General features: G+C 67.6%; 39 protein-coding genes and 2 pseudogenes. 25 read left to right on the top strand and 16 right to left on the bottom strand.

Translation table 11 applies throughout. The features are described 5' to 3' along the window. Positions 1–12: 12 nt before the first annotated feature. The 3 genes and pseudogenes from D9599_RS22995 to D9599_RS32015 form a co-directional block, all read right to left on the bottom strand. Positions 13–1,029, bottom strand: coding sequence for a Zn-dependent oxidoreductase (locus tag D9599_RS22995; RefSeq protein WP_198383640.1), 1,017 nt, complete (start codon positions 1,027–1,029; stop codon positions 13–15). A gap of 24 nt (positions 1,030–1,053) precedes the next feature. After that, positions 1,054–1,758, bottom strand: coding sequence for a GntR family transcriptional regulator (locus D9599_RS23000; protein ID WP_232480801.1), 705 nt, complete (start codon positions 1,756–1,758; stop codon positions 1,054–1,056). Between the two features lie 199 nt (positions 1,759–1,957). Continuing rightward, positions 1,958–2,131 (bottom strand): annotated as a pseudogene (locus D9599_RS32015) (IS5/IS1182 family transposase); the annotation flags it as partial. A gap of 99 nt (positions 2,132–2,230) precedes the next feature. On the opposite strand from D9599_RS32015, the gene D9599_RS32325 reads away from it, so the two are divergent. After that, positions 2,231–2,839 carry a TetR family transcriptional regulator gene (locus D9599_RS32325; protein ID WP_309228692.1) on the top strand — a complete coding sequence of 203 codons (609 nt, stop codon included), beginning with the start codon at positions 2,231–2,233 and terminating at the stop codon, positions 2,837–2,839. Positions 2,840–3,615: 776 nt separating this feature from the next. Then, complete coding sequence (locus D9599_RS23015; protein ID WP_198383643.1) at positions 3,616–4,596, top strand: tripartite tricarboxylate transporter substrate binding protein; 981 nt, start codon at positions 3,616–3,618, stop codon at positions 4,594–4,596. Positions 4,597–4,735: 139 nt separating this feature from the next. On the opposite strand, the gene D9599_RS23020 is transcribed toward D9599_RS23015, so the two are convergent. Continuing rightward, positions 4,736–5,719 (bottom strand): ATP-binding protein, encoded by a 984-nt coding sequence (locus D9599_RS23020; RefSeq protein ID WP_198383644.1) that lies wholly within the window; start codon positions 5,717–5,719, stop codon positions 4,736–4,738. Between the two features lie 316 nt (positions 5,720–6,035). Continuing rightward, positions 6,036–7,217: pseudogene (locus D9599_RS32480) on the bottom strand (PAS domain-containing protein); the annotation flags it as partial. Between D9599_RS32480 and D9599_RS23030 the strand changes: the two are divergent. Beyond that, a complete protein-coding gene (locus tag D9599_RS23030) occupies positions 7,104–7,508 on the top strand; it encodes a hypothetical protein (protein ID WP_198383680.1) in 405 nt (134 codons plus the stop codon). The pseudogene D9599_RS32480 and the gene D9599_RS23030 overlap by 114 nt on opposite strands. A 439-nt stretch (positions 7,509–7,947) precedes the next feature. Here D9599_RS23030 and D9599_RS23035 read toward each other — a convergent pair whose 3' ends face one another. Then, entirely contained in the window at positions 7,948–8,961 is a 1,014-nt protein-coding gene (locus tag D9599_RS23035) for a threonine/serine dehydratase (protein WP_198383645.1), read from the bottom strand. A 68-nt stretch (positions 8,962–9,029) separates the two neighbouring features. Between D9599_RS23035 and D9599_RS23040 the strand changes: the two genes are divergently transcribed. Then, a complete protein-coding gene (locus D9599_RS23040; RefSeq protein WP_198383646.1) occupies positions 9,030–10,352 on the top strand; it encodes a PLP-dependent aminotransferase family protein in 1,323 nt (440 codons plus the stop codon). Positions 10,353–11,260: 908 nt separating this feature from the next. Here the strand turns inward: D9599_RS23040 and D9599_RS23045 are convergent. Next, on the bottom strand, positions 11,261–12,007 hold the full coding sequence (locus D9599_RS23045) for a sulfite exporter TauE/SafE family protein (protein ID WP_232480803.1): 747 nt from the start codon (positions 12,005–12,007) through the stop codon (positions 11,261–11,263). A gap of 86 nt (positions 12,008–12,093) precedes the next feature. Between D9599_RS23045 and D9599_RS23050 the strand changes: the two genes are divergently transcribed. From D9599_RS23050 to ggt (D9599_RS23070), 5 genes are all read left to right on the top strand, one after another. Continuing rightward, positions 12,094–13,017, top strand: coding sequence for a LysR family transcriptional regulator (locus tag D9599_RS23050; protein WP_198383647.1), 924 nt, complete (start codon positions 12,094–12,096; stop codon positions 13,015–13,017). Between the two features lie 278 nt (positions 13,018–13,295). Beyond that, a complete protein-coding gene (locus tag D9599_RS23055; protein ID WP_198383648.1) occupies positions 13,296–14,153 on the top strand; it encodes an alpha/beta hydrolase in 858 nt (285 codons plus the stop codon). Between the two features lie 564 nt (positions 14,154–14,717). Next, positions 14,718–16,313, top strand: a complete 1,596-nt coding sequence (locus tag D9599_RS23060; RefSeq protein ID WP_309228690.1) for an ABC transporter substrate-binding protein — start codon at positions 14,718–14,720, stop codon at positions 16,311–16,313. A 5-nt stretch (positions 16,314–16,318) separates the two neighbouring features. Continuing rightward, positions 16,319–17,158 carry an alpha/beta hydrolase gene (locus D9599_RS23065; protein WP_198383649.1) on the top strand — a complete coding sequence of 280 codons (840 nt, stop codon included), beginning with the start codon at positions 16,319–16,321 and terminating at the stop codon, positions 17,156–17,158. A gap of 11 nt (positions 17,159–17,169) precedes the next feature. Further along, on the top strand, positions 17,170–18,768 hold the full coding sequence (gene ggt, locus D9599_RS23070) for a gamma-glutamyltransferase (RefSeq protein ID WP_232480808.1): 1,599 nt from the start codon (positions 17,170–17,172) through the stop codon (positions 18,766–18,768). 250 nt (positions 18,769–19,018) lie between these two features. Here the strand turns inward: ggt (D9599_RS23070) and D9599_RS23075 are convergent, their stop codons facing one another. The 3 genes from D9599_RS23075 to D9599_RS23085 form a co-directional block, all read right to left on the bottom strand. Then, positions 19,019–20,107, bottom strand: coding sequence for an esterase (locus D9599_RS23075; protein WP_232480804.1), 1,089 nt, complete (start codon positions 20,105–20,107; stop codon positions 19,019–19,021). Positions 20,108–20,198: 91 nt separating this feature from the next. Continuing rightward, positions 20,199–21,443, bottom strand: coding sequence for an FAD-binding oxidoreductase (locus tag D9599_RS23080; RefSeq protein ID WP_198383651.1), 1,245 nt, complete (start codon positions 21,441–21,443; stop codon positions 20,199–20,201). 39 nt (positions 21,444–21,482) lie between these two features. After that, positions 21,483–22,136: a helix-turn-helix domain-containing protein gene (locus tag D9599_RS23085; RefSeq protein ID WP_198383652.1), complete on the bottom strand. Its 654-nt coding sequence runs from the start codon at positions 22,134–22,136 to the stop codon at positions 21,483–21,485. Positions 22,137–22,237: 101 nt separating this feature from the next. Between D9599_RS23085 and D9599_RS32330 the strand changes: the two genes are divergently transcribed. The 5 genes from D9599_RS32330 (at position 22,238) to D9599_RS23110 (ending at position 28,749) form a co-directional block, all read left to right on the top strand. Next, positions 22,238–23,728: a M81 family metallopeptidase gene (locus tag D9599_RS32330; RefSeq protein WP_198383653.1), complete on the top strand. Its 1,491-nt coding sequence runs from the start codon at positions 22,238–22,240 to the stop codon at positions 23,726–23,728. Next, a complete protein-coding gene (locus D9599_RS23095; RefSeq protein ID WP_198383654.1) occupies positions 23,725–25,311 on the top strand; it encodes an ABC transporter substrate-binding protein in 1,587 nt (528 codons plus the stop codon). Before D9599_RS32330 ends, D9599_RS23095 begins: the two co-directional genes overlap by 4 nt. Before the next feature lie 4 nt (positions 25,312–25,315). Further along, positions 25,316–25,492, top strand: a complete 177-nt coding sequence (locus D9599_RS23100) for a hypothetical protein (RefSeq protein ID WP_198383655.1) — start codon at positions 25,316–25,318, stop codon at positions 25,490–25,492. 184 nt (positions 25,493–25,676) lie between these two features. Next, complete coding sequence (locus D9599_RS23105) at positions 25,677–26,201, top strand: DDE-type integrase/transposase/recombinase (protein WP_309228693.1); 525 nt, start codon at positions 25,677–25,679, stop codon at positions 26,199–26,201. Positions 26,202–26,610: 409 nt separating this feature from the next. Further along, the gene (locus tag D9599_RS23110; RefSeq protein WP_198383657.1) at positions 26,611–28,749 is read left to right on the top strand and encodes a TonB-dependent receptor; all 2,139 of its coding nucleotides are present in this window, start codon (positions 26,611–26,613) and stop codon (positions 28,747–28,749) included. Between the two features lie 271 nt (positions 28,750–29,020). On the opposite strand, the gene D9599_RS23115 is transcribed toward D9599_RS23110, so the two are convergent. Continuing rightward, on the bottom strand, positions 29,021–31,612 hold the full coding sequence (locus D9599_RS23115; RefSeq protein ID WP_198383658.1) for a winged helix-turn-helix domain-containing protein: 2,592 nt from the start codon (positions 31,610–31,612) through the stop codon (positions 29,021–29,023). 337 nt (positions 31,613–31,949) lie between these two features. On the opposite strand from D9599_RS23115, the gene D9599_RS23120 reads away from it, so the two are divergent. The 3 genes from D9599_RS23120 to D9599_RS23130 all read left to right on the top strand — a co-directional run bounded on the left by D9599_RS23120 (position 31,950) and on the right by D9599_RS23130 (position 35,880). Continuing rightward, entirely contained in the window at positions 31,950–32,735 is a 786-nt protein-coding gene (locus tag D9599_RS23120; RefSeq protein ID WP_198383659.1) for an alpha/beta fold hydrolase, read from the top strand. Positions 32,736–32,887: 152 nt separating this feature from the next. Next, positions 32,888–34,504: a GMC family oxidoreductase gene (locus D9599_RS23125; RefSeq protein ID WP_198383660.1), complete on the top strand. Its 1,617-nt coding sequence runs from the start codon at positions 32,888–32,890 to the stop codon at positions 34,502–34,504. Between the two features lie 209 nt (positions 34,505–34,713). Further along, positions 34,714–35,880: a benzoate/H(+) symporter BenE family transporter gene (locus D9599_RS23130; RefSeq protein ID WP_198383661.1), complete on the top strand. Its 1,167-nt coding sequence runs from the start codon at positions 34,714–34,716 to the stop codon at positions 35,878–35,880. A 27-nt stretch (positions 35,881–35,907) separates the two neighbouring features. On the opposite strand, the gene D9599_RS23135 is transcribed toward D9599_RS23130, so the two are convergent. After that, positions 35,908–36,696: an SDR family oxidoreductase gene (locus D9599_RS23135; protein WP_198383662.1), complete on the bottom strand. Its 789-nt coding sequence runs from the start codon at positions 36,694–36,696 to the stop codon at positions 35,908–35,910. Further along, entirely contained in the window at positions 36,696–37,022 is a 327-nt protein-coding gene (locus D9599_RS23140; RefSeq protein WP_198383663.1) for a nuclear transport factor 2 family protein, read from the bottom strand. Before D9599_RS23140 ends, D9599_RS23135 begins: the two co-directional genes overlap by 1 nt. Positions 37,023–37,124: 102 nt before the next feature. Between D9599_RS23140 and D9599_RS23145 the strand changes: the two genes are divergently transcribed. Further along, a complete protein-coding gene (locus D9599_RS23145) occupies positions 37,125–37,484 on the top strand; it encodes a winged helix-turn-helix transcriptional regulator (protein WP_309228691.1) in 360 nt (119 codons plus the stop codon). A 90-nt stretch (positions 37,485–37,574) separates the two neighbouring features. Here D9599_RS23145 and D9599_RS23150 read toward each other — a convergent pair whose 3' ends face one another. Further along, positions 37,575–38,036 (bottom strand): Lrp/AsnC ligand binding domain-containing protein, encoded by a 462-nt coding sequence (locus D9599_RS23150; protein WP_198383665.1) that lies wholly within the window; start codon positions 38,034–38,036, stop codon positions 37,575–37,577. Between the two features lie 119 nt (positions 38,037–38,155). On the opposite strand from D9599_RS23150, the gene putA reads away from it, so the two are divergent. Next, positions 38,156–41,800 carry a trifunctional transcriptional regulator/proline dehydrogenase/L-glutamate gamma-semialdehyde dehydrogenase gene (gene putA, locus D9599_RS23155; RefSeq protein ID WP_198383666.1) on the top strand — a complete coding sequence of 1,215 codons (3,645 nt, stop codon included), beginning with the start codon at positions 38,156–38,158 and terminating at the stop codon, positions 41,798–41,800. A gap of 34 nt (positions 41,801–41,834) precedes the next feature. Here the strand turns inward: putA and ggt (D9599_RS23160) are convergent, their stop codons facing one another. Together ggt (D9599_RS23160) and D9599_RS23165 are read right to left on the bottom strand one after the other, a co-directional pair. Then, positions 41,835–43,454, bottom strand: coding sequence for a gamma-glutamyltransferase (ggt, locus tag D9599_RS23160; protein WP_198383667.1), 1,620 nt, complete (start codon positions 43,452–43,454; stop codon positions 41,835–41,837). A 66-nt stretch (positions 43,455–43,520) separates the two neighbouring features. Further along, the gene (locus D9599_RS23165) at positions 43,521–45,344 is read right to left on the bottom strand and encodes a CocE/NonD family hydrolase (RefSeq protein WP_198383668.1); all 1,824 of its coding nucleotides are present in this window, start codon (positions 45,342–45,344) and stop codon (positions 43,521–43,523) included. Between the two features lie 239 nt (positions 45,345–45,583). Between D9599_RS23165 and D9599_RS23170 the strand changes: the two genes are divergently transcribed. The 6 genes from D9599_RS23170 to D9599_RS23195 all read left to right on the top strand — a co-directional run bounded on the left by D9599_RS23170 (position 45,584) and on the right by D9599_RS23195 (position 53,619). Further along, positions 45,584–46,468 carry a helix-turn-helix domain-containing protein gene (locus D9599_RS23170; protein WP_198383669.1) on the top strand — a complete coding sequence of 295 codons (885 nt, stop codon included), beginning with the start codon at positions 45,584–45,586 and terminating at the stop codon, positions 46,466–46,468. 112 nt (positions 46,469–46,580) lie between these two features. Continuing rightward, the gene (locus D9599_RS23175; protein ID WP_198383670.1) at positions 46,581–48,002 is read left to right on the top strand and encodes a dipeptidase; all 1,422 of its coding nucleotides are present in this window, start codon (positions 46,581–46,583) and stop codon (positions 48,000–48,002) included. Continuing rightward, positions 47,999–49,600, top strand: coding sequence for a gamma-glutamyltransferase (gene ggt, locus D9599_RS23180; protein WP_198383671.1), 1,602 nt, complete (start codon positions 47,999–48,001; stop codon positions 49,598–49,600). Before D9599_RS23175 ends, ggt (D9599_RS23180) begins: the two co-directional genes overlap by 4 nt. A gap of 99 nt (positions 49,601–49,699) precedes the next feature. Continuing rightward, complete coding sequence (locus D9599_RS23185; RefSeq protein ID WP_198383672.1) at positions 49,700–51,286, top strand: ABC transporter substrate-binding protein; 1,587 nt, start codon at positions 49,700–49,702, stop codon at positions 51,284–51,286. Between the two features lie 302 nt (positions 51,287–51,588). Continuing rightward, positions 51,589–52,485 carry an AraC family transcriptional regulator gene (locus D9599_RS23190; protein WP_198383673.1) on the top strand — a complete coding sequence of 299 codons (897 nt, stop codon included), beginning with the start codon at positions 51,589–51,591 and terminating at the stop codon, positions 52,483–52,485. A 147-nt stretch (positions 52,486–52,632) separates the two neighbouring features. After that, entirely contained in the window at positions 52,633–53,619 is a 987-nt protein-coding gene (locus D9599_RS23195) for a ring-cleaving dioxygenase (protein ID WP_198383674.1), read from the top strand. Positions 53,620–53,810: the final 191 nt, after the last annotated feature.

Here is a 53,810-nt window from a genome sequence, read left to right on the forward strand (position 1 = left end):
AAGGTAAGCAATTCAGCTAAAGGCGAGATGAACCTTAACGGTGCTGCCGGGATCGCGCTCGATCAGGTCAAAGGCCTCGCGGGCATCATCGGCAGCGAAGGTCTGGGTGACCATGGCAGCGGGCTGCAGGTCGCCGCTTTGCAGCCATTCCACCACCTGGGGCAACAGGCGGCAGTTCAGGCGTGAGCCGGCCAAGGTGAGTTCCTTTTTCACGATCTCCTGCTGGCTGACATTGCAGGCTGCCGGCGAGAAACCAAGGATGCCGATGCGCCCGGCCGGGCTCGCGACACGGCAGGCTTCCTCCAGCAAGGCGGGAACGCCGGCGCCGTCGATCACCAGAGAGGGGCCGAGGCCGTCATGCTCGGCGGCCACGACGTCGGGCACCGAGCGGGCGCTAGAGTTGATGACTAGGTCGGCACCGAAGTCGCGCGCGCGCTCCAGGCGTGCCTCGTCCAAGTCCGCCACGATGCAGCGGGCGCCGTGCAGCTTCGCCACCTGCAGCACGGTCAGGCCCACCGTGCCTGCGCCATAGATGAGCACGGAATCTTCTGCGGTGATGCCGGTGCGGGTTAGCACGTTGGCCGCGATGGAGAAGGGCTCGGCCAGGGCGGCGACCTCGATGGGAAGGTTCCCGGGAAGCTTCACCGCGTTGGCCGCGGGCACCGCGACATGGCTGCGGAACCCGCCGTCGCGGTGCACGCCGAAGACCTCGAGCTTGCCGCAGACATTGGATCGGCCGGCCCGGCAGGCATAGCACCGCCCGCAGGAAACAACAGGGTCGACGACGACGCGGTCGCCCTCGGCGAGCCCCGAAACTGCGCTGCCCACCGCCTCGACCACGCCGGCGAACTCATGGCCGATGATGCGGGGATATCGCGCGAAGGGGTTGCTTCCGTGATAGATGTGCAGGTCCGAGCCGCAGATGCCGGCGCGCTGCACGCGGACAAGAACCTCCTCGGGGCGCGGCGCTGACGGCTCGTCTGCGAGAATCTGCAGGACATGCGGCGTGGTGACGGCGATCGCGACCATGGGCGTTTCCCTCCGAAAGGCGCTTCAGCGCCGCGGGGTAAAGAACTCGGGTTTGCTGTTCAGCAGGCGCTCAATGGCCGCGAAAACCGTCCTTAGGTGCTCGCGCATCACTGCCTCTGCACCCTCAGCATCTCCGGCGAGTACGCATTCCACCAAGTGCTCATGCTCGGCCAGGAGCATTTCCAGCCAGTCCTGGCTCGAGAAGGAGAGGTAGCGTACGCGGTCAAGCTGGAGCTTGACGTCTTGAATGACGTTCCAGACGGCAGGACGGCCAGCCATGCGGGTTAACTCGCAGTGCAGGACTTCGTCGGAGCGGAAGAAGGCCAATTCATCCCGTGAGACGACGGCGCGGCGCTGGATCTCAATCTGCTCAGCCAGACGGGTACGGTCAGCGGAAATGCTTATTTCTGCGGCCATACGGACGGTGCGGCATTCCAGCGTCTCGCGGACGAACTGACCATCGTGGACGGCGGGAAGGCGAATGGGGGCAACAAAGGTGCCGATCTGCGGACGGATTTCGAGCAGCCCCTCATCGGCCAAGCGGCGGAAGACCTCCCGCACCGGAGTGCGGCTAACCTTCAGCTGCTCAGCAACCGGCGCTTCGGAGATGGCCATTCCAGGCAGCATGGCGCCTTGCAGGATCTGCTGGCGCAGGGCCGCGTAGAGCTCGCGGGCGATGGGCTCCCGCCGTTCGAGGATAAGGTCAAGCACAGTACGGCGTTTCCTCAACTAGTATACTAGTAGTCAACGTGTGCAGCTCCTGTCAACCATGCCTTGCAAGCCGTGCGAGTGCGGCGACACCGAGCAAGAAGGAGAGGTTTGGCCCGCTGACGTGCTCTGTAGAAGCGGCCCGCCGGTTACGTCTTCGAGCGGCTGTTTTCATCAGATTGAAGCTGGTTGGAAAAGAACGCATACGCTGCAGTGGGTGTTACGCACTGGCAGCGAGTTCTGCGGCGCGGTTGAGCAGCAGGACGGTGAGGGCGACGAGGTGCAGGCTTGTCAGCGCCTCAAGCAGTCGCTCGTAGTCGCGGGTGAGGCGGTGGAAGTGGGCGAACCAGCCGGAGGTGCGCTCGACGAGCCAGCGTCTGGGCAGGAGCACGAAGCCGTGCTTGACCTGGAGTAGTCTGACGAACTCGAGCGCGACACTGCGCTGCTCGGTCCTGAGCCCCGTCAGCACGCCCCGGAGCAGACGCGTCGTTAGATCCTTGACGTCGCGACCACAACCTTCGCGGGAGCGAAGCTAATTGGTGCGCGCGTGGACGAGATCGCTGCCCACACGCGGACGAGAAAGCGGATGATTTACTACTACTTCGGTTCCAAGGACGCCCTCAAAGGCGCGGTGATCGAACGCGCATACGGTGACATTCGCGATGCCGAACGCCGGCTGCAACTCGACACCCTGCCACCGAAGGGGGCGATGCGCCGCCTCGTGGAGGGCCCGTTCGATTACCACCACGCCAACCCGGCCTTCGTGCGCCTTGTTGCCGTCGAGAGCGTCGAGGAAGCCTGCTACATTCGCGCTAGCACCGTCATCGCGCAACGCAATGCCGAGGTGGTCTCGACTTTGCGGAAGCTGCTGGAGCGCGGTGAACACGAGGGCTACTTCCGCACGGGCGTGGACCCACTCGACGTCCACATCCTGATCAACGGCGCCAGCTTCCATCGTGTGAGCAACCGCCACACCCTGAACGCCATCTTCGCGCGCGACCTGCGTGATCCGGCGGTGGCGCGAGCTGCTGATGCACGCAGTGCTCGCCTACTTGCTGCCGGGTTGAAGGTATCTGTTGAACATGATCACGCTCAGTCCTAATCGAGGTTTCAGAAATGCGTTTGCATCTGGTCGTCACCGGGTTCCAGCCCAGTATTGCGGCGGAAGGCGTGCTCGGCCTGGAACACAGCCATGTCGCCGCCATAGAGCTTGCAACGGCCCAGCGCCCGTGCCGCCCGGAGCTGCGGCGTCCTCGATGGAAAACAGACTATCTCCGCGGACCGGCGCCGGGAGTACAGCAGCCCGGCAGGCAGGGATGGGCGGCGGTGCCGGTCATCGTATAGCGAACCAATCCGTCGCCCTCGCGCGTCACAGGGACAGGTCCGTACGGGGGTCGGCGCTGCCAGCATCATCCTCGTCGTCGACGGTCCGACGCCCCCCGCAGCACCGCTGTTTCCAGGGCGTTGAGGACCAACACCCCCTCCAAGCGGCCGCGCAGCAGTGGCATCACTGCCTGCTTGCACGGGAGGGCGATGTTAGGTCCGATGAAGCCCATCCGGTTCGCGGCGCTGAAAGGCTCCGGCAGCACCTGCGGCTCTAACCCTAGGCGGGTAAAGTTGAACAAGCAGTTGATAGATAAGAGGCCCCGCCTAGCTGCCTCGGGCAAGGGCGGGTGGGGTTCGGGACAGCCAGAGTCCCACTCCAATAGGCACGATCAAGACGGAGTTGCTCACGCAGCAGGATGCGACGGCCGGATGGAGCCGGGCATGACGAGCGAAGATGCACAACGCTCCCTCTTTATGCTTGAGCCACTAATGTACCAGTCGGTACATTCGCCAGTAACGCGCTCCCGAGGAGCGGTGAGGGGGAACATCCAGATGCAAATTAGCCGCCGTACGCTCGGCACCGGCCTTGGCGCGCTCGCCTTCTCCCGCGCCGTTCCCGCCATGGCGCAGGCCGACTATCCCGCTAGACCCATCACCCTCGTCGTCTCCTGGGCGCCGGGCGGCTCCACGGATTTCGTCGGCCGGTTGCTGGCGCAGGGCATGAGCCGCCAGCTTGGCCAGCAGGTAGTGGTGGAGAACCGTGCGGGAGCTTCGGGCACGATCGGCCACGCCTCCGTCGCCCGTGCGCGGCCAGACGGCTACACCATCCTGCTCGGCGTGAACTCCACCTACGCCATGGCCACCCACCTCTTTCCAAACAAAGGCTATGACGACGCGCGCTCCTTCGCGCCGATCGGCCGGGCCGCAGAAACGCCGATCTTTCTCTGCACCACACCCGCAACGGGCGCGAAGACGGTCGCCGAACTGATCGCGCTGGCCAAGCGCCAGCCCGGCAAGCTTTCCTATGCCTCCTCCGGCGCCGGCTCCTCCGCCCATCTCGCGACCGAGCTGTTCCTGAAGATGGCCGACATCGACGTGCTGAACGTCACTTACCGTGGCGGCGCGCCCGCCGTGCAAGCGCTGCTGTCCGGAGAGGTGCAGATGGCCTTCGTGGACGCGGTGACCGCGCTGCCGCTCATTCAGGCGAAGACCGTCGTGCCGCTGGGCGTCTCCAGCCTTCAGCGCTCGCCGCTCGCGCCTGACGTGCCGACGATTGCGGAATCAGGCCTGCCGGGCTTCGAGTGCTCCTCTCAGTTCGCGCTGCTCGCTCCGGCCGGCACGCCAGAGCCGATCATCCGCAAGCTGAACGCGGCCATGCTGGCGACTCTGAAGGAACCGGACGTGCTTTCGCGCTTGCAGGCCGCCGCCAACGCGGTCACGCCCGGCTCACCCGAGGAGTTCCCGTCCTACCTCTCCGCCGAAAGCAGCAAATGGGGCGAGGTGATCCGCACCCGCGGCATCACCGGGGAGTAGGACATTCACTAGTTGATGCTGCTCTAAAGCGAAAATTTTTCTCAGGAGCAAATCGCCTTCCCTTCAGCCAGCGGAGCGGACGAGCGGATCACGGCGCTCCTTGCTCCCCATCTTGCCCTAAGCAAGAACAGGATTTGGCTCACTCCTGCATTGGCTCCCTCACCGCGATCAGAGCCTCAATCCGTTCGACCAGTTGCGTGCCCCGGACGGGCTTACGCAGGAGGGAGTAGGTTCCCGAGATCGCGCCGCCGACTGCTATGGAGGCACCATCTCCTGCATAACCGGTCAGCAGGACAGCCGGCAGGTGCGGCCGTCGTGCCTGTGCCGCCGCGATCAGGGCAAGCCCTCCCATCCCTGGCATGGACAGATCGCTAACGAGGACGTCCACGGCCTCACCGGCATCCAGCAACTGGAGCGCCTCCGCGCCGCTGGCTGCGGGAAGTACAGTATAGCCCGCCGTCTCAAGCATGCCCAATAGCATCTCCCGCACGACCGGCTCGTCATCGACGACGAGAACGCGGTGCACGACCGCTGATGCTGTTTGTGCATTCATTGTTGCAGGGCATGTATCCGACCGAAGTGCTTCGGCAGAGTTAGGCGCTGGCGGTAGCCAAAGAGCGACAACAGTCCCCCTCCCCGGCTCGCTCTCTACGGTGAGTGCCCCGCCGGATTGCTCCGCAAATCCCTTTGCCATGGAGAGACCAAGCCCTGTACCCGCGCCCCTCGGCTTTGTGGTGAAGAAAGGCTCGCCGACGCGAGAAACCGTCATCGGATCCATGCCGATCCCCGTGTCCTCGACGGCAATCCGGATGTAGCGGCCGGGCATCATCCCTCTCGGGCCGGAGCTACCTTCCAATCGCATTTCGGCGGCACTCATCGTCAAAGTGCCTCCTTGCGGCATCGCATCGCGCGCGTTGCTGGCAAGGTTCACCAGCACGGTTTCAAGCTGTCCCTTGTCGGCGAGCAGCGGGGGTATGCCGGGTGCCACGTGGTAACGGCAGGCGACCTCTGCACCGAGCGTATGCGACAGCACCTCGCAAAGACCGGCCAGCAGCGGCAAAGCTTCGATCGGCTCGGCCTGCAGCTCGTCGCGGCGCGCAAAGGAGAGCAGACGGCGGGTCACCGTTACCCCCCGACCGGTTGCATCCAGCATCATACGGGCCAGCCGCCGGACTCCGGCGGCATCTCCCGGACGCCGCTCGATCAGGGCAGCGCCGCCCTGCACCGCCTGCAGAACGTTGTTGAAGTCGTGAGCGATGCCCCCCCGCGAGCTGCCCGAGCGCCTGCATCCGCTCAGCATGCGCCGCCCTCACCTGAGCGGCTTGCCGCGCCGCCACTTCCTCGCGCACGCGGGTCTCCAGTTCCGCGTTCAGACGGCGCAGATCCTCCGCGGCGGCGCGTTCCGCGGTCACGTCCCGAACGACCCCGACCAGCCTCTCAGCCCGCCCTTCCGGATTGCGCCGGATTTCGGCCTGAGAGGCGATCCGCCTCACCGCTCCGTCGGAAGGTCGGATGATGCGGAACTCCGTCTCGTAGCCCACTGCGCGCCCATTGAGCGCGGTTCGCACCGTCTCGTCGTGCGTAGCCCGGTCTTCCGGGTGGATGCGCGCCAGCGCAGCCTGATGGGTGTCCGTCGTGGTTCCGTCCGGCAGTCCCGAGATGGCGACATATTCGGGCGTGACCGCCGCAGCCGGCTCGTCGAGCCGCTGGTCAAAGCTACCGATCCGGGCGATCTGATGGGCAAGCCGTAGGCGGTCCTCGCCAACGCGGCGCAGATCGGCCTCACGGCCCCGCACTTCCGCCGCCGCCTGGGACAGCGCTGCGGCCACGCCATCCACCTCCGCCACGCCAGGTGGCACGGCGACGGTCTCGCCCCGGCCGGTCGCCTCGGCCGCACGGGCTAGTGCCGTTACCCGCCGGCCAAGTCGCCGGCTGAGGAAGCCCGCTGCGCCAAGCGCCAGCACCAGCGCGAGGCTACCAAACCAGACGATGCTACCGACGGCACGCCACACCGCCGCGTCGATAACCCCCTGGGGCAGCGACACCGCCGCTGTCCAGGGCGCCATCGCGGTCCGATGCAAGGCCGCGTCAATCGGCTCGCCATTAACGCGGCGCGTCTGCACCGCCGCAGCGGTGCCGGGTAGGCCAGCGAGGGCGAACTGCGCCATCTCCGGAGGGGCAAGTGCCGTGGTGCGGTCACCTTGCGGCGTGGAGGTGTGCGCTACGAAGCGGCCGTTGGCGCCGATGATGGCGGCCAGGGAACCTTCCGGCAGCACTGATGCGATGGTTGTCTCGAAGTGATGGGTTCGAATCCCGATCCCGACGGTCCAGCCCGGCTCGCTCGATGTGGGAACAGAGGCGTTGACAGTGACGAGCGGCACCCCCGCGTAGCGGCCGATGAACGGGTCTGACACGGAAGGGATGGGTAATCCAGATTGTGGTCCGCCTCTCCTGTCCGGGAGTGCCGCCCCGGGTGGCGCAAGCGTGTTCAGGATCTGGCCAGCCTCGTGCCGAAGGAGAACGACGTTAAGCCAAGCTGGATTGAGGGCGAGCATGGCTTGGAAGCGCGGTCGGAGGCGCTCCGGCTCGGCAAGATCCTCGGAGGTGAGCGAGAGGGCCATGACCTCCGCAGCCTTCCGCATCCCGACGATCTCCTGGTCCACGGCTGCGGCCAAAGCCTGAGCTTGGTTAGCCAGGCTACGCAGTTCCGCCTGTCGCCTTTCCTGGGCCTCTCGCAGAAGAAGGCTGCCACCCAATGCGAGAGCGGGGATGGTCAGCGATACGACCAGAAGCACGAGGTGCGTGCGGAAGCGCATGGGTATCCGCACTCCTTCAAGATCAGTGGGTTGAGAGTGGACAAGCATCGAGGGCCGAATCAACCAGCCAACCCAGATCGAGAAACGAACAATTAAGATCGGCGAAGAAAGGCGTCAATAACAGCGTAGCCGGTGCTCGGCGAGCACTCCGAAATGCCGGCGCGCTGCTGCCCTCTCACCATGGGTGAGCGCCTCTCAAATTCATTTGTTCAGCTCAGCAGCGGAAGTGCCACTTTCAGCCAGACCCAACCGCGTCGGCTCAGCGCCCATATACGAAGCTTGAGAGTGCCGTGCGGCACCTGGGCGTCGATGTCGAGGTTGCCCCGATCCCTATTAGAGGCCAGCACCTCCGCAAAACGGTCCCGGCGGCTCGGGGTGACATCTGCCTCCCGAGCCGCCCAAGCGGGCTGGTCAGGCTGAAAGGCGCTCACAGCAGCCGAAAGCGCGCGCAGGGACAAGGCTCAAAAGCAGACACGGTCAGTTGGGCAGCCGATGATTAAGTTGAGGCATGAGCAGGCCTGCTCCAGCACCGTCATCAGGTGCTGAGGAAAAGCGCCCGCTGGTAAATGCCGGGATCGACGTTCGCGCCGGTGAGTGCCACGGCCACGGTGTGACCGGCGATGGGCAGACGTTCGGACAGGGCAGCAGCCAGCGCGACGGCGCCGCCCGGCTCAACCACCAGCCCGAACTCCTCAAGGGCCACGCGCATGGCCGCGAGCGCCTCGGCATCGCTTACTACGAGGCCACCGCCGAGGCGCGGGGCATTGATCGAGAAGGTCAAGGCCCCGGGCATCGGCGCCAGCACGGCATCGCAGATGGAGGTCGTGCCGGGCGCGTTACCCAGCCGTTTGCCAGCGGCGAGGCTGCGTGTTGTATCGTCAAACCCTTCGGGCTCAACTGCAAAGACACGTGCGCCGGGCAGCACGGTTTCCAGAGCCAGAGCGCAGCCAGCCGTGAGGCCGCCCCCTGCGCAGCAGACCAGCAGAGCCTCGGGCGTCGCTCCCATCGCCGCAGCCTGCTGCGCCACCTCTAACCCGAGCGTGCCCGCACCCGCGATCACACGGCGGTCGTCATACGGCGGCACCAGGATCAGGTTGCGCTCCTCCGCCAGGCGGTGTCCCAAGGTCTCGCGGTCCTCGGTGGCACGGTCGTAGAGCACCACCTCAGCACCCCAGCCACGGGTCCGCTCGATCTTGGCCGCGGGCGCGTCCGCCGGCATGGCGATGACCACCGTGCCGATGCCCAAGCGCCGCCCGGTCCAGGCGACCGCCTGGGCGTGGTTGCCCGAGGAGAAGGCGACGACGCCCCGCGCGCGCTCTTCCGCCGACAGCAGCGAGAGGCGGTTCCAGGCGCCGCGCGCCTTGAAGCTGCCGGTCCGCTGGAGCCCTTCCGCCTTAACGAGGAGGCGCCCGCCCAGCCTCGCGTTCAGGCGCTCGCTCTCCAGGAGCGGCGTCTTCACAAGGACGCCCCGGATTCGGCTGGCCGCCTCCCCGATCTCCTCGAAGGAGGGCGCGGTCAGGTGCCAGGGGGTCGTGACGATCTCGTTCATCCCCCGAGGTTGAAAGCTCGGGCACCTTGAGGCAATCGAAGCATTGTCGCAGCGACAATGGCCTACCGATGAGCAACAGCGCGAGGGAAATCGCCACGATCCTGGAGGCGGAAATCCGCGACGGGCGACTGCTCCCGGGCGCGCGGCTGCCCGCCCACCGCGATCTCGCCTTCCGGCACGGCGTTGCGCTCAACACGGCGTCGCGCGCCATGCGCCTGCTGGTAGCGCGGGGCTTGGTTGTGGGTGAGGTAGGGCGCGGCAGCTTCGTCCGCGCACCGGGCCATGTTGACGCCGCGTCCTTCCGGATCGAGGAGGGCGCGTCCAACGTCGTCGATCTCACCCGCAACGTCATGCCCCTCCCGGGCTTGGCCGACCAGTTTGAGAAGGCCGCGCGGCTTGTCCTCCGGCGAGAGCGCATGGTCGTGGCGGACTACCAGCCCCATGCCGGGCGAGCGGCCGACCGGGCTGCCGGGGCGGCGTGGCTATCGCGGCGCGGACTACCCGAGGACCCGTCCCGCGTCGTGATCTGCGCGGGTGCGCAGCACGCCGTCACCCTCGCGCTGATGGCCACCACCCGGCCCGGAGACACCATCGCGGTGGAGGCGCTGAGCTGGCCGGGCATAGAGGCCAGCGCCGCCGTCCTTGGGCTGAAGGTTCTACCGGTTCCAATAGACCGGAACGGGCTCCGCCCGCGGGCTCTGCTGCGAATGGCAATGCGCCACCGGATCGCGGCGCTGTACTGCATGCCATCCCTGCAGAACCCGACGGCCGTGACGATGCCCGCCGGGCGACGCGAAGCAGTGGCCGCGATCGCCCGGCGGCTCGACTTCCACCTTATCGAGGACGACGCCTACGGTTTCCTGACGGAGGACGACCCGCTGATCCCGCCGCTGGCTGCTTTCGCGCCTGAACGGAGCTGGCATCTGCGTTCCACCTCGAAGAGCTTCACGCCGGGCTTGCGGGCCGCCTGGATGCTCGTGCCGCCGGGGCGGGAGGAACAGGCCTCGAACCTGGTCCGCGCTACCGTCTGGACTGCGCCGCCGCTGGGTGCCGCGATCGCCTCCCTCTGGGTTGGTGACGGGACCGCCGCCCTTCTCGAGACGGAGAAGCGCCACGAGGCACGGACACGGCAGGCGATGGCCAAGTGCCTGCTGCCGCTTCAGGCATGGCCCTCATCGCACCCTGCCTCCATGCACCTGTGGCTCAACCTGCCGCGGCGGACGGCCGCGCAGAATTTAGTGCAGCGGCTGACCGTTCTCGGCGTGCGGATCACCCCCGGGGCAGCATTCGGGATTGGCAGCGCACCCAACAGCGTACGACTTGCCCTCGGTGCACCCATGAGTCGCGGCGATCTGGAGCGGGCTCTGCGGATCGTCGCCAGTGCTCTGTGATTTGAGGAGCTGCTGCCTGCGTCCCTCGAAGAGCTACCGACGGTCCGACCCGGGCAGGCGAGATCTGCCCCCGCGCTTCCGCTCCCTCTGCCGCTTCCCGGAAACGGCCGAGCCGCTTACGGCCGGACCCTGCCATTGCGGCTCGGCGCCCAAGTCGGACAGCGGCTTCCACCGCCTTCTCGCCCTGGAGCATACGCTGAGGCAACCCACTCCTTCTCAAGGGGCTTACCTCTGAAGGAAGGCAGCACGCTGGGACCCCTACATTGCCCAACCATCGCTGCTCGCGAAAAGGCGCGCCCGCGATCTGTCCGGCTGCGGCAGCGTCGTCGCCCCCCAGGCCCAGGGTCCTCGTCCATGATCCCCCCCGAGTGGTGGTCCCAACCGCTTCGGCTCCTGGGTCGACGCGAGGGCAGGCCAGTGCCTCCTCAGGATCGTCCGGGTACAGGAGCAGTGCCGGCGCTGAATGTCGGGCGGAAGGTAGGCCGCCGCAGGCTGGGTGGAGCGCGGCAACCGGCACCTCGGACGCGGCCAAAGCGGCTCGCCCGCGCCAAAGTTGAGAAGACCAATGCGCACCGAAACCAGCTGTCACGGCGCGAGATGGAGAGTCATGGCGCGCAGCCCTGACAAGGTGAGGAGCGACGCGCGTCCTCCGGCGTATCGGAGCCGAGCTGAATTCTGACGATTCCTGCGGCCAGGAGGTAGGCCACATAGGACTCCCCTCGCCCGTCCGGGCTGGTGCGATCAGATCGGATCAGCACGGCGGGAACCGAGCCTGTCCTGTTCGATGGCAGGGAGCGCCATGCGGCGCCAAACGGCGTCACAAGCCGGGGACCTCTTCCGCTTCAGCGTCGAGGGAGCGGTCAGGAACAGCAACGCTGCGCAGACAAGAGCCAGAGCGCGGCCGACGCTCACGCCAGCCCCCGCCAGATCAGTTCGCCGCCGAGGACAAGTAGGCCGATGAAGAAACCGCCGCGAAAGATCTCGGGCCGCACCCTCAGGCGAAGCCAGCCACCGAACCACATCCCGGCCAGGGCTGGCAGGACGGCCAGCAGCGAGGTGCCAGAGGCATCAAGTGGCAAGGCGCCATGCAGGGCGAGGCCAGCGGCAAGGGCGAGGGTCGAGACGGTGAACGATAGGCCGAGCGCCTGTACGAGGTCGTCACGACCCAGGCCGAGAGAACCGAGGTAGGGAACGGCTGGAATGACGAAGACGCCCGTCGCCCCAGCAACCAGCCCTGTTACCGCACCGACCAGCGGCCCCGCCCAGGATTCGATTGTGGGTGGGAGGCGGGGCTGCGGCTTCAGGAGGCCAATGAGGCCATAGAGGAACAGGGCGATACCAAGCCCCATAGTCGCCGCCGAGGCAACCGTACCGGCGATGATCCCCGAGCCGGCCAGGGTGCCGATGACGATGGCCAGCATCATGGGCCAGAGGCGCCGGACCAGCGCGGTAAAACGCGGTCCGGCCAGTAGCTGCCAGACATTCGTCACCAGCGAAGGGGCGAGAAGGAGTGCGGCAGCCTGAACGGGAGGCATGGCGAGGCCGAGCAGGCCCATGGCGACGGTCGGCAAGCCGAGGCCCAGCAGGCCTTTCACCATGCCTGCCAACAAGAAGATGCCGAACAGCATCAGGGCGAAGGAAATCGTGTCCATCATGGGTAGGACCCTGCCGCCCGGCGCCACTGCCGCACAATGCGGGATTAGCGTAGCCTGCCTTAGTTCTGGGCGAAGGCACGCCGCACGTGCATTTTGATCTGACAGACCTGCGCCTGTTCCTGCATGTGGTGGAAGCGGGGAGTATCACGGCAGGCGCCACACGCGCCGGGCTCGCCCTCGCCTCCGCCTCGACCCGGATACGGGGGATGGAAGAGCAAGCTGGCGTGCCGCTGCTGGAACGGGGCCGGCGCGGGGTGGGGCCGACGCCCGCCGGACGCACGTTGCTGCGGCATGCACGGTTAGTGACCGGGCAGATGGAGCAAATGCGCGGCGAGATGGGCGAGTACGCTCGCGGGCTACGGGGCTGCGTACGGTTGCTGGCCAATACCGCCGCCGCAGCCGAGTTCCTACCCGAACTCCTGGCCGACTTCCTGCGCGCCAACCCGAACGTGGATGTGGACCTCGGTGAGCGACCCAGCCCCGAGGTGGCGCGGGCTGTTGCCGAGGAAGAGGCGGAGGTCGGGATCGCGGCGGGTCACGCGGACTTTTCAGGCCTGGAAGCCCTGCCTTTCCGGACAGACCGGCTGGTGTTGATCACGCCGCTGGACCACCCCCTGGCGGGACGTGGACGAGTGACCCTCTCGGAGACGATGGACTTCGAGTTCGTGGGCCTCTCGGACGAGAGCGCGCTCGGTGGGCACTTGGCCGGGCATGCAGCGCGTGTGGGCGGGCGGATGCGGACGCGCGTGCGGGTGCGCGGGCTGGACACAACATGTCGCATGGTCGCACTCGGTGCGGGCATCGCCGTGGTGCCCGAGGCTGCGGCACGACGGTGGGACACGCAGGACACCCTTGCCATGGTGCGCATGGAGGATCCCTGGGCCGAGCGACAGCTGGTGGTGCTCGTCCGTCGGCTCGACGCGCTGTCGCCCCATGCGGGGAAACTTGCGGAACACCTGGCAGGGCAGCGGGAGATGGCGGGATTGGCTATGGGCGACCCGACAGGGTGACATCCTGACGCTATCGAATGGCTACTGCCCCGTTGGCCACTCTTCTATGCGAATTGTACAGGAAGAGAAGTGACGCTCGCGGCCAGTAGAGGACTGCTCGCTGCCGAGCGTCCCCTGCCCTGTCCAACGCGCCACTGGACGACCGGTCTGTCTGATTCCGAGGCCGCACCTGTTCGCCGCGCCCGGCGGGCTGGACTGGGCTTATATCTTGCGCCCTATAGGATTTCGGAGAGAACGCGCGCTGCCCTTTCATGCATCATCCCATAGGCTGCCTGACCATGACCACGATCGCACCCTGGGCGCCCGCTAGCCCTGAGGAACACGAATTCCACTACAACCCGCAACGTGCCTTCCCCGACTTCGCGGCGCACCGGTCACGACGGGCACCCATGAACGACACCGCTCTCGGCAGCCTGCGACGCACCGCCGACCTAACCTATGGCGAGCACCCGCGCCGCCGCCTGGACATCTACCCCGCGGCCCGGCCGCGAGCGCCGATGCACGTATTCTTTCACGGGGGGTACTGGCGGACGAACGACAAGAGCGGCTTCGCCTTCGTTGCCCAAGCTCTGGTGCGGCGCGGCTTCACGGCCGTGATCCCGAACTACGAGCTCTGCCCGGACTCCACGCTGGACGGCACCGTCGACTCCGCCCTCGCCGCCATTGAGTGGACTGTGCGAAACGGCGGGGCACATGGTGGGGATCCCACCTCCGTCAGTCTCTCCGGCCATTCCGCCGGGGCGCATCTCTGCGCGGCGGCGCTGGCGACCGATTGGACCGCGCGCGGTCTGGATCCCTCCTTCCTACGGGCCGCGACATTGATCAGCGGCGTGTACGACCCTGCTCCGGCCATGCTGACGACCGTCAATGAGGATCTACGGCTCACGCCGGAGATCGCGGCACGCCACGATTATGAACGGATCACGCCGAGGTCACGTGCCCAAGTCAACCTCTTCGTCGGCGGGAAGGAGCCCTGGCGCTGGATCGAACAAACTTTCCGCTACTCGCACCATCTGCGCCGACACGGTGGCGACCCTGCCGTGCAGGTGATCTCCGGCCATGATCACTTCAGCATTCTGGACCAGTACGTCGCCGATGACAGCCCTGTCCTCAACGCCATCTCGAGCCATGCCTAAGCTCTGAAACAGGGGCGAAGTGGTGGATGGAGCGACCAGACGAGGTCAGGGAAACAGCTCCTGGAGATAGGTGTCGGCCTGTAAAGTCGTGGGTCGCCGTGGAGCAAGATGTGTCCACCTAGTACCTGCTTTGCGTGGACTGCCAGCCAGAAGAGATCCGGCGATCTTACCACTGGCGGCGGGACGTCCGCGGCGCTGATGGGCCCGGAGTTCAAGGAAGGGTGCAGCACCTAACAGGATAACTCCGTTCGGAGGTGCCGCTCGTGCATGCGCGTCCGCTTCGGAAAAACCATCAATCTGAGCCACCAGCGAAGAGGGGCATACAACCGCCGCCCCCGATCGTCGGGCAGCGATGTCCGGTCGCCTACGAGGACCAGACCGACAGATGACAGGCGCGAGATTCCGGGCAGGATCGAACTCGGCTGCGGAAACGGGACTACCAGCCCTACGCCTTCCCGGCTCCACCTTCGGGGATTACAGTTGCGCTTCGGGGCCAAGATCGGATTGCTTTCTAGATCCGCACTACCTGTCAGCTTGATCGCTGTCGGGCGAGGAGGTTTAGTTGTGAACCAACGGCGCGACCTTATTGCCATCGCTCTCAGCCTAGGGGCTACCTGGGCAGGGCCAGGGTGGCTGAGAGCGGCCAGCGCGCAGGACGCTGCCGGGGTGTTGCGGATCGGCATGGCCGCGCCGAACACCACCCTCGACCCCCACCTCTTGAGCAACGCCCCCAACAACGCGGTCGCCACGCATCTCTTCGACAGCCTTACGGTGAACGACCACGCCTCCCGCTCTGTCCCTGGCCTCGCCGAATCCTGGACGCGGCAGGACGACACCCACTGGCTCTTCCGCCTCCGCGACACCCGCTTCACCGACGGCACGCCCTTCACGGCCGATGACGCCATCGCTTCGATCCGGCGCGCAACCGAGATCCCCAGCGCCGCTTCCTTCCGGACCTACACGCGCAGCATCAAGGCCATGTCGGCGCCCGATCCGCGGACCCTGCTGGTGGAAACCGCAGCGCCCGATCCCCTGCTGCTGAACGCCATCGGTCGGGTCCGCATCATCCAGGCTCGACTTGCCGGTGAGCCCAGCGCCGAGTTCAACGCCGGCCGCGCCGCGATTGGCACCGGCCCCTATAAGCTGCGTGAATACATCCCGGGCAACCGCATCGCCCTCGACCGCAACGAGAGTTGGTGGGGCGGCCCCACCCCTTGGGAGCGCGTCGAGCTGCGTGTTGTCACGGATGACGCCGCGCGCCTGGCCGCGCTCCTGGCCGGCGACCTCGACATCATCGAGGCCGTCCCCTCCGGCAACGCCGATCGCGTCCGCGCCGACCCCCGCCTGCACCTCATCAGCGGCGTCTCGTCGCGCTTCGTCTATTTGGGCCTCGACCAGGTGAACGAGGTTTCCCCCTTCGTCACCGGCCCGGACGGAAAGCCCCTCGACCGCAACCCCTTCAAGGACCTCCGCGTCCGCCAAGCCATCTCCCTCGCCATTAACCGCCAAGCGGTTGTCGAACGCGTGATGGAGGGTCAGGCGGTCACCGCCACCCAGTTCTTGCCCTCCGGCGGCCCCGGCACGGATCCGAGCCTGCAACCCACCCCCTACGAGCCCAACCGCGCCAAGGCCTTACTTGCCGAGGCCGGCTACCCCCGCGGCTTCCGCGTCACCCTCCACGGCCCGAATGACCGCTACATCAACGACGCGAAGATCGTGCAGGCCGTCGCCGGGATGCTCACCCGCATCGGCGTCGAAACGCGGGCTGAGGTGATGCCGTGGTCCACCTATGCCGGGAAGAACAGTCAGCGCACCGAGCAGTCCCTCTTCCTCGGCGCCTGGGGCGTGAACACCGGGGAAACGAGCAACCCCATGGCTGCCCTCGTCGCCACCGAGGACCGCCCGGCGGGTTTCGGCATCTCAAACGGCGGCCGCTACTCGAACCCCGAGGTCGACCGCCGCCTGAAGGAGGCGCTCCAAACCATGGACGACAACGCCCGCAACGCACTGCTCGCGGAGGCCAGCGGCATCGCCTTTCGCGACGTTGCCCTCATCCCCCTTCATCACGAGGTCTCCGTCTGGGCGGCGAAGAAGGGCCTTGGCTACGTCACCCGCGCCGACCAGTACACGCTTGCCACCGGCGTCACGAAGGAATCCTGATCCCCGTGCTCACCACCACCGAAGACACTCAGGCGAAGCTGCTGCGCGCCACCTACGACATCGGCAAGACCGCCATCTACTCCGCGAAGGTTGATCCGCGGTTCCAGTACTGCCTCTACGTGCCTCCCCAGATCGGCCCGGACACCGAGCTCGTCGTCTGCGTCCACGGCACCTCGCGCACGAGCTTCCGCGACGGCTTCGCCGAGTTCGGCCGGTGGAACAACTGCGTCATCCTCTGCCCCATCTTCCCCATCGGCCCGCTCGGGGACGGCGCGCGCAGCGGCTACAAGTACATGCAGGAGGGCGACATCCGCTACGATCGCGTCCTCCTCGGCATGGTCGAGGAAGTGGCCGCGAATTACGGCCGGAGCTGGGAAAGCTTCGCGCTCTTCGGCTTCTCCGGGGGCGGCCACTTCGCTCACCGCTTCGCCATCCTCCATCCGCGGCAGCTCTGGGCCGCCTCCATCGGCGCTTCCGGCTCCGTCACGCTCCTCGACACCAGCCGCGACTGGTGGGTCGGTATTCGCAACCTGCGTGAAGTCTTCGGCATCGAGTTCGACCGCGACGCTCTGACCCGCGTTCCCGTCCAGATGCTCGTCGGCGACGCCGATCTCGAGACCTGGGAGATCACCCATAAGCCCGGCGGCACCTACTGGATGGAGGGCGCCAACGACGCCGGGCGCACCCGCCCCGAGCGCCTGCGCGCGCTCCAGCAGTCCTTCGAATCCGCCGGCGTGACGGTCCGCTTCGACCTGGTCCCCGGCGTTGCCCATAGCCGCATGCTTGTCATCGACCGCGTGCAGGACTTCCTCGCCGACCTCCTCCGCCAGAAGCGGAGCGCCTGACCGTGCCCAGCATGATCGTCGCGCCCCAACCCGAAGCCGTCGAAGCGGGCGCCCGCGTCCTTGAGCGCGGCGGCAACGCGGTCGATGCCGCCATCGCCTGCGGCCTCGTCCAGGGCGTCGTAGATCCGCAGATGGTCGGCATCGGCGGCTTCGGCTCCATGCAGGTCTTCCTGCCGAAGCGCGGCGTCCACAAGGTCCTCGAATTCTTCTCCCGCGCGCCGCTCGCCGCCACGGCGGACATGTGGGAGTCGAAGTTGCTGGGCCAGTCCCGTGACGGCTTTGCCTTCCTGCTGGAGGGCGGCGTCAGCGAGGCCGGTCACCTCGCCGTCTGCACCCCCGGGAACGTCGCCGGCTACGCGGAAGCCCTGCGCAACTGGGGCACGATGGAGTGGCGCGACGTCTTCGCCCCCGCCATCGCCCAGGCCCGGCAGGGCTGGATGGTTCGCCCGCACGTCCATTGGTTCTGGTCCCAGGACCAGTCCGCCAGCGGCCAGGTGAACACGATTGACAAGCTGCGCATGACCGCGACGGGCCGCCGCGTCTATTTCCGCGAGGATGGCAGCCTCAAGCGCCTCGGTGACATCATCAACAACCCCGACATGGCCCGCAGCCTCGAACGCCTTGCGCAGGGCGGACCGGAACTTTTCTACACGGGCGAAATGGCCGAGGAGATCGCCGCCGACTTCAAGGCCAATGGCGGTCTCCTCACGATGAAGGATCTGCGGGCCTACCGCACCTCCGTCGCCGACCCGATCTGGGGCAATTACCGCGGCCACCGCATCGCCACCAACCCACCGCCGAGCAGCGGCTTCGCCATGCTCCAGGTGCTCCACATCCTCGAGCACTTCAACATTGGTGCCCTCACGCACTCCGGCACCGAGCACATCCGCATCCTGACTGAAGCCATGAAGCGCATGACCATCGACAAGGATCGTAACATGTCGGACCCTACCTTCGTGCCGGTCCCGACCGACCAACTCCTTTCCCGCGACTACACCGCGAGCGTTGCAGAAGGTATCCGCCGCGGCGACCGCCTCCGCGTCAGCCGACTGGAGCGGAAAACCGAGCGCGATACCACCCATGTCTCCGTCATCGACGGGGAGGGCAACTGCGTCACCATGACCCACACCCTCGGCAGCCCGTCCGGCGCCATCACCGAGGGCCTTGGCTTCATGTATAACGGCTCCATGAGCCGCTTTGACCCGCGCCCCAACCGCGCCGGCTCCATCGCTCCCGGCAAGCGGCGCGCTTCCTCCTCCGCCCCCACCATCGTGTTCCAAGGCGACCAGCCGCGTATCGTCATCGGTGCCCCAGGTGGAAGCTACATCGCCCCTGCTGTAGCCCAGGGCATCTCCAACGTCCTCGACTTCGGCATGTCCATGCCGGACGCCGTCGCGGCCCCTCGCATCGTGGCCGTCTCGGACTCGATCGATGTTTCCAACCGCATCCGCCGCGGCGTCACCGACGAACTCGCCGGCATGGGATATGACATCAAGCGGAGTCCGATGAGCTACGCCTTTGCCGCCCTGCACGGCATCGGGAGCATTGACGGACAGCTAGAAGGCGGTGCCGACCCGCAGCGCGACGGTATGGCACTGCGGGTGGCGTGACCCAGCTCATGGCGTAGCAGCCATCGTGGAGACCAGGCCGAGCATGCAGTCATTGACCCTGTGAACCTGCGGACGAGTATTGCGGAAACTTCATTGCCGGTAGCGGGGCCTGCTTGCAGCCCGAGGCTGCCTCCAAGAGAGACGGTCTGCCTTGGACCTCACCATGGCGCTACCTTCGACCAGCATACGCTGCGAGCCATGCCGTTCGAGCCTCGGCCTTTATTGGCGTCAGCGCAGCGTTACATGAACGTCAGGCCCACATCCCCTTGCTCACGAGCCATCCCTGGATGAGTTCGGCCACGGTGTCGCTGTTGCGGTCCATCATGATCATGTGGCTGTTCCCGCGGATTCCGCGCTCCGGAAGGTTCACCACGTCCACACTACCGCCCACGTTCCGGATCGCTTCAGCGAAGCGCATCCCGTTTGCGCGAATGGTAGGCCAGCGCGCATCGCCGTCGATGTAGTCGCCATAGAGGACGAGCATCGGGATGTTCTTGAGCGCGGCAACCTTCGAGATGTCGCCTACCGCGGCCGGCTCCACGAGCACTAGGGCGCGGACCTTGTCTGGCCGTTCCTGAGCCGCGCGCCAACCGAAGAATCCGCCCTGGCTGTGTACCATCACCACGCTCGGGCCCACACGGTCGAGCAGGGCGCCGTATGCCTCCAGCGTCAGCTCGTCCGTTGTGGTGAAGCGTGGCACGTTCTGCCGCATGAAGTTGCGGTAGCTGTCCTTGTCCGCCGGGAACTGGTTGCCGGGTAGGACGGTGCCGCGGGCGAGGGAGCCGGGGCCATCGCCGATGCGGAAGCGCTCATAAGGGTTGTCCTGCGTCAGGAAGATTGGCTGTCCGCCGGTCGCTTCCGGGATCATCGTCCAGCCTGAGCGCCCGCGCTCGGTTGCGTCCGAAACATAGACAGGCCAGCCGCGACGAAGGAAGAAGTGCTGCCAGCCCTCCCGTCCGTCGGGCGTGGTCTCCCAGGTCACGCCGGTCAGGCCACCGCCATGCCACATCAGCAGAGGGAAGCGGCCGTGCTGCGGCGAGGGAATCATGTACCCCGCATACATGCCGCCGATGAGGTAGGTGCCGTTCGGATCGACCCGCGCGGGCTGACCGCCGGGGGAGAAGAGCACCTCCCGCGTCGGCTGCCCGGCGATGACGAAGTCGCGCCCGCCGACGTGGAAGGAGCCAAAGTCAGCAAGGGTGATCGGCGCACGCGGCGCGGCCGGGACAGGGGAGACGACTCCTGCCTGCCCCGATGCGGTACCCTGGGCACTGCCGGTTCTGGGCAGTGCCGCGGCCGCGACGGTCATTGCCGCCCCCTGCAGGAACGTTCTTCTCATCTTCCGCCTCCTTCCCACGTAGCGTGCATCAATCTGCACGCCGCCTGACGCCGTGGCGAGGCACCGCGAGGGTCACGGATCAGCAAAGTGATCAGTTGAACCGGCCGGCCCGGTATGGCTCCGGGTCGATGAAAGGCCTCGTCTCCGTCATCATCTCCGCCAGCATACGGCCTGTCGTGGGGCCTAGGGTCAGGCCCTGATGGGCGTGACCGAAGGCACCCCACAGTCGGTTCTCGCTGGGGATGCGCCCGATCACGGGCAGCATGTCCGGTGTGCAGGGCCGCACCCCCAGCCAGGGTCGGTCCTCGACCCTTTCAGCGAGCGGCAGGAGGGATCGCGCGATCGGCTCGGCCCGCTCCAGCTGAACCGGGGTTTGCGGGGCGCCGGGTCGGGCAAACTCGGCGCCGGTTGTCAGGCGGATGCCGGCCCGCATCGGAACGAGGCAGAAGCCGCTGACCTCGTCGATGAAAGGGCGGTTCAGCACCGCGTTGCCCTTCAAGCGGTAATGCCGGTGATAGCCCCTCTTGCCGAAGAGAGGGGGAGAATAGCCGAAGCGCCGCGTCACCGTGCCGGCCATCGCACCGAGCGCCACGACGGCATGCGCGGCCTCGATCGGTCCCTCCGCCGTCCGGACGCGCCAGCCGGCGCCGGTGCGCTCCAGCGTATCGGCATTGCCGAGGACGAAGTTGCCGCCCTTCGCCGCCAGTAGGCGTGCATAAGAGGTGGTCAGCGCATGGGGATCGCTGACCGAGTAGGGATCGGTCCAGTGCAGCGCGCCGGCGCGTCGGACCATCAGGTGCGGCTCAGCCTCGGCGAGCGCGCCGCCATCCAGCATGCGGTAGCCCACGCCATGGTCGCGATGCGCCGCCTCGGCCTCGAGCCGGGCGGCGTCCATCTGCGCCTCCGTGCTGAACAGGCGCATCCAGCCGATGGGCCGCAGAAGCTCCGCCGAGCCGGCCTCGGACGCGAGCGCCATGTGCTCGTCCAGACAGGTGACGATCAGTCGGGCATAGGCCCGCGCCACAGCTTCGTAGCGCTGCGGTGCCGAATGCCACCAGTAGCGTAGGAGCGGCGCTGCCAAGCCGGGCAGGGCCGAAGGATGATATACGGCATCCACGCCGCGGTTGCGGGCAATGCGCGTGAGTTCCGCGAGGCGCCGCGGAAAGGGATGGGGATGCACCGCCTCCCGTTGGATCAGGCCGGCGTTGCCGAAGGAGGCCCCCTCCCCCGGCGGCCGCCGGTCGACCAACACAACATCCCATCCACGCTGCCGCAGATGCAGTGCGGTCGATACGCCGACCATCCCTGCCCCGAGCACAATGGCCGATTTCGCCATGCCCTGCCCCTTCATTCGCCCCGCGGCGGCACCGACGCGCTATGATTCCGATGCCTCACGGCGTCCGCTCAGCAACGCGATTAGAGCCGCGTCCAGATCCGGATCGACCCCCGAGCAGACGACGACGGCGCGCGCTGTGCCCTCCCCCGCGTTCAGGTAGGCGTGGCCCATGCTGCTATCGAGGTAGATGCCGTCCCCGGGTCCCAGCAGGTCAGGCGCGTAGAACTCCGTATGCACCGCGACGCGGCCCTCGAGGACGTAGCAGTACTCCTCACCCGCATGCCGAATCAGGCGCCCGAATTCGGCCAGGGAGCGGGCGTGCATCTCGGCGAGGATCGGGATCATGCGCTTCCGTGCAATATCCGCGAACTGGTATAAATAGTCGTAGCAGTCCGTCTGCACGCGATGTCCTTCCTTGGCGCGGCTGACGCCACGGCGCGCGGTGACGGACCGATGCGGCATGCCAGGCATCTCAAAGAGCCTAGCCACATTCACCCGCAGCCCCTCGCTCAGCGCGAGGAGCTTGTCGTAGGTCAACGACATCTGGCCATTTTCGACCTTCGACAACGTCGAGACGGCAAGGCCCGAGCGGGCACTGACCTCCTTCAGCGTCAGTCTCTGCGACCGTCTGGCGGCACGGACGGACTCTCCCAACGAGGGGCGGCCTGCCGTTCTATCTAAGACCTCCATCATGTTGACATATCCGCTCGGTCACTTTCACTATCGGTCAAATTTTGACGCATCGTAGGTGTTCGTCAACGCGGATGCCAGTCTGAAACACGGAGGTCGGGTTCGTGCGGATCTTCATTGCTGGGCTTGCTACCGAGACCAACACCTTCTCCCCAATCCCGACAGGGTGGTCCGGCTTCAAAGAGCAGCGCGTCTGGTTCCGCAATGACGGCAGCCGCAAGCCGCCCGTCGCGGGCAACGTTCCGCTGATCGCCTGGCGCCGCTTGGCCGAGGCCGACGGGCACGAGGTCGTCGAGAGCCTCTGCACCTTTGCCCAACCTGCCGGAACGACGCTGCGGCATGTTTACGAAGGTCTGCGGGACATGCTGCTTGACGACCTGCGTCGCGCGGGGCCCACGGACGTCGTACTACTCTTCATGCACGGCGCCATGGTCGCCCACGGCTACGACGACTGCGAGGGCGACACGCTCACCCATGTTCGCGAGATAGTCGGCCCTCAGGCGAAGATCGGCATCGAGTTGGATCTGCACTGCCACCTGACAGAGTTGATGCGAAGCTCCGCGGACGTGATCATCACCTACAAGGAATACCCACACATCGACATGGCCGAGCGAGCGGCGGAATTGTACTCTCTCTGCACCCGCGCTGCCCGGGGTGAGGTAGCCCCGGTCACGGCCTACCACGACTGCCGCATGATCAGCATGTGGCGCACACCGCAGGAGCCGATGCGGTCCTTCGTCGAGCGCATGCAGTCGCTGGAGGGCAAGGACGGCATCCTCTCCATCTCCTTTGGTCACGGCTTTCCCTGGGGCGACGTGGAGGAGGTGGGCGCGAAGATGGTCGTGATCGCCGATGGCGACATGGCGAAGGCCGAGGCGCTGGCGAAACGCCTGGGCAACGAGATCTGGGCGATGCGCGACGAGACCTCCACCCGGCACGACACGATCGACGAGGGGATCGACCTCGCGCTGCCGGACCAGAGTGCCCCGCTCGTCCTGGCGGATGTGGCTGACAACGCTGGTGGCGGCGCACCATCGGACAACACCGCCATTCTGCGACGCCTAGTGGACCGCGGTGTAAAGGACGCAGTGATCGGCTGCTTCTGGGATCCGCAAGCAGTTGACTTCTGCGTCGAGGCTGGTGAGGGAGCGACCTTTCTGCTGCGCATCGGTGGCAAGTGTGGCCCCTCCTCCGGCGACCCCGTTGACCTCATGGTCACCGTGCGGAGGCTAGATCCCGATTTCACCCAGACAGGACTGAGCGGCGGCCGTGCGAGCTTCGGGCCGAGCGCCTGGGTTTCGGCCGACGGAATCGATATCGTTCTCGTCAGCAAGCGTCAGCAGACCTTCGCCCCGGACGCCTTCACCGGCCTCGGCATCTCGTTGGTGGACAAGGCTCTTGTTGTGGTCAAGTCCACCCAGCATTTCCACGCCGCCTTCGAACCGATAGCGCGCGAGATCCGCTACGTGGCCGCGCCCGGCGCCATTCCGCCCGACTATGCGAACATACCCTTCAGCAAGCGCACGCGCCCTTACTGGCCCCGCGTGGCAGATCCCTTCGCACCGACCAACATCCTCCAGGAGCCTGCCGCATGAAAGCCGCCACCCGCCGCACGCTCCTCGGTGCCACCGCCGCCACGGCGCTCGCGCCCAGTCTCGGTTGCCCAGCGCTGGCGCAGGGCGCGAAGATCGTGAGCTTCGTGCCACAATCCGACCTTGCCGCCCTCGATCCGATCTGGACCACGGGATACGTGGTCCGAAACCACGCCTACATGGTCTACGACACGCTCTACAGCATGGACGGCAGATTCCAGGTGAAGCCTCAGATGGCCGAAGGTCATGAGGTGTTGGATGATGGCCGCACCTGGACCATCCGCCTGCGGGATGGCCTTAAGTTCCACGACGGCGAACCCGTGCGCGCGCGGGACTGCGTCGCGAGCATCCGCCGCTGGGCCGCGCGGGACGGCTTCGGCGCGACCCTCATGGCGCAGACAGACGATCTTTCGGCAGTGGATGATCGGACGCTGCGCTTTCGGCTGAAGGCCCCGTTCCCGCTGCTTACGGAAGCGCTGGGCAAGCTCTCCAGCCCCGTACCCTTCATCATGCCGGAGCGGCTGGCCCAAACCTCGCCCCAGGAACAGATCCGCGAAGCCGTGGGCTCCGGCCCCTTCCGCTTCGTGAAGGATCAGTGGGTCGCCGGAAGCCAGGCCGTCTACACGAGATTCGACGGCTACTTGCCGCGCGCTGAGGCGCCGGATGGCGCCGCTGGCGGCAAGCGCGTCAACGTGGACCGCGTCGAGTGGAAGGTTATTCCCGACAGCTCCACGGCCGTCTCCGCTCTGGCGACCGGTCAGGTGGACTGGATCGAGAACGCGCCTACAGACCTGCTGCCGATCCTTCGCCGCTCACGCGACATCACCATCACCACGCGCGATCCGCTCGGCGTTTACGTGTTGCTGCGCTTCAACCACCTCTACCCGCCCTTTGACAACCTGCGGGTACGCCAGGCCGTGCTGCAGGCGGTGAGCCAGCCGGATTACCTCCAGGCCATGGTCGGCGACCCGTCCCTGTTCAGCGAGTGCAAAGCATTCTTCCCCTGCGGCACGCCCCTGTCCACCGGCGCCGGTGGGGAGGCCATGGAAGCCAACCTCGCCAAGGCACGTGAGATGCTGAGGGCCAGCGGCTATGATGGCCGCAAGGTGGTGGTCATCTCGCCCACCGACATGCCCTTCCTGGCACCCATGGGGGACGTAACGGCGGACCTGCTGAAGCGCCTTGGGATGAACGTCGAACTGGTGACGACCGACTGGGGCACCGTGTTGGCCCGCCGCGCCTCCCAGAAGCCGCCGGAGGAAGGCGGCTGGAACATTTTCCACACGACCGCCGTGGCCCCGGAGTTCATGAGCCCGGCCTCTCACCTCGCGCTGCGCGGGAACGGTAGGGCAGGCTGGGCCGGCTGGTTCAGCGATGAGAAGTTGGAAGCCCTGCGCACCGAATGGTTCGGCGCGAGGGACGAGGCGGCGCAGAAGGCGGCGGCCGCGGAGATGGAGCGCCAGGCCTTCGCGACGGTGCCGTATGTGCCAATCGGAACCATCCAGCAGCCGACCGCCTACCGGAACACTCTCAAGGACGTGCTGCCGGGCACCGCGCCGGTCTTCTGGAACCTGCGGAAGGCCTGATCCCATGCGCGGCTTCATCATACGTGGCGTCAGCCTGCTCGACCTGGAGACGCGCCTGGCCCCTACGGGTGATGTCGCCACCATGGAGGACCGGATCTTCGCCGCGGGCGTGGTGGAGGGCCAGGGGCGTGAGATCGATGCTACCGGGCTCACCGTCGTGCCGGGCGGCGGACCGCGCTAACCAGCAGGGCGACTACTCCTGCGTGTCCGACGGAATGGTGCATCTGATGCGCCTACGAAGAAAGGTATTGGAGACGGAAGTCGGGCGCTAATGCGGACGCTTGCTCATCTGCCTCTTCATCCGATCTAAATGTTTTCGCATCACAAGAAATGAGGTTCAAGTCGATGCTGGCCGAGGCTTGGCGGTGGTCGCCTCCGGGGTGAAGGCGCTAGCGGCCCAGACCGCGAAGGCGCCCGAAGAGGTCGGCGCTCAGATCAACGCCCTGCAGAGCGAGGCTAGTCAAACAGTCGGAGCAATTGCGGGCATCGTGCGTACAATTGAAGCGGTGAACCATGTTACTGGCGGAGCGGGGCATCACCGTCACGCACGAGAGCATCCGGTGCTGATGCCGGAAGCTCGGCTCGGAGTTCGCTGCCAGGCTGCGGTGGCTCCAGCCGAAGTTGGGGGGACCTGGCACCTTAATGAGGCGCTTCTGTGCATCAACGGCATGCGCCACCATCTCTGGCGAGCGGTGGACTGCCACGACATGATGCTAGATATCGTTGTTCAAGACAGGCGGAACGGAAGCGCGGCCAAGCGGTTCGTCAAGCGCCTGCTCGCGGACCTGAAGTACAAACCACGTCGGCTGGTTACTGACGGACTCAAGAACTACATCGTGGCAAAACGCGAAATCCTGCTGAAGTCTGGCACCGAGCCAGTCCCCACCTGAAAAATCGGACGAGGACCTCGCATCGCCTCACCCGACGGCGAGAGCGGCAGATGCAGCGGTTCAAGTCGGCCGGGCAGGCTAACGACTCCTCTCTGGGCGACCCATGTTCTGTGTCCATTTCTGTTCTCGCCAGCACCCGATGACGGGCGGCGACTACCAGGGGGGCGGGATCAGGACCTTCCGTATTCGGCATCAGAAGGCCTGCACCCAAGCAGCATCATAACCCTGCTACCCCCTTGGTCCCACGGCCGACCGTGTGTTCTTGTCGAACAACTTGCCAGCGCTGTGCGTCCTTGCCGAACCACGTAGCTTTATGGGCTTGCGTCATTCTCCGATACCGTATGTTATAACGTGTCGCTCGAAAGAGCGAACGCTTTGCCTGCGATCGATGCGGAATGCTGGAGTTTTCATGACCAACTCGTACCGTTCTGCGCTGCTAGCTACAGTTGCGGTGCTCGCCTGCATGGGCCTCCCGCAGGAAGCCTTTGCACAAGCGGCGGAGACTTCTCCTATCCAGATCCCGACGGTCTCAGTCACTGCGAGCCCGATTACCACGGACCAGCTAGGCAGCTTCCTGCCGGTGACGACGCTGGAGCGGGATCAGATCCTGGAACGGCCGGCCCGCAGTCTTGGCGACGTGCTCTTCACCGAGCCGGGGATCACCGCGTCCACCTTTGCCCCGGGCGCGAGCCGCCCGATTATCCGCGGGCTGGACACCTTCCGGGTACGCCTTCAGGAGAATGGCTTCCTTTCAGGGGACGCCTCGAACCTGGGCGAGGATCACGTCGTGCCGCTGGATCCGCTCTCGGCAGAGCGGATCGAGGTGGTGCGCGGCCCAGCCTCTCTGCGCTGGGGATCCCAGGCGATCGGCGGCGTGGTGAACGTCATCAACAACCGTATTCCTACGGTGCTGCCCGACCGGGCGGTGCAGGGGCGCCTTTCCGGCGGCTGGAATAGCGGCTCGCGCGGGTGGGACGGCGTGGGCACCACGGACGTGCGCGCCGGCAACTGGGTCGCGCATTTCGATATCTTCGGCCGCTACGACAGCGACTATCGCATTCCCGGCGGACGGCGGCAGGAGAACAGCGGCGTCCGCACCGACGGAAAGTCGGCGGGGCTGAGTTATATCTGGGACCAAGGTTTCATCGGCAGCTCGGTCTCGCACTTCCGCAGCCTTTACGAAATTCCTGGCGGCGAGGAGGCAGCGGCGCGTACGGCGATCCGCGCGGAGCAGGTACGCTGGTCCACCCGTGCCGAGTACCGGCCCGGCAGCGGCCCCATCCAGCGCATCAGCGGCTGGTTCAGCTTCTCCAACTACCACCACGAGGAGATCGGCGCGGAGGAGGCGGGCGATCTCGGCATGGACGAGATCGGTGCGGGAGGGCTGGCGGGACCGCGGGTGGTCCATGGCGGGTTCCGCAACAACAGCTGGGATGGCCGCATCGAGCTGCAGCACGCTCCCGTCAACACGGGGCTCGGGCCGCTGAACGGAACCTTCGGCCTGTCCATCGAGCAAGAGCGCATCCGCACCACCGGCGAGTTCCTCGATTTCCTGCCGCCGAACCGGACCGACCGCTATGCCGGCTACCTCTTCGAGGAGCTGACCCTGACGCCTCGGCTCCGGCTACAGGCCGCCGGGCGGGTGGAATTCGACCGGATCGTCGGGGCCACTGGAGACTTCTCGCAGGGCAACCTTCCCGTCGATCCCGATGCGGAACTGAACAGCAGGGGCCAGCGTCGAACCTATACCCCGTTCAGCGTCAGCCTCGGCGCGCTGTACGACCTGCCTTGGGCGGTGCAGGCGCGGGTGACAGGGCAGTACGTGCAGCGCGCCCCGACCTCTGCGGAGCTCTTCTCCCGCGGCGCGCACGACGCCACTGGCACCTTCGACATCGGCGAGCCCAACCTGAGGAAGGAGCGCGCGGCGACTGCCGAGCTGGGCCTGTCCCGTACGGCCGGTACCACCCGCTTCGACACCAGCGCCTTCTATTCCCATTTTGACGGCTTCATCTACCGCGCGCTCACCGGCAACAGCTGCGGCGAGGAGTTCAGCTCCTGCGTGGCAGGGAGAGGCGAGGCGTTTCTCCAGACGGCCTTCGGCCAGCGGAACGCCCGCTTCTACGGCCTTGAGGCTAAGGGCGAGCAGGACCTCTTCAACCTCTGGAACGGGAGCGTCGGCGTCTCCGGCCGCTATGACTTCGTCCGGGCACAGTTCGAGAACGGCGCCGGGAACCTGCCCCGCATCCCGCCGCACCGGCTCGGCGGCGGCCTCTTCTGGCGCGACGGCACCCTCCAAGGCAGCGTCGATTACCTGCACGCGTTCAATCAGAACCGCGTGGGCGAGAACGAGACGCCGACGAAGGGCTATGAGCTACTGAATGCCCGGATTGGATACACGGCGCGGCTGGACGACATCAGGACCGCAAATTTCTCGGTAATCGGAACCAACCTGCTGGACTCCGACATCCGCAACGTCGCGTCCTTTAAGAAGGACGAGGTGCTGCTGCCCGGTCGTACCGTACGCCTCCTCGCAACGCTGACCTTCTGATCATCGAGCGCGAGTAATGAGTTTGTTCCACCGACCCGGATGCGGGCGAGACCACCGGGAGCCAACCCAAGGCTCCCGGTGGTCCAGGAAGCGGCCCGATCTCACCTGACAGCTACGGCCTCTTGCCGGTCCGCAGCCCGCGCCCGAAGGACACTGACAGCCGCTGCGACGTGCGGGAGCGGCATGCCATAGGTCTTCCGGTGAGCCGCATCGGCGGCCGCCCGCTCCATGGCTTCGCATTCATCCAGGCCGAACCGACCCGCAGGTCCGTTCAGACTGACTCTCGGGGCTTCGTGGCGATGGGGAAGGCTTCCATCACCATCGCCTCCTCGCCGAGGATGGCACCGGTCGTCGCTAATCGTTCCAACTCCTCCGGAGCCAGGCGACGATGCAGCACCGCCAGGAGGCGGTCGTGCACGGCCTGCGAACCGAAGCTGCGCAGGATCCCGCGCTGCGCGTGACAGGACTCCACGTAGCCGAAAAGCCGCCCTGCCGTGCCGAGATTACCCTCGCGTGCTGCGATCAGCGCCAGCCGTTCGAGATTGGCAGTCACCTCGTGCGGCAGGCGCATGAGCCGCGCTGCGGTGAGCCTCTCCGCAATAATCGGGCGCGCACCGATAATGTCATCCTCCGCCAGCCTGTAAGACGCCACGGCGCCGGCGATGTGCTGCACCCAGGCCGAGCGCGCCTGCACCGGGCCGAGAGAAGCCAGCGCCTCCTGCGCTACCGCGACAGCCTCGCCCATCCGGCCGGCGGCGCAATGCAGCTCGGCCATACTCCCCAACGTAAGGGCGACATCGCGCGGGCTGCGGAGGCGTCGAGCGAGGGTGAGCGCCTCCTCCAGCTCCGCACGCGCCACGTCGGGCTGGTTGCCGCGCAGGTGGAAAACCGCCTGGGCCCTCAGGCAGGAGACGAGGGCCTTGTTGGGCTTCTCGCCGCGCAGCACGTCCTCGGCTTCCTCCAGCAGGGGCGCAGCTGAGGCCAAGTCGCCAGAAAGGATGTGCTGCCAGGCCTGCCGCCACAGCGCGCGCCCGAGCTCGATCCGGCTGCCGGCCTGGCGGAACAGCACGACCGCCCGCCGCGCGGCGTCCAACGCTCGGGCTCCCCTGGGCGCAACCCATCCGCACCTACCGAGCCATAATCGGCCTGCGATCTCCGGCGGCGTTGCATCGTCCACCCGGGAGATCGCGAGATCGAACCAGGTCTGCAACTCGCCTGTGAGAGAAAGCTCAGCCCAGACGTGCTCCGTCTGGCTCGTCAGCTCCACGCCCAGGCGCTCGTCGCCGTCCGGTCCGAACGCCCATGCCAAGCCCGCCCGCAGGTTCTCCACCTCGGGTGCATAGAGGGCGAACCACTCCTCGTCAGGCATGAACGGCCAATCCGCTTCGGCCCGCTTATAGGCCCGCGCCAGCCACCGCACGAGGCTGGCCCGCGCCTCCGCCAACTCAGGTGCGGAGAGGCGATCGGCGGCGTAGTAGCGCGTCGAGTCCAGAAGGCGGTAGCGCGCCTGCAGCCCGGTCAGGTCCGCGTGCACCAACGACTTGTCCACCAGCGACGCAATCAGGGCGCAAACCTCGTCCTCTCCCGAGGCGCAGCCCGCCACGGATGCAGCGGAGCCCGCCGTCCAGGTGCCGTTGACGACAGACAGTCGGAGCAGCAGCGCGCGCTCCAAGGGAGCGAGGCGGTCGAGACTCCAGTCGATCGTGGCGCGCAGCGTCTGCTGCCTGACCAGGGCGGTCCGTCGCCCGGCGGCGAGCAGGTCGAAATGCCGCTCCAGCCTCTCGCGCAGCTCCGTTAAGGTCATGGCCTGCAGTGCCGGGGCAGCAAGCTCGATGGCGAGCGGGATGCCGTCCAGGCGCTGGCAGATGCGCATGATCTCGGCCGCATCGGCATCGCCCGGCACGAACTCGCCGAGCGCCGCGCGCGCCCGCTCGACGAAGAGCTCGCTGGCGGGGTAGTCCGCCAGCCGTTCGGCGCCGAAGGTGCCGTCGGGGGCCGCCACATCGAGGGGATGCAGGCGCTGCACCCTTTCCCCCTCCGCGCGAAGCGGCTCGCGGCTGGTCGCGAGGATCACGACTCCGGGGCAGCTTCGCAGGATCAACTCGGCGGCGCCGGCGGCGGCTTGTAACAGGTGCTCGCAGCCGTCGAGCACCAGGAGTCCGCGCGTGGCGGACAGTGCGGCGAGCACGACGCGCAGAGGGTCGCCGCCGCCGACATCGACACCCAAAGCGGAGGCGATCGCCGCCGGGACGAGGCGAGGCTCCTCCACCGGCCCGAGATCGGCGAACCAGGCACCGCCCGGGCAGGAGCGTCGGATACGGTCGGCGGCGGCCAGGGCGAGCCGTGTTTTCCCCACGCCACCCGCCCCCACCAAGGTGACGAGGCACGACTCGCGAAGCCGCGCCTCCACGCGCTCAAGGTCGCCCTCCCGGCCGATTAGCTTCGTCAGAGGGCGCGGCAGGTCTCCGGACCAGGGCGCGGCGCTCGCCGCTCCAGCCTGGGCCGCCTGCGGGAGGGACGCGGCGGGCCGGGACTGCGGCCCATCCTCGACCGGAACCTCGGTGATAGGTGCGACGAAGCGGTATCCCCGCCCCGACAGCGTCGCGATGATCCCGCTGCCGAGGAGCTTGCGCAGACCGGCGACATGGACGGTCAGGTTTCCCTCCTCCACGACGCGTCCGGGCCAGACAAGCTCCATCAGCTCGTCCTTCGAAACAACGCGGTGCCGGTGCTCCACCAGGGCGAGGAGCAGGTCGAACGCCCGCCCGCGGACAGGCACTTCCCGGCCTTCGGCGACGAGGATGCGGCGGTCCGGAACCAGGCGAAAGGGCCCGAAGGCAAAGGCTCTCGCAGTCTCGGCCATGGCGACGCGGCTCCCTTTAGGAAGAATTTGGGCCTCTTGACCCTTGCAGCCACCGGATGGCCGCCATCATCCCACCCGACACCATAGCTGCCGTGCGCGACCGACCCAATTCACCCCTGGGATTGATAGCGAGGATGAAGCCTTGTGCAACGGCTCCGCAAGGCAAGCGAGCCTCGCCGGGAAGGGGCGCCGCAGGCCGCTGGATCGGTGGGCAATCCTGGAAAATTTCGGTTTTCTTTGGCGCCGCGACGAGGATTGGGAGGGGTCGGAACGGCACCCTTCCGCTGGCCAGGGCGGAACGCCCGCCGCACCCAATCCCCAGAATGGAACCCCTGTGATGACCCGTCGTGATCTCGTCGCATCCGCTGCCGTCGCCGGCATCACCGGCGCAGCCCAGGCGCAGCCCGCCACGCCGGCGCCTGGCTCCCAACCCGTGCGCAACGTCGTACTCGTTCACGGCGCCTTCGCCGACGGCTCGGGCTGGCGCGGCGTCTATGATGACCTGACCCACCGCGGCTATCGCGTCAGCATCGTCCAGAACCCGCTGACCTCGCTTGCCGAGGATGTCGCCGCCACCCGCCGCATTCTCGACCGCCAGGACGGGCCAGCTATCCTGGTCGGTCACAGTTGGGGTGGTACCGTCATCACCGAGGCGGGCGTCCACCCGAAGGCAGCTGGCCTCGTCTATGTTTCCGCCCTCTCGCCCGATGTCGGCGAGACCACCGCGCAGCAGTACGAGGGCTTCGCCACGCCGCCCGAATTCGTCCTCGACACCGGTGCAGACGGCTTTGGCTTCGTGAAGGCGGAGAACTTCAAGGCGGGCTTCGCGGCGGACGCGAGCGACGCCGACGCGGCCTTCATGCGCGACTCCCAGGTGCCCATCGCCATGTCGGTGTTCGGCACGAAGCTCGCGCAGGCCGCCTGGCGCACGCGGCCGAGTTGGGCGGTGATCGCGACCGACGACAAGGCCTTCGATCAGCGCATGCTGCGCCACATGGCGAGCCGCATCGGTGCGAAGGTCACAGAGATCGCGGCCAGCCACGCCGTCTTCATGACGCAACCGAAGGTTGTCGCCGCCGTCATCGACGAGGCCGCGCAGCACGCCGTGCGTGCCGCCCGCTGACGACCACGGCACCACGCTGATCGTGACCGGTGCCGGGGTGAGCCCGACGCCGGCCGATTGCCCCTGCAACTCCGACAGGCCGGCCGTAAGCGGCGGGCGCTTGCAAGTCGCGTCCGGATGATGCCGACGGATTGAGTAAGGCGTTTCACACGATGATTGATGTTGTCTCTTCTGAGGAGCGCGAGTTCTCCGTGCAGGCCCGCGAAAACCAGGCGCGGCTGACTGCCCGGCTGCGGCCGCGCTACGACGTGATCGTCTGCGGCGCCGGTGCCTCCGGCTCGGTCGTTGCGCGGCGGCTTGCGGAGAACCCGGACGTCCAGGTGCTTCTATTCGAAGCCGGCGGCAGCGACGAGGTGGAGGCCGTGCTCGATCCTGCCCTGTGGCCAATCAATCTCGGCAGCGAGCGCGACTGGGGCTTCCAGGCGGAACCGAACCCACACCTGAACGGGCGCCAGCTTCCACTGTCCATGGGAAAGGGCCTTGGCGGTGGCTCGAGCATCAACGTGATGGTCTGGGCCCGTGGGCATCGAAGCGATTGGGACTTCTTCGCCGCGGAGGCCGGTGATCCGACCTGGGGCTACGACAACGTCCTTGAGATCTATCGCCGGATCGAGAACTGGCAGGGTACCCCCGACGCGCAGTACCGCGGCACGGGTGGGCCTGTCTGGGTGCAGCCAGCGGCCGATCCGAGCCCGATCGCCGCCGCGATGCTCGACGCCGCGGGCGAGATCGGCATTCCGACTTTCCCGCATCCGAACGGTCGCATGATGGAATCCACCGGCGGTGCCGCCATCAGCGACATGCTGGTGCGCGACGGCCGCCGCCAATCGCTCTTCCGCGCCTATGTCCGACCATGGCTGGATCGGCCCAATCTGACCGTGCTGACCGGCGCCCTGGTGCGTCGCGTTCTCTTTGACGGTCACCGCGCGACGGGCGTGGAATTCCTGCGTGACGGCCAGGTCACGACGGTCGAGGCCGATACCGAGGTCGTGCTCTCGCTGGGAGCGATCCAGACGCCGAAGGTGCTGATGCATTCCGGCATCGGCGACGGCGAGGAGCTCCGCCGCGTCGGCATCCCGCTGCTGCAACACCTGCCGGGCGTCGGCCGGAATTTCCAGGACCACGTCTCCTTCGGCTGTACCTGGGAGTACATCGAGCCCATAGCGCCACGGAACAGCGGCAGCGAGGCAACCCTCTACTGGAAGAGCCGGCCAGAGCTTGACGCGCCGGACTTGCTCTTCTGCCAGGTCGAATTCCCCGTGCCGAGCGACCGCACTGCCGCGCGCGGCGTGCCGGCGCATGGCTGGACGATGTTCGCCGGTCTCGCGCAGCCAGCCAGCCGCGGTCGCCTGCGCCTGCGAAGCGCCGATCCAGCGGCCCCACCCTTGATCGACGCAAACTTCCTATCCGACCCGGCCGACATGGCGACCGCGCGGGCCTGCATCGAGCTCTGCCGCGCGCTCGGCAACGCGCCAGCCTTCCGTCCCTTCGTGCGCGGCGAAGCGATGCCAGGCGAGCTTCGGGGCGAGGCGCTCGACCTCTACATCCGCGACGCCGCCGTCACCTACTGGCACCAGAGTGGCACGGCGAAGATGGGGCAGGACGCGATTTCCGTCGTGGACGGCACGCTCAAGGTCTATGGTGTGGAGCGCCTGCGGGTGGCAGATGGCTCGATCATGCCGCGCGTCACCACCGGCAACACCCAGGCGCCCTGCGCGATCATCGGCGAGCGCGCCGCGGCGATGATCCAGCAGGAACACGCGCTATAGCCGCATGTGGCCGCGGCGGGACCGCGGCGAACGCCACAACGCCGCCACCCGCCCGATCGCGGCGGCTACCTCTTTGCTGATTGGGAACTGCGCTTGCGAAGAAGAGCGCTGGGCGGAACCTGCCGAAACTCCTGGTTCAACGTCGTCGCTGGTACTATCGGCGGAGCCGCGCCGGGAAGCACCTGCGCCCTGACACCGAGGAGAGCCATATGCTGCATTCCCTGCCACCTACCCAGGCCTGGTCGGCGGCACTGATCGCGGCCCTTGTCGGCTTCGGCGGCACCGTGGTGCTCGTCGTCCAGGCCATGCGCATGCTTGGCGCCTCCGTCGGGCAGACGGCGTCCGCCGTCACCGCGCTGTGCCTCGCCATCGGGATTGCCGGCGCAGTGATGTCCATCATGTCGCGCATGCCCGTCGTCCTTGCTTGGTCGACGCCGGGGGCGGCGCTGCTCGCCGCCTTGACTTCGGCCCTGTCCTGGCCAGTGGCGGTTGGCGTGTTCCTCTCGGCGGCGCTCATGATGATTGTGCTCGGCGCCGTGCCTGTGCTGGGCCGATGGGCGGAGCGGATCCCCTCCTCCATCGCCGCGGCCATGCTGGCAGGCGTGCTGCTGCCATTCTGTCTGGCTCTCTTCAGGCTCGGCGCCACGGAGCCGGTGCTGGTGGCCCTGCTCGTCGCCGTCTTCATTGTGGCGCGCCAATGGCTTCCCTTGCACGCCCTCCTGCTCGTGCTGGCGGCCGGCATGCTGCTCACCCTACTGCGCGGCGATCTGGCGCCGCTGCCGACCGGGGCCACCTTTGGCAGCCTGTTCCCGGTCGCACCGATCTTTGACCCGGCGCCGATCCTCAGCGTCGGCCTGCCCCTCTTCTTGGTAACCCTTGTGTCGCAGAACCTGCCGGGCCTGGTGGTGCTCCGGGCCGCCGGCTATTCCCCCAAGCCGGGGCCGCTGCTGATGGGCACCGGCGTGGCTTCGCTGCTGGCGGCGCCGTTCGGGGCGCATGCAGTCAACCTCGCCGCCATCACCGCCACGATCTGCACGAGCCCGGAGGCGCATCCCCGCACGGCGGAGCGATGGACGGTCGGCGTGATCTATGCGGCGTTCTACCTCCTGCTCGCGATCTTCTCACCGCTTCTGGTGCGCTTCTTCCTCGCACTGCCGCAGGCGGTGATCGCGGTGCTGACCGGCCTCGCCCTTATCCCGGCGCTGACGGGCGCGATCGAGGCGATGCTGACGACGCGGGAGAGCCGCGACCCCGCGATCCTCACCTTCCTCGCGACCGGCTCCGGCCTTTCGCTCTTCGGCCTCGGCTCCGCCTTCTGGGGCTTGATGGCCGGATTCACCGCCCTTGGCGCCGCCGCCCTGCTGAGGCGGGCTTAGCGGAACGTCGTGGGCGGCACGCGGCGGCTACACCGTCGGGACCGTGCCGCCGTCAATGATGTATTCCGCGCCGTGGATGGCCGCCGCCCGGTCGGAGGCAAGGAAGGCGATGAGCTCCGCCACCTCCTCCGGCTTGGTAGGGCGGCCGATCGGGATGCCGCCGAGCGCCTCCAGGATGCCCCTCCTTGCCGCCTCCGGCGTTCCCCCGCTGCTGGCGGCGAGCCGCTGCACCAGGGCGTCCGCCGCTTCGGTGTAGATCCACCCGGGTGAGACGACGTTCACCCGCACGCCCTTCGGACCGACCTCCTTCGAGAGAGCCTTGCTGTAGGTCGTCAGCGCGGCCTTTGCCGCGGCGTAGGCCGCCGTGGAGTCATGCAGCGGCAGGCGCCACTGGATCGATGCCACATGGATCACCACCCCTTCACCGCGCGTGACCATCTGCGGCAGCAGCAGGCGGTCGAGCCGCACCGCAGGCATGAGGTTCTGGTCGAACTCGGCGCGCCAGTGATCCTCCGTGAGGGCGGTGAAACCTCCGCCCGGGGCCCTGGATCCGCCGAGGACATGCACCAGCACGTCCACGCCGCCGAGGCGTCCCAGCGCCGCCTCCGCAAGGGCGCGGATGCCGTCCGGGCTGGTGAGGTCGGCGGCCACGAATTCGACGCCCCTGAGATCCTCGGCCCTGTTCCGCGCCGCCGTGATGACCCGCGCCCCGGCTTCCAGGAAGCGCTCGACGGTCGTGCGGCCGGTACCCTTGCTGCCTCCGGTGACGAGAACCCGGCGCCCCTCGAACTCGTCGGGATGGCTGCGCGGTGGCATCAGCCGATCTCGAGGGCGGCGATGGCGCCGCCGCGGAGCGTGAACCGAAAGGTGAGATAAATCGGGCTGCCCCGGAAGTCGCCGGTGGTCGGGCCTGTCACGATGATGCGGCCATTCTCGTCGCGCCACATCTCGGGCGTGAAGACGGCCCGGGCGACGATGATGGCCGAGTTGATCCATGCCCTGATCGCGTCGTGGCCCACATGGCGGCCGCCATCATCTCCCACCACAGCATCAGGCGCGAAGGACGCCAGAATGCGCTCCGCATCCAGGCGCGCATTGGCTGCGACATAGGACGCGATCGGTGACGGCAGGTCATCCTTCAAGGCATGTCTCCGCTGTTGCTTGCCCCGCGGTGAACCTGTTTCTAGGCTGCCCGGATGACAAGAACGGACGAAGAGGTAAGCGACTTACCCCGAGGTAAGCGCGTGACCTACACGCCGGAATCAGCCGCGCGGGGCGTGCAGAACGTCGTCCGGGTGCTCGAAGGGCGCTGGAAACTGGTGATTCTGTTTCAGCTCTTCGGCGGGCAGGTTCGACGGTTCTCCGATCTCGAGCGCGCCATTCCCAGCGTGTCGCAGAAGATGTTGATCCAGCAGTTGCGTCAGCTCGAGGCGGACGGCGTCGTGGCACGCATTGTTCACCACCAGGTGCCACCCAAGGTCGAGTACCGCCTGACCGAGTGGGGGCAGTCGCTCTGCCCGGCACTCGACGCCCTGCTTATCTGGGCGGAACGCGCACCACCCGAGATGGCCTCGCGGCTGGTTGTGACGACACGTTGCGATTAGCAGGATGTTGAATTTCAGTGCGCGGACCAGCGCGCCCTATTTCGTGCTCTCGCGCGCCCCCTAGGCTCGGAAGCCCCAGGGCCCGCGCGACTACAGCGGCAACGGGCCGTTCGTCTTCACCTCCTCCATAACGGCGTAGGTTCGCGTCTCGCGGACTCCGGGCAGGCCGAGCAGTACCTTGCCCAGGAAATCGCGGTAAGCGGCCATGTCGCGAACGCGGGTTTTCACGAGATAGTCGAAGCCGCCCGCGACCATGTGGCACTCCAGGACCTCGGGGGCGCGGTTCACGGCCTCGGAGAAGCGCTCGAAAACATCCGGCGTGGTCTTGTCGAGCAGCACCTCGACGAAGATTAAAAGGCCGAAGCCCAGCCGATGTGGGTCGAGCCGGGCGCCGAAGCCCGTCACCAGCCCCTCCTTCAGCAGTCGCCGCATCCGCTCGCTCGTGGCCGTGGGAGACAGACCGATGCGGTCGGAGAGTTCGAGGTTGGTGATCCGCCCTTCCCGCTGGAGGATGGCCAGCATCAAACGGTCGGTTCGGTCCAGATCCTGCATCTTTCACGCCCACTCCGGACCGAGTTAGTGAATCCTGCGGCAAGTCGTCCTATCTATCGCATGTTGATCCGGCGCAACCACCCTTAGTCTGGCTCCGCCCCTTTAGGACCGACGCGACGATGAGCACCGCCGCCCTTCCCGATGCCGGCTGGAGGCCGTTTCAGCCTCTTGCCGACGAAGTGTGGCCTCAGGCACCGCTGCGCGCGGCCGTGACGGCGGCCTACCGACGCCTTGAGGAAAGGTGCCTGCCCTCTCTGGTCGAGGCAGCCGCGCTGCCGCAGGAGGCGGATGCAAGAGCTGCCTCCCTCGCCCGCCGCCTCGTCGCGGCGCTCCGCACCAAGCGCCGGGGTGGCGGGGTGGAGGCGCTGGTGCAGGAGTTCTCGCTCTCCAGTCAGGAAGGGGTGGCACTGATGTGCCTCGCCGAGGCTCTGCTGCGCGTACCCGATGCCGCCACGCGCGACGCCCTGATCCGCGACAAGCTTGGCGGCGGGGACTGGGCTGCCCATCTCGGCCATTCCCCTTCCCTTTTCGTCAATGCCGCCACCTGGGGGTTGGTGGTCACGGGTCGGCTCTCCTCCACCAGCAGCGAGGCGGGGCTGGGCGCGACGTTGACCCGGTTGATCGCCCGCGCGGGGGAGCCAGTTATCCGCCGGGGCGTCGACCTCGCCATGCGGATGATGGGCGAGCAATTCGTCACGGGCCAGACGATCGAGGAGGCACTTGCGCGCAGCCGCGCGCTGGAGGCGAAGGGGTTCCGCTACTCCTACGACATGCTCGGCGAGGCCGCGACGACAGCCGAAGACGCCGCGCGCTATCTGCGGGACTACGAGAACGCAATCCACGCCATCGGACAGGCCTCGGCGGGGCGCGGCATTGTCGAAGGCCCGGGCATCTCCATCAAGCTCTCTGCCCTGCACCCGCGGTATGGCCGCGCGCAGAGGGCCCGGGTGATGGCGGAGTTGCTCCCGCGCGTCGTCGGGCTGGCAGCGCTGGCCCGCCGTTACGACATTGGGTTGAACATCGACGCGGAAGAGGCCGACCGACTGGAGCTCTCGCTCGATCTGCTGGAAGGCCTTTGCCAGGACGAGGCGCTGGCAGGATGGAACGGCGTGGGCTTCGTCATTCAGGCCTATCAGCGCCGCGCACCCTTCGTCATCGACTTTGTCGTCGATCTCGCCCGCCGCACAGGGCGGCGCATGATGGTGAGGCTGGTCAAGGGTGCTTACTGGGACAGCGAGATCAAGCGCGCCCAGGTGGACGGCCTGGAGGGCTTTCCCGTCTTTACGCGCAAGATCCACACGGACGTTTCCTACCTCGCCTGCGCCCGCAGGCTCCTGGCAGCGCACGATGCGGTCTTCCCGCAATTCGCCACCCACAACGCGCGTACCGTGGCCGCGATCCACGAGATGGCGAACCCGGCGGCATGGCACCCGCGGCAGTACGAGTTCCAGTGCCTGCACGGCATGGGGGAGCCGCTCTACGAGGAGGTGGTCGGGCATGACCGCCTCAATCGCCCCTGCCGCATCTACGCCCCCGTGGGCACGCACGAGACGCTGCTGGCCTATCTCGTCCGTCGCCTGCTGGAGAACGGCGCCAACTCCTCCTTCGTGAACCGCATCAACGACCCGGACGTGCCGGTGGAGGTGCTGATAGCGGACCCGGTGGCGGAGGCGCGCTCCCTTTCGCCACTCGGCCGCCCGCATGACGGCATCGCGCAGCCGCGCGACCTGTTCGGTGATACGCGCCGCAACTCCGCCGGGCTGGACCTGACGAACGAGGATCGCCTCGCCGCGCTGGCGGAGGCTTTGCAGGGGGGTGCCGCACCGGTCCGCGCGGCTCCTCTGCTGGGCAGCGGCGCCATGGATGGCGAGGCCCGGGAGGTCCGCAACCCCGCGGACCGTCGTGACCTGGTGGGCCACGTCGTGGAGGCGGCGGACGACATCGTGGACGCCGCCCTGGCACAGGCCGAGGCAGCCGCGCCTGGCTGGGCTGCCGTGCCGCCCGCGGAGCGCGCCGCCATGCTGGAGCGCGCGGCCGGGCTGATGGAAGCCCGCATGGCCCGGCTGCTCGGCCCTATCATTCGCGAAGCCGGCAAATCTCTGCCCAACGCGGTCGGTGAGGTGCGGGAAGCCGTGGACTTTCTGCGCTACTACGCCGCGCAGGCGCGTGGCTTCGGCGCGGAGCACCGCCCGCTCGGCCCTGTGGTCTGCATCTCGCCTTGGAACTTCCCGGTGGCCATCTTTACGGGGCAGGTCGCGGCCGCGCTCGTGGCAGGGAATCCCGTGCTGGCGAAGCCGGCCGAGGAGGTGCCGCTGATCGCCTCCCTGGTTGTGGGCCTGCTGCGCGATGCAGGGGTGCCGCCCGCTGTCCTTCAGCTCCTGCCTGGTGATGGCAGGGTGGGGGCGCGGCTGGTCGCCGACCCGCGCACGCAGGGCGTGATGTTCACCGGCTCCACCGACGTCGCGCAACAGATCCAGCGCCAGCTCGCCGGGCGCTTGGGCGCCACGCGCCAGCCCATCCCCTTCATCGCGGAAACGGGCGGGCAGAACGCGCTGGTGGTGGATAGCTCGGCGCTGCCGGAGCAGGTAGTAGCGGACGTTCTCGCCTCTGCCTTCGATAGCGCGGGCCAGCGCTGCTCCGCCCTTCGCGTGCTCTGCCTGCAGGACGACGTGGCGGAGAGGGTGGTGACGATGCTCAAGGGCGCGCTGGCCGAGCTTTCGGTCGGCAACCCCGACCGGCTCTCCATCGATGTCGGCCCCGTCATTACCGAGGAGGCGCGGGCCGGCATCCAGAGCCATGTGGATGCCATGCGCGAGGCAGGCCGCCCGGTGCACGCGCTATCCCTGCCGGAGACGTGCCGCCACGGCAGCTTCGTCGCGCCGGTCATCATCGAGATCAGCGGCATCGCGGAGCTGAAGCGAGAGATCTTCGGCCCCGTGCTGCACGTTCTGCGCTTCCCACGCGATGGGATGGACGCGCTGATGCGCGACATCAACGCCACCGGCTACGGCCTGACCTTCGGCGTGCACTCCCGCATCGACGAGACAATCGAGCGCCTCACGGCCCGATCAGGCGCGGGCAACATCTACGTCAATCGCAACCTGATCGGCGCTGTGGTCGGCGTGCAGCCCTTCGGCGGCCACGGCCTGTCTGGCACGGGCCCGAAGGCGGGCGGGCCGCTCTACTTGCGCCGCCTCCTCTCGGCCTGCCCGGCTGAGCCACCTCTTCCCGCCACGCCGCCCCTTCGCGCCCTGCACGCTCTGACGGACTGGCTGCGGGCGCGGGATGAGGCCGCACTGGCTGACCGCTGCGCCCGCCAGGGCGCGCCCGCGCGGGCTGGGCTGGAGATCGAGCTGCCCGGCCCGGTGGGCGAGCGGAATCTCTATGCCCTGCACCCCCGCGGCACCGTGCTGTGCCGCGCCGCGACGCGCGACGGGCTGCTCGTGCAACTCGCGGCGTGCCTGGCCACCGGCAATTCCGCGCGGATCTCGGCAGCGGATTTCGCCAAGCTTGGGGAACTGCCACCGTCCGCCACGGCCCAAGTCGGCGAAGGTGGCGTCGGCATGGCTGACGCTGTCCTCTTCGAGGGTGGCGAGGGGTCTTTGCACGGCTTGCTGCGGGAGGTCGCGGAAGCTCCTGGACCCATCCGCCCGGTCATCACCGAGCGGGACGGCCTCTACCCGCTCGACATGCTGGTGGCGGAGCGCTCCACGAGCACCAACACCGCGGCGGCCGGCGGGAACGCCAGCCTGATGAGCCTCTGACCCGGCCGCCCCGCCTCTGGCGGCCTGCGGGGCGTCAGGCCGCCATCGCCACGCCGTCCCGCTGCGGGTCGGCGCCGCCGGTGCAGCGGCCATCCCGGACCAGTAAGCCGTGCGGCGCGCCGAAGGCGTGGCTCTGGTAGGACCGGGCGACAGGATAGCCCATGGCCTCCAGCGCCGCCTGCGTGGCGTGCGGGATGCGGTTGCACAGGTCGATCGTGTCGCTCAGCGCGACGATGCGCGGCGCGGCCACCGCGTCGCTCATGCTCATGCCGAAATCAACCACGTTCATGACCGCCTGCGCCAGGGCCGGCACGATGTAGGTGCCGCCGGGCGCGGCCAGCACCATGCAGGGCGCCCCATCTTCCGATCCGCCGTCGAAGAGCATGGTCGGCGCCATGGCGCTCGCGCGGCTCTTGCCCGGCGCGATGGAGGCGGCACGGCCCGGGCGCGGGTCGAACCCGCTCATGCAGCCATTGTACATGAAGCCCAGCCCATCGGTGATGACGCCGGAGGGAATGCCGAGAGTGTGCGTCAGCGCGACCGCGCCGCCCTGCCCGTCCACCACGCAGACCACAGTCGTGTCGGGCGGGTCGCGCGGCTCCTCGGCTCGGATCACGCGCGCCTTCTCCCTGGCGCGGATACGGGCGGCCACCGCTCCGGTGTGCTCGCGAGACAGCAGGCGCTCCAGCGGCACGTCCACGAAGTCCGGATCGCCCATGTGGGCGTCCTTGTCCACAGTCATCCACTTCATCGCTTCGGCCAGCACACGCAGGTGCTCGGGGCAGCCGTGCTCCATGGAAGCGAGGTCGAAGTGCTCGAGAATGCCGAGTAACTCGATCAAGCATCCGCCACCGGCGGGCGGCGGGTTGGAGGAAACGCGAAGACCGCGATAGTTCCCCCAGACCGGCACCTTCTCGCGCACGCGGTAGGCCGCCAGATCCTCCATCGTGATCAGGCCGCCATGGGCGGCCATGTCGGCCGCCATCTCGCGCGCGACGTCACCGCGGTAGAACACATCGGCGCCGCCCTCCGCGATCCGCTCCAGCGTGCGGGCCATGTCGGGGTTACGCAGCGTGTCGCCCGGGCGCTTCAGCCTGCCGTCGGCGCGGAAGTACACCTGCCGCCCCGTCCTGCTGAAGCGCAGCTTGTCCTCCACGTTGACCTGGCCGTCGCCGCCGTGGTCGATTGCCCAATAGTAGTGCATGTAGGGCCGTACCATCACGCCTCGATGGGCCTGGGCGATCGCGGGGGCCATCACTTCCCGCAGCGGCATGGTGCCGAAGCGCGAGAGCGCCTCCGCGTAGCCGGCCACGTTGCCGGGGGTGCCGATGGAGCCGTAACCGGCGTCATTGCTCCTGTCGTTCAGCAGGAAAACAAAGCCGTCCCGCGACTGGCCCACGAACTTGTCCGCCCACATCTCCGGCGTGGCGGAAAGCGGGGCGCGGGCGAAGAATTCCAGCACCGTATGCACCCCCTGGCTGGGCATGCAGACCTGCATCGCCCCAAAGCCGGCCAGGCCGCACATCTGCGGATCCACCACGCCCTGGCTGAAGGCGCAGGCAATGGCGGCGTCCACCGCGTTGCCGCCAGCCCGCAGCACCTCCACCCCGGCCTCGGCCGCCTCCGGCTGCGCCGCCACCACCATGCCACGCATTGTCGCTCTCCACAGATCCGGCGAGAACCAGCCGTCCCGGTGATGGGGCGGCGGGGTGTCTCTTTGTCAGTCGATAGCCCGCAAGGGCAGCTCAAGGAAGGAAGCGCGGTCGCCGCCGCGCAGCACGGTCAGCACGGGCGGGCGGCCATGGGGCACCTGCACGCAGTGATCCGCGTCGGCGCCGGCGATGGAGAGCCGGATGCGGCTGCCCGCGCGGAAGCGCCAGGCCGTGGGCAGCAACGGGATGCGGATGCGCTCCGCCCTACCCGGGACAAGCGGCGCCGCGTCCTCGCGGCGGAAGGAGCGGAAGGGCCAGGTGGTGCGATAGGAGGCGGGTGCCGGGCTCTCCTTGCGGTGCAGGGCGCGCAGCAGCCCCTCAGTGACGTAGCGCACGGTCCCGTCCACCTCGACCTCGGAGAGGTAAACAAAGAGGGCGGCGTCCGGCTCAGAGGACGCGATCCAGAGGTCGGCAAGGCCGTGCCCCGCCATTTCGCTGTCCACCGCGAGTGGCTGGGAGGTCCAGGAGAGCAACTCTGCCTGCCGCTCCGCCCAGTCCGCGTAGTAAGTGGTGCTGTTGATGCCCGCGATGCGCTCGTAGCGCGTGCCGCGGCCGGAGCCGGCCGCGAAGTCGGCGCGGGTGCTGTCCTCCCCTTCCTCGTCCGGCGCCTCGGCCAGCGCACCCCCGGCCGCGAAGGCGAGGCGGCGCGTCTCGGGCACCGGCGGCCAGAACGGCGCGCCGCACCATCTCTCCGCGTGCATCGCGAAGTAATGGACCCGCTCCTCAGCATCGAGGCCGGTGTCGCGCCCCATGAGGTAGTGGTCGAGGAAGCGCGTCAGCTCGCCGAGCAGGTCGAAATCGGGGGCCGTTTCCCGTCGCCAAGGGGAGACGTTGCAGCGCGCCCCGTGATCCCAGGGGCCGAGAAGCAGGTGGACCGGGTTGCTCTTCAGCGTCAGGAAGCGGCTGATCGCGCCGTTCGCGTAGCCCGCGCCGTCCATCCAGCCGGAGCAGGCGAGAACCGCAACGTCCGGCCGGATGCCGTCCCGCACGGAGTAGGGGCTGAAGGAGGCGGAGGAGAAGCCGGGGTCGTAGGGCAGCGCCTCTTCGCGGAAGCGGAACTCGCCCATGAAGTCGGGCTGGCGGAAGTTGCCGAGGTGCTCGTGGATCGCCTGGGCGAGCAGCGCGCCCTCCGGATCCTCGTCCACGGGGTGCGGGCCACGCAAGTCGGGGTTGGCGTAGTAGACGTAGTCCCGCAGCAGGTCGCGCCGGTCGTGATCCATAGCGACCATCAGCTCGTCATAGGACCGGGCCAGTTCCTTCAGCAGGATGCCGCCGGGGTAGTAGTTGTCGGCATATGTGTCCCAGACGGCGAAGAGCGGCGCGATTGCCTTCACCGCAGGATGCCCTGTGCTCGCCAGGAAATCCGAGGCGGCGCCGGGATAGGAGATACCGGTCGCGCCGATGCGCCCGTCGGACCAGGGCTGCGCCACCACCCAATCGGCAATCTGGTAGCTGTCTTCGCGCTCCTTGGGCGAGCGGAAGCTGTCGCGCGTGCCGAAGCTGGCGCCGGTGCCGCGCACGTCCACCACCACTACCGCGTAGCCGCGCGGGACCAGGTGTCGCACGAACTTACCCGCATTCGGGATGGGATCGGCTTCGCTTCCTGGTGCGACGGCGAAGCGGCGATAGTAGGGCGTCAGGATCAGCACCGCCGGCACTGGTCCCGTCGCGCCCTCGGGCAGCCAGGCATCCAGCGCGATCCGGCAGCCGTCCCGCATCGGCAGGTAGCGGGAAAGCGGCTGGGCCGGCAGGGCGAAGGGCGCCTCCCGCCTGGCCGCGTAGGCGCTCGGCGATACCTTCCAGGCGGTGCTGTCGCGGTCGCTGTCGGACATGCGGCTCCTCTCGTGCGTCCCGGCTGGACGGGGTGGAACCTCGTCGCGGGCGGCCAGCGATGGACCGGCAGGCGGACCGCGTCAAACCCCCGCGACGGCCAGGGGACCGGCGTCGCACCACCCGGAGCGGTGAGGCCCTGGCGCGGGCGCCGTAGATTCCTCAACATGCCAGGTCTTTGCTTGTGGCTGCTTCGATGCGCAGACTCGGGACGCACGAGGGCAGGAGCGAGGAGCAGAGCATGCCGGGCGCGGACTTCATGCAGGAGCGCCAAGCGGGGTGGGGCATGCGACCGGCCGCGGCCCTGCTCGACCTGCCCTCCACCGGCACGTCGGTGATCCGCTGGAGTCGCGACGGGGCCAGCGCCTTTGAGATGCGGCCGCTGCTGTCCGACCACACCATCGTCTCGCTCAACCTTCGCCCCATGCGGGCGGAGGCCTGGCTGGGGCAGAGGAAGGTCTGGGCCGGTCCCATCGGGCCCCACGCGGTGCGGATCGTGCCTCCCGGGGTGGAACGCCGCTGGTCCACAGCCGATCCCTTCGACCTGCTGCACGTCATGCTGCCGCCGCGGGCCTTCCGGTCGGTGGCCGGGCGAGGGTGCGGACCATTCACCTTGTCAGACCCGCTATACGGGTCCGACACCCTCATCCGGCAGCTGGGCCTGCAGGTTCTCGACGCGATGGAGGGTGGCGGACCTTATCTGACGGAACTGGCGGACGGTCTCTGCCGGGCGCTGGTCGCCCACCTGCTGCGTCGTTATCACCTTCCCGCCCCGTCCAGCCCGCCCACCCCGTCCCTCGCCCTTTCACCGGCCCGCCTGCGGCGGGTTGAAGCGCTGGTCCGCGCCCGGCTGGCGGAGGAGTTGACGGTGGCGGAGATGGCGGGCGCGGCCGGCTACAGCGAGTTCCACTTCGCCAGGCTCTTCCGCGGCGCGACCGGCCGCACGCCACACCGCTACCTGCAAGAGGCGCGCATCGCCCACGCCTGCGGGCTGCTGCGGGAGGGCCGGGACGGTGTTCTGGCCGTGGCTCTCGACTGCGGCTTCAAGGACGCCTCCCACTTCTCCCGCGTCTTCCACGCCCGAATGGGCATCACGCCGCGGGCGTATCGGAACGGGCCCGCCTAGCCTGGAGCAGGATCAGCACGATTTCCGCCGTTTCCGATGGGTGGAGCGGGTGCGCCTGCCCTAACGTCCCTGCGCCAGTAGGCCGCCGACAGGCGGTTGGGGGAGCGCCAGGATGACAAAATCGGTCATCGACGACCTGATGGGCCGGCAGGGAGCCATCCGCGCCCGGCTGGACGCCTTCCTGCGCCTGCCGAGCGTCAGCGCCGATCCGGGCTTCGCGGAGGGGATGGAGGCCGCGCGCGACTTCCTGCTGGACTGGCTGCGCGGGATCGGCCTCTCCGACGTGCGGCTGCTGGACGGCGGCGGCGAGCCTGCCGTCTACGCGGCCTGGGAGGGGGCGCCGGGCCGCCCCACCCTGCTGGTCTACGGCCACTACGACGTGCAGCCCCCTGCCCCCCTCGCGGCCTGGCGTACCGACCCCTTCGAGCCCGTGCAAAAGGGCGGGCGCCTTTATGCGCGCGGCGCCTCGGACGTGAAGGGCTCCACCACCATCGCGATCGAAGCGGTGGCCGCGTTCCTCCGCGTGACCGGGCGTTGCCCGGCGAACCTGAAGTTTTTCCTGGAGGGCGAGGAGGAGACCGGCAGCCCCAGCCTGCGCGAGCTGGTACGGCGTCACGGTGAGCTGCTGCGAGCCGACGCCGTGATCTCGGCCGATGGCGGCCGTGCGAGCGAGACCATCCCTACCATCAATGTCGGCGCGCGCGGAATCGCGGGCCTGGAAGTGGCGCTGCGCAGCGCTGACAAGGAGCTGCATTCCGGCCGCTACGGCGGCGCCGTGCGCAACGCACTGCACGAGATGGCGCGGCTGGTCGCCTCCTTGCACGATGCGGAGGGGCGGATCGCCGTGCAGGGCTTCCTGGCGGCCGTGCCGGCGTTGACCCCAAATCAGCGGACCGACACGGCGGCCTTCCCGCTGGACGAGGCCACCTTTTGCGGTGAGGTGGGCGCTGCCGCCTTCGGCGAGCCCGGTTACACTCTGCGCGAGCGCCTGACGCTGCGCCCGGCCATCGACGTGAACGGGATGTGGGGCGGCTACACGGGCGCGGGCAGCAAGACCGTGATCCCGGACGAGGCCTTCGCTAAGATCACCATGCGCCTCGTTCCCGGCCAGGATCCGGAGCGGGCGGTGGCGGTGGTGGCCGAGCACCTCGCGCGCCACTGCCCCTCCGGTGTTTCGCTGCGGATCACGCCGAAGAGCGGCAATTCCCCCGCTTCGAGCCTCGCGGAGGACCATCCCCTGCTGCGCGCGGGCTCGGCGGTGCTGGAGCGGCTGATGGGACGACCACCGGTGCCGGTGCGGCTCGGTGCCACAGTGCCGGTGACGGCGCTGTTCCAGGAGCTGCTTGGGATCGACACGCTGATGTTCGGCTTCAACCTGCCGGACGAGGACGTGCACGCGCCGAACGAGTTCTTCCACCTCGATTCCATCCCGCTCGGGCTGCAGGCCTGGGCGATGCTGCTGACCGAGTTGGGCGGGATGGCAGAGGCGGATTTTGCGCCATTCCGGCGCACCGTGAGGGGAGGCCCGGCATGAAGGGCATGGTGGTGGCGGCCCAGCCAGAGGCGGCTGAGGCCGGGGTGCTGACGCTTCGGCGGGGCGGCAACGCGGTCGACGCTGCGATCGCCGCGGCCTTCGTGCAGGGCGTAGTGGACCCGCTGATGACGGGAATCGCGGGCTACGGGACCATGCAGGTCTACATGCCCCATCGCGGCGTTCACCAGCACCTGACCTTCTACGCCCGCGCCCCGCGCGCGGCGCGGCCGGAGATGTGGACGGACATCGTGACGGGCCAGTCCCGTGACGGCTTCGCCTATCTCGTCAAGGACCACGTGAACGAGATCGGCTACCTGGCCCCAGGGACGCCCGGGAATCTGCGCGGCTACACCGACGCCCTCTCCGACTTCGGTACGATGGAGCTGGCCGACGTCATGCGTCCGGCTATCGAGCAAGCACGGAGCGGCTTCATGGTGCGCCCCTATGTCCACTACTACTGGACGCTGGACCAGCGCGCGACGGGGATGCTGAACCCCGCGGACCTCCTTCGCTTCAGCAGCACAGGGCGCGAGATCTACTGTGCGCCGGACGGAACGCCGAAGAGGCCGGGCCAGACCGTCTCCAACCCCGACATGGCGCGCTCGCTGGAGCGGATCGCACGGCACGGGCCGGATGTCTTCTACTGCGGGGAGATGGCGGAGGAAATCGTTGCGGACTTCCGGCGCCATGGCGGCCTGCTCTCCATAGAGGACCTGCGGAACTACCGTACCCTGCGCAGCGATCCCGTATGGGGCAGCTATCGCGGTCACCGCGTGGCCAGCCTGCAGGCACCCGGCGGCGGGCTGAGCCTCGTGCAGCTGCTGCACATACTGGAGAGGTTCGACATCGGCGCGCTGGAGCACGGCAGCGCCGAGCACCTCCGCATCCTCGCGGAGGCGATGAAGCAGGTGGCCATCGACAAGGACACCCATATCGGTGACCCGGAATTTGTCGAGGTTCCCGTGGAGATGCTGCTCTCGAAGGACCGTGCGGCAGAGATCGCGGCCCGCATCCGGCGCGGGGAGAAGGCGCATGTCGCCCGCATGCCCTACGAGGCGGCCGACACCACCCATGTCACGGTCATGGACGCCGAGGGCAATGCGGTGGCACTGACGCACACGCTCGGCAATCCCTCCGGCGTCATCACGGACGGGATGGGCTTCATGTACAACGGGCTGATGAACGGCTTCGATCCCCGCCCCGGGCGTGCGGGATCCATCGCGCCAGGGAAGAGCCGGACGTCCTCCCAGTGCCCGACGATCGTATTCCGGGGGGATGCCCCCTACATCGTCCTTGGCGCACCGGGGGGCACCGCCATCGTGCCGGCCCTCACACAGGGAATCAGCAACGTGATCGACTTCGGCATGACGATGTTCGAGGCTGTCGCCGCGCCGCGCATTTCTGTCAACAGCGACACGATCGACGTATCAAACCGCATCCCGCGCTACGTGACCGACGCCCTGGAGGCGCAGGGCTACCCGATCGCCCGCTCCTACATGGGCTTCGCCTTCGCGGCGATCCATGCCATTCGCGTGGAGGACGGGCGGCTGACGGGTGGTGCGGACCCGCAGCGCGATGGCGTGGCGCTGGCGGCGTGAGCCGGAAGAGGCCTTCCCGGTAAAGCCGGGTGATGCGAATAGCGCTTCTCCCGCGGCGATGGCGGGCAAGAGAGGCAGGAATGGTGAAGGAGATGTCCCATGCAGCGCCGTAACCTTCTGGCGGCGGCAGCGTCGCTGACCGTCTTCCCGACCGTGCTTCCCCGCGGCGCCCGGGCCGCCGGCACCGATCTGGAGATCGGGCTCGGCGGAGCCTTTACGACGATCGACCCGCATTTCTTCCACGCGACGCCGAACCACACCGTGGCGATGCACATGTTCGAACGGTTGGTGGACCGGACGCCGGACGGCAAGCTTGTGCCCGTGCTTGCGGAGAGCTGGAGATCCATCAGCGACACCCTCTGGGAGTTCAAGCTGCGCCCGGGCGTGAAGTTCCACGACGGCGGCGAGCTGACGGCCGACGACGTCGTCTTCACCTTCGAGCGCGCGCCAAACGTGCCGAACAGCCCGGGCGGATTCGGCACCTTCCTGCGCGCTGTCAGCCGGTTGGAGGTGCCGGACGCGCTGACGCTCCGCGTCCACACCCACCAGCCCGCACCGGATCTGCTGCTGAACCTAACCTATGTCGGCATCCTCTCCCGCCGTGCCGGCGAGGGTGCCTCGACCGCCGACTACAACTCCGGCAAAGCCGCCATCGGAACGGGCCCGTACCGCTTCGTTTCCTTCACACCCGGCAGCCGCGTGGAGATGCGGCGATTCGACGGCTGGTGGGGGCCGAAGCAGCCCTGGGAGAAGGTGACGCTACGATTGCTCTCTAACCCGGCGGCACGCAGCGCGGCGCTGCTCTCCGGCGATGTGGGCGTGATCGACACGCCCTCGGTCAGCGATCTTCCGAAGCTGCGGAGCGAGCCACAGGTATCGGTGGTTTCGGTGGGCGGCATCCGCTGCATGTACCTTGTCCCCGACTTCTCTCGCGAGGGCGAGAGCCCCTTCGTGCTGGGGAACAACGGCCAGCCCCTCCCGAAGAACCCGTTCCGCGACCGTCGGGTGCGCGAGGCGCTCTCCTGCTCCATCCAGCGCTCGGCCCTGGCGGACAGGATCATGCTGAACACCGCCGCACCCACGAACCAGTGGATGCCGGAGGGCGGCTACTCCTACGCGCCCGGCGTCACGGTTCCTGAGTACAACCCGAACCGCGCGCGACAGCTTCTCGCAGAGGCCGGGTTGGGCCAGGGTTTCCGCCTCACCCTTCACACGCCGAACGACCGGTACCCGAACGACGCGCGGCTCGCCCAGGCCGTTGCCCAGATGTGGGCGCGCATCGGCGTGCAGACGAACGTCGAGGCGCTGCCCTGGAGCAGCTTCTTCGGCCGGGGAACGCGGCAGGAGTTCTCCATGGCGCTCTGGGGCTGGGGCAGCCCCACTTTCGAGGGCGGATACATGCTGACGAACTGCATCGCCACTCAGGACAAATCGAGGAACCGGGGTTCCTACAACTACGGGCTCTACTCCAACCCGGAACTGGATCGGTACATTTTCGAGGCGGTGGAGGAGATGGATGAGGCCAAGCGCGAAAGGCTTCTGATCAGCGTCACGGAGCGGACCATGGTGGATATTCCCATTATGCCGATCCTGATGCTCGAGAATCTCTGGGCCACGCGGAAGGACATCTCGATCCAACCGCGGCGAGACGAGCGGACGCTGGCGATGGACATCAAGCCGGCCTGAGACAAACCGCCCCTTCGACTGGAGCGGACCTCGTCAGCGGGTGGGGATGACGCCGGCTCATCCCCACCTTCGCTGCATCATGCCTGGACTTGCGCCGTCCTGACCTTTCAGGGTGTCGGTACTGGGCCTCCTTGAGCGCTTCGGAAGCGCCAAAGGCGATCAGTTTCGTCCTGACCGGTTTGAAGCGCTCCGGGTATGCCGGAGGCGTCGAACGATGAGAGCTTCACACGGAACTCTGTTGCACTGGCATTGCCAAACTGATCCGGGCATCATCACCGGAGCACGGTGGGCCCAAACCTGTCATGGCAGTGACTCAGCCCTATTCCTCCTGCCTTGCGCACGGGATGCTGTTCCGCGCTGGGGTGACGGAGTACCTGTCCAGCCTGTCCCAGGGCTGGCGATCACTGTATGCCTCGACTCAGCGCGAGCAGCCTTATGAGCACAATTGCCCAGGCGTGCAGGACCACCTGCTCGTCCTCCACATGGACGGGCCCGTCCCGGTAGAGCGGGAGCTTTCTCAGGGCCGCGGCACCTCTCTCATCCCGGAGGGAGGGACACATATCATTCCCGGTGGCACAGTCTTCGGCGTTCGCCTGCGCGCGCCGCTGACCAGCCTTCACCTTTACCTCTCGGACGCGGTCCTTCGTGCGGTGGCTGCAGAGTGCGAGATCGGTGACCCGTCCCGTCTGGAGGTCATCCCCCGCTTCGGGGACGTGGACCCGGCCCTCACCCATCTTCTGCTGGCTGTGCGAGACGTGCTCGCCGACGGACATCCCGCAAACAACTGCTACGTGGACCACCTCGCGGCCGCGATCGCCGCAAGGCTCATCCGGCGGCACTCCAGCAGCCCGTCCGCCGCGGCCCAGGCGAAGACGGTTAGGGCTCGTGACATTGCGCCGGCAATAGACTTCATGCGGGCCAACCTTCACCGGTCCATCACCCTCGCCGACATCGCTGCGGCGAGTTCCTGCGGCCCTGTCCAGCTCACAAGGCGCTTCCGCCAGGTCCTGGGCAAGCCGCCGCACCAGTATCTGATCCAGCTCCGCGTCGAGGCGGCCCGCCTCCTGCTCACGGGGTCACGCCTCCCTATCGCCGAGATCGCGCTGGAATGCGGGTTTGCGAGCCAGGAGCACCTGACTCACCTCTTCCGACGGGCTACAGGCATCACTCCCGCCGCCTTCCGCCGACAATCCTGCTGAGCCGTATCTGGCTGAGGCCGTAGGGCGCGCCGCTGGGCGCCCTGCGTGAGCGTTTCATGACGGGATCACGCGCGGATTGTGCAGGCCCGGCCCGGCCTTCCCTGCCTAACATCCAGCCAAGGCCAAAAGGCCGCGAAGGAGGAAACGATGGCCAAGGATTACGTGACGGGGATGCACCACGTCACCTCATGCGTCGGCAAGGCGCAGGAGGATATCGACTTCTTCACCCGCATCATCGGGCAGCGCATGGTGAAGCAGACCGTCCTCTTCGACGGAAGCACGCCGATCTACCATCTCTACTATGGCAACCGGGACGCTCAGCTCGGCACCATCATGACCACCTTTCCCTATCGCCAGGCGGGCATCCGAGGCCGCAAGGGCACCGGTCAGGTGGCGGTGACCGGTTACTCCGTCGCCGAGGATGCACTGGAATTCTGGGCCCGGAGGCTGGAACGCCTGGGCGTGGCGAATGATGGTATCCGTCAGCGCCTGGGCCAGTCCGTCATCCGCTTCGAGCACCCCTCCGGTCTGGAGTTCGAGATGGTCGGCGATAACCGCGACGACCGGGCGGGCTGGACGACCGACGAGATTGAGGAGAAGGACTCTGTCCGCGGCTTCAATGCCGTCACCATGTCAGTTCGGGACCGGATAGAGCAGGAACGCTTCCTCGTGGACGCGGTGGGCTTCCGCAAGACCGCGGAGGACGAGCGCTACCAGCGGTTCGAAATTGCGGAAGGCGGACCGGGCTGCACGGTCGTCGTCCGCCACGACCCCGATGTGCCGCAGGGAAGCTGGACTTTCGGCGAGGGTACGGTCCACCACGTCGCCTTCGCCGTGCGGAACGACGCGGAGCAGATGGAGTTCCGCGAGCAGATTGTCGGCATGGGCTACACGGACTGTTCGGAGTCAAAGGACCGAAACTACTTCCACTCCGTCTATTGCCGCTCGCCCGGCGGCATCCTCTGTGAGTTCGCCACCTCCGACATCGGCTTCACGGTGGACGAGCCCGCGGAAGAGCTGGGCCGGACGCTGCTGCTGCCGCCCTGGTTCGAGAGCCGCCGGGCGGAGATCGTTGCGCCGCTGGAGCCGATCACGGTGCCGGCTTCCTCCCTCGGCAGGAAGGTGCCGGCCTGATCTACCCGGCCGGCCGTTCCCGCAACGCACCACATGCCGTGCGGGAACGCAGCGGAGCACCGCGCGTCGGCCTGGCGTGATCCTCCAAGGAGGCAGCATGGGTACCGTATACGTGCCCTCCGGATTAGCGTGGGCGCAGACTGTGCCGGAGACGGGCGGGTCGGCAGCCTTTGATGCGCGTCCGGTACGCG

Origin of the sequence: Roseomonas sp. KE2513 (assembly GCF_016107305.1) — a bacterium.
Lineage (GTDB): Bacteria > Pseudomonadota > Alphaproteobacteria > Acetobacterales > Acetobacteraceae > Roseomonas.

What these genes read in the sequence shown, in the direction of transcription:
- D9599_RS23085 (WP_198383652.1), bottom strand. Translation starts at nt 22,136, where the DNA reads ATGATGGAGGTCTTAGATAGAACGGCAGGCCGCCCCTCGTTGGGAGAG.
- D9599_RS23120 (WP_198383659.1), top strand. Translation starts at nt 31,950, where the DNA reads ATGACCCGTCGTGATCTCGTCGCATCCGCTGCCGTCGCCGGCATCACC.
- D9599_RS23015 (WP_198383643.1), top strand. Translation starts at nt 3,616, where the DNA reads ATGCAAATTAGCCGCCGTACGCTCGGCACCGGCCTTGGCGCGCTCGCC.
- D9599_RS23175 (WP_198383670.1), top strand. Translation starts at nt 46,581, where the DNA reads ATGACAAAATCGGTCATCGACGACCTGATGGGCCGGCAGGGAGCCATC.
- putA (WP_198383666.1), top strand. Translation starts at nt 38,156, where the DNA reads ATGAGCACCGCCGCCCTTCCCGATGCCGGCTGGAGGCCGTTTCAGCCT.
- D9599_RS23150 (WP_198383665.1), bottom strand. Translation starts at nt 38,036, where the DNA reads ATGCAGGATCTGGACCGAACCGACCGTTTGATGCTGGCCATCCTCCAG.
- ggt (WP_232480808.1), top strand. Translation starts at nt 17,170, where the DNA reads ATGATCGTCGCGCCCCAACCCGAAGCCGTCGAAGCGGGCGCCCGCGTC.
- D9599_RS23185 (WP_198383672.1), top strand. Translation starts at nt 49,700, where the DNA reads ATGCAGCGCCGTAACCTTCTGGCGGCGGCAGCGTCGCTGACCGTCTTC.
- D9599_RS23110 (WP_198383657.1), top strand. Translation starts at nt 26,611, where the DNA reads ATGACCAACTCGTACCGTTCTGCGCTGCTAGCTACAGTTGCGGTGCTC.
- D9599_RS23195 (WP_198383674.1), top strand. Translation starts at nt 52,633, where the DNA reads ATGGCCAAGGATTACGTGACGGGGATGCACCACGTCACCTCATGCGTC.
- D9599_RS23075 (WP_232480804.1), bottom strand. Translation starts at nt 20,107, where the DNA reads ATGAGAAGAACGTTCCTGCAGGGGGCGGCAATGACCGTCGCGGCCGCG.
- D9599_RS23135 (WP_198383662.1), bottom strand. Translation starts at nt 36,696, where the DNA reads ATGCCACCGCGCAGCCATCCCGACGAGTTCGAGGGGCGCCGGGTTCTC.
- D9599_RS22995 (WP_198383640.1), bottom strand. Translation starts at nt 1,029, where the DNA reads ATGGTCGCGATCGCCGTCACCACGCCGCATGTCCTGCAGATTCTCGCA.
- D9599_RS23190 (WP_198383673.1), top strand. Translation starts at nt 51,589, where the DNA reads ATGGCAGTGACTCAGCCCTATTCCTCCTGCCTTGCGCACGGGATGCTG.
- D9599_RS23130 (WP_198383661.1), top strand. Translation starts at nt 34,714, where the DNA reads ATGCTGCATTCCCTGCCACCTACCCAGGCCTGGTCGGCGGCACTGATC.
- D9599_RS23170 (WP_198383669.1), top strand. Translation starts at nt 45,584, where the DNA reads ATGCCGGGCGCGGACTTCATGCAGGAGCGCCAAGCGGGGTGGGGCATG.
- ggt (WP_198383667.1), bottom strand. Translation starts at nt 43,454, where the DNA reads ATGCGTGGCATGGTGGTGGCGGCGCAGCCGGAGGCGGCCGAGGCCGGG.
- D9599_RS23165 (WP_198383668.1), bottom strand. Translation starts at nt 45,344, where the DNA reads ATGTCCGACAGCGACCGCGACAGCACCGCCTGGAAGGTATCGCCGAGC.
- D9599_RS23125 (WP_198383660.1), top strand. Translation starts at nt 32,888, where the DNA reads ATGATTGATGTTGTCTCTTCTGAGGAGCGCGAGTTCTCCGTGCAGGCC.
- D9599_RS23055 (WP_198383648.1), top strand. Translation starts at nt 13,296, where the DNA reads ATGACCACGATCGCACCCTGGGCGCCCGCTAGCCCTGAGGAACACGAA.
- D9599_RS23115 (WP_198383658.1), bottom strand. Translation starts at nt 31,612, where the DNA reads ATGGCCGAGACTGCGAGAGCCTTTGCCTTCGGGCCCTTTCGCCTGGTT.
- ggt (WP_198383671.1), top strand. Translation starts at nt 47,999, where the DNA reads ATGAAGGGCATGGTGGTGGCGGCCCAGCCAGAGGCGGCTGAGGCCGGG.
- D9599_RS23035 (WP_198383645.1), bottom strand. Translation starts at nt 8,961, where the DNA reads ATGAACGAGATCGTCACGACCCCCTGGCACCTGACCGCGCCCTCCTTC.
- D9599_RS23080 (WP_198383651.1), bottom strand. Translation starts at nt 21,443, where the DNA reads ATGGCGAAATCGGCCATTGTGCTCGGGGCAGGGATGGTCGGCGTATCG.
- D9599_RS23045 (WP_232480803.1), bottom strand. Translation starts at nt 12,007, where the DNA reads ATGATGGACACGATTTCCTTCGCCCTGATGCTGTTCGGCATCTTCTTG.
- D9599_RS23100 (WP_198383655.1), top strand. Translation starts at nt 25,316, where the DNA reads ATGCGCGGCTTCATCATACGTGGCGTCAGCCTGCTCGACCTGGAGACG.
- D9599_RS23040 (WP_198383646.1), top strand. Translation starts at nt 9,030, where the DNA reads ATGAGCAACAGCGCGAGGGAAATCGCCACGATCCTGGAGGCGGAAATC.
- D9599_RS23095 (WP_198383654.1), top strand. Translation starts at nt 23,725, where the DNA reads ATGAAAGCCGCCACCCGCCGCACGCTCCTCGGTGCCACCGCCGCCACG.